The following is a 54,437-nucleotide window of genomic DNA, read 5'->3' on the forward strand; positions in this document are numbered from 1 at the left end:
ATGACTCCTTCGTGTTGTGGTGGATTACAGACCGGCGAACGGCAGCATCTGTGCCATGTGACCCATGTTGGTCTCATGCACAGCGGTCGTTCCACGCAGGTGGCGCTTGGTCTTGGTGGACTTCTTGGTCAGGATGTGACGCTTGAAGGCGTGACCGCGCTTGACGGTGCCACCGGGACGGACGCGAAAACGCTTCTTCGCGCCACTCTTGGTCTTCATCTTGGGCATGACTGCTCCTTGGGGTTGTTCCTGCGAGGCGGCATGAAACGACTCATGCGCTTTGGGGCCTGCGGGCACTGAGGGGCGCAGCGACCAGACCGCACCCACTCAAATTGCTTGCTGCCGATCGCTCGGCTTACTTCTTGCGCTTCGGGGCCAGCACCATGATCATCTGGCGGCCTTCGAGCTTGGGCATGTGCTCGACCACCGACACGTCCGTCAGCTCGTCGCGCACCCGCTCCAGCAGGCGCATGCCGATGTCCTGGTGCGTGATCTCGCGACCACGGAACCGCAGCGTGACCTTGCCCTTGTCGCCGTCTTCGAGGAAGCGGCGCAGGTTGCGCATCTTGATGTTGTAGTCGCCTTCGTCCGTGCCGGGACGGAACTTGACTTCCTTGACATCGATGACGTGCTGCTTGGCCTTGGCCTCGGCCGCGCGCTTCTGTTCCTGGTACTTGAACTTGCCGTAGTCCATCAGGCGGCACACCGGCGGCTGGGCCGTGGGCGAGATTTCCACCAGATCGACATCACCATCGGCCGCCAGCCGCAGGGCTTCCTGGATGTTGACGATGCCCAGCGGCTCGTTCTCGGGTCCGTTCAGGCGGACCTCCAGGGCAGTGATCTCGCGGTTCAGGCGGTGCTTGCGCTCGGCGTTCGGCGTACGGCGGTCAAGAAAGGTAGCGATGGTGAGATTCCTTCAGGGGCACACAGCCCGATAACCCAAGATTCGCGCCCCGGCAAGGGAGAAGAAAACCGACAGCGCGAATCCCGTCACCGGAGGGTGGAGAGGTCTGCTGCGACTTTCTGGGAGAAGGCTTCCAGAGCCATCACCCCGAGGTCTTGATTGCCCCGGGCGCGCACTGCGACGGTTCCTGAAGCCCTCTCCTTGTCACCGACAACGAGCAGGTACGGAACCTTCTGCAAAGAATGCTCGCGGATTTTATACGTGATTTTTTCGTTGCGCAAATCAAGCGAGACCCTAAGTCCTTGTTTTTGCAGCGTTTTGGCCACGTCGCGGGCGTAATCGGCCTGCGCGTCGGTGATGTTGAGCACCGAGACCTGCACGGGGGCGAGCCAGGTCGGCAAGGCACCTGCATGCTGCTCGATCAGGATGCCGATGAAACGCTCCAGGCTGCCGACGATGGCGCGGTGCAGCATGACCGGGTGGTGGCGCACGCCGTCCTCGCCGACGAACTCGGCGTCCAGCCGCTCGGGCAGGTTCGGATCGACCTGGATCGTGCCGCACTGCCAGGGTCGGCCCAGCGCGTCCTTGAGGGTGTACTCGATCTTCGGCCCGTAGAAAGCGCCCTCGCCCGGCAGGTACTCGAAGTCGCAGCCCGACGCCCGCAGCCCTTCCGCCAGCGCGTGTTCGGCGCGGTCCCAGCTTTCTTCGGTGCCGATGCGCTTGTCCGGCCGCGTCGAGAGCTTGTAGAGGATGTCCGTGAAGCCGAAGTCCTTGTAGACCTTCTGCAGCAGCGTCGTGAAGGCGATCACCTCGGCCTGGATCTGGTCCTCGGTGCAGAAGATGTGGCCATCGTCCTGCGTGAAGGCCCGCACGCGCATGATGCCGTGTAGCCCGCCGGTCGGCTCGTTGCGGTGGCACTGGCCGAACTCGCCGAAGCGCAGCGGCAGGTCGCGGTAGCTCTTGATGCCCTGCTTGTAGATGAGGATGTGGCCGGGGCAGTTCATCGGCTTGAGCGCGTAGTCGCGCTTCTCCGACTCGGTCACGAACATGTTCTCGCGGTACTTGTCCCAGTGGCCGGTCTTCTCCCACAGGCCCTGGTCGAGGATCTGCGGGCCCTTGACCTCCAGGTAGCCGTTGTCGCGGTAGACGCGGCGCATGTACTGCTCGACCTCCTGCCACAGCGTCCAGCCCTTGGGGTGCCAGAAGACGGTGCCGGGCGAGTGTTCGTCGATGTGGAACAGGTCGAGTTCGCGGCCGAGCTTGCGGTGGTCGCGCTTCTCGGCCTCTTCGAGCATGACGAGGTACTTCTGCAGGTCGTCCTTGGTCGCCCACGCCGTGCCGTAGACGCGCTGCAGCATCTCGTTGCGGTGGTCGCCGCGCCAGTAGGCCCCAGCCACCTTCATCAGCTTGAAGAACTTCAGCTTGCCCGTCGAGGGGACGTGCGGGCCGCGGCACAGGTCGGTGAACGCGCCTTCGGCGTAGAGCGACACGTCCTCGCCCGCCGGGATGCTGGCGATGATCTCGGCCTTGTAGTGCTCGCCGAGCGACTTGAAATAGGCGACGGCCTCGTCACGCGGCAGCACGCGGCGCACCACCGGCTCGTCCTTGTTGGCCAGCTCGGTCATCTTCTTCTCGATGGCCACCAGATCGTCGGGCGTGAAGGGGCGCTTGTACGAGAAGTCGTAATAGAAGCCGTGTTCGATCACCGGGCCGATCGTCACCTGCGCCTCGGGGAACAGCGACTTGACGGCGTAGGCCAGCAGGTGGGCGGACGAGTGGCGGATGACCTCCAGGCCGGCGGTGTCCTTGGCGGTGATGATGGCCAGGGACTCGTCGGACTCGATGCGGTGGCTGGTATCGACCACGCGGGCAGCGTCGCCAGTGCCGACACGGCCGGCGAGCGCCGCCTTGGCCAGACCGGCGCCGATCGAGGCGGCCACTTCGGCCACCGTCACGGGGCCAGGGAATTCACGTCGGGAGCCGTCGGGAAGCTGGATGGAAATCATCGCTGGAAACCTTGGAAAACAAAAAAGCGCGGGGACGCCGCGCTTTCCTGGGGGACTCGGTGGAAGAGCCGCGGCTGGCTGGTCAGACCTCGGAGGTCGAGGCGGTGGTAGTTCGCGGTGTCATAACCGAGGTGCCTTTCCCGTGTCTTGTGCAGATGATGAGCGCACCAGTTTACCCGAGCCCGAAAAAAAGCCCCAGGGCTTGCGCGCTGGGGCTTGTTGGTCCGCGCGAAATCAGTGGAACTGCTCTTCTTCGGTCGAGCCGGTCAGCGCCTTGACCGAGCTGGAGCCGCCCTGGATCACGGTGGTCACGTCGTCGAAGTAGCCGGCGCCGACTTCCTGCTGGTGCGACACGAAGGTGTAGCCTTGTTCGCGGGCCTGGAATTCCGGCTCCTGCACCATGTTGACGTAGTGCTTCATGCCTTCGCCCTGGGCATAGGCGTTGGCGAACTGGAACGTGTTGTACCAATTGATGTGGATGCCGGCCAGCGTGATGAACTGGTACTTGTAGCCCAGCGCCGACAGCTCTTCCTGGAAGGTGGCGATCTGCGCATCGTTGAGGTTCTTGCGCCAGTTGAACGACGGCGAGCAGTTGTACGACAGCAGCTTGCCCGGGCAGGCGCCGTGGACGGCTTGCGCGAATTCACGGGCGAAGCCGATGTCCGGCACGCCGGTCTCGCACCACACCAGGTCGGCGTAGGGGGCGTAGGCGATGCCGCGGCTGATGGCCTGCTCCAGGCCGTTCTTGACGCGGTAGAAGCCTTCCTGCGTGCGCTCGCCGGTGACGAACCGGCGGTCGTTGTCGTCGCAGTCGCTGGTCAGCAGGTTGGCGGCTTCAGCGTCCGTGCGGGCCAGCACGATCGTCGGCACGCCCATCACGTCGGCGGCGAAACGCGCGGCGATCAGCTTTTCAACGGCTTCACGGGTAGGGACCAGCACCTTGCCGCCCATGTGGCCGCACTTCTTGACCGCGGCGAGCTGGTCTTCGAAGTGAACGCCAGCGGCGCCCGACGCGATCATGTTCTTCATCAGCTCGAAGGCGTTCAGCACGCCGCCGAAGCCGGCTTCCGCGTCGGCAACGATCGGCAGGAAGTAATCGACGAAGCCCTTGTCGCCCGGATTGATGCCACGGCCCCACTGGATTTCGTCGGCACGCTTGAACGTGTTGTTGATGCGGCGAACCATCGTCGGCACCGAGTCGTAGGCGTACAGCGACTGGTCGGGGTACATGGTTTCCGACGTATTGCCGTCGGCGGCGACTTGCCAGCCCGACAGGTACACGGCTTCCAGACCGGCCTTGGCTTGCTGCATGGCTTGACCAGCAGTGATCGCGCCGAACGCGTTCACGTAGCCCTTCTTGGCGCCGCCGTTGACCTTGTCCCACAGCTTCTCGGCGCCGTTCTTGGCCAGCGTGTACTCGGGCTGCATGGAGCCGCGCAGACGCACCACGTCGGCGGCGCTGTAGCCGCGCTTGACCAGCTTCCAGCGGGGGTTTTCAGCCCAGTCTTTTTCGAGGGCGGCGATCTGTTGTTCGCGGGTCAGGTTCGTCATGAGGCGCTCCAGAGGGCAAGGGGTTGCGGTGAATCGGATGGCCCAAGCTTAGCGGCAGTCCGTGAAAACGAGAAGACTTATGTCTTATATAAGACATAGCTTTGTTCTCAATGAAATCAATGACTTGCAGAACATCAACCACCATGCGGAATTTGTTTTCTCACAATGGAAAAAATTGATGCGCTGCACCATGCATTTTTCCCACATTGTGAAATCATCTTCAGTGTCATGAAAACGCAAGTTTCGGGCGGCGCATCCCGGTGCATCCGGCACACTGGCGGGCTACCCACCGCCACCGTGCCCACCGCCCGCCATGACCGACTTCGCCTTTCTCAGCGCCCACAGCTTCCTCAAGGTGCCGATGGGGCCGCGGGCGCCGTCCGAGCGGCCATTCGGACTGGCCGGCATCGCCTGGGACGGCGCCGTCACGAACCGCCCGGGTGCGCGCATGGCCCCGCGGGCGATCCGCCAAGCCAGCCACATGCTGTGCGACGGCACGCACCCGCTGTTCGAGGTGTCGCCGGCCGACGTGCTGTGCGACCTGGGCGACCTGCCGCTGCCGAACACCAGCCTGGAGCGGATGCGCGAGGCGATGGCGCCGCAGGTCGCCGCGCTGCTCGCGCAGCAGCGGCACATGGTCTGGCTCGGCGGTGACCACTCGGTGACGCTGCCGCTGCTGCGTGCCTACCGGCAGCATTTCGGGCAACCGCTGGGCGTGCTGCACTTCGATGCGCACTGCGACACCTGGGAAGACCACTTCGGCGAGCCAAGCGGACATGGCACCTGGGTGTACGAGGCCATCCAGGAAGGGCTGGTGATGCCGCAGGCGTTCGCGCAGATCGGCATCCGCAGCGCCGGCCTGCGCGAAGCCCGCGACTACGTGCGCGACCAGGGCGGGCTGATCTGGACAGCGCGTGACCTGCGCGGGCGGGAAAGCGCGGCGCAACTGGACGACGTGGTCCAGACGCTGCGGCGGCGCTGGGCGTCGTGCGGGAACCCTCCCCTGTACCTGAGCTTCGACATCGACGCGCTCGACCCCGCCTTCGCCCCCGGCACCGGCACGCCCGAACCCGGTGGCCTGACCACGAACCAGGCGCTGACGCTGATCGAGGAACTGGCCGGCGAACGCTGGGTCGGCATGGACTGCGTCGAGGTGGCGCCGCCGTATGACCACGCCGAGCTGTCGAGCAACGTCGCGGCGAACCTCGTCTGGACCTACCTCTGCGGGCAGGTGGCGCATCAGCGCCAGCGTCGGCAAGGTCAGGCGGTGCCCGCGTGATGCCCGAAGCACACTGGCTGCTGCTCGTCGCGGCGGCGTTCGGCGCCGGGGCACTCAACGCCATCGCGGGCGGGGGCAGCTTCCTCACCTTCCCGGCGCTCGTCTTCACCGGCCTGCCCCCGATCACCGCCAACGCGACCAGCGCGGTGGCGGTCAGTCCGGGCTACCTGGGCAGCACGCTGGGGTTCCGGCAGGAGCTGGCCGCATTGCCTCGGGCGCGGCGACTGCGCGAGGGCTTGATCTGCGCAGCGGGCGGGGTCGGGGGCGCGCTGCTGCTGCTGCTGACGCCGGCCAAGGTGTTCTCGGCGGCGGTGCCGTGGCTGCTGCTGTTCGCCACCGGGCTGTTCGCGGTCGGGCCGAGGCTGGTGGCGGCGCGTCAGCGGCGCGGGGCGGGCGAGTTTCATCCGCTGGCGCAGTCGCTGGGGCTGCTGGCGGTCGCTGTTTATGGCGGGTATTTCAACGGCGGCCTCGGCATCCTGCTGATGGCGCTGTACACGCTGACCGGCGAGCGCCACGTCCACACCGCCAATGCGCTGAAGAACCTGAACTCGCTGCTGCTGTCGCTGCTGTCGGTGGCGGCGTTCGCCTGGGCGGGGGCGATCGCGTGGCCGCAGGCGGGGGTGATGATGGTGGCGGCGACGCTGGGCGGTTTCATCGGTGCGCGGCTGGCGCGGCGGCTGCCGGCAGCGGGCGTGCGGGCGGTGGTGGTGGTCACCGGGGTGGTGATGGCGGTGGCGTTTTTCGCTCGCGGCTAGACCCTTCGGGCGCGGCGAGCGTGGCGGGCAGGAACGCCGGGTCGGTCAGCGTCTTCAGGAAGGCCACCAGCGCAGCCTTGTCCTCCCGCGACAGCTTCAAGCCTTCCGGTGGATGCTTGGCGAGGTTGGGGTCCAGGTTCGGATGCCGCACCACGCCGTGGTCGTAGTGCTCGATCACCTCCTCCAGCGTCTTGAAGCGTCCGTCGTGCATGTACGGCGCGGTGACGGCCACGTTGCGCAGGCTGGGCGTGCGGAACTTGCCGCGATCGGCGGGCTGACCGGTCACCTGCTCGCGCCCGGTGTCTCCGCCCGGCCCCAGGCGCAGGCTCAGGCCGTTGTTCATGAACTGCTGGTTGGTGAACAGCGCCCCGCCGTGGCAGTGAAAACAGTCGGCACCGCGCAGGCCGAGCCGGGGGTCGCGCTCGGTCAGGAACAGCTCGAAGCCGCGCTTTTCTGCCGGCGTCAACGGCTCGCCGCCCTGCATGGCGCGGTCGAATTTCGAGTCCTGTGACACCCGCGTGAGCATGAACTGCTCCAGCGCCAGCCCGATGCGCCCGGCCGTGACCGGGCCGCCCAGCGCGGTCTTGAAGTGCGTGACCATGTCGGGGTCGGCGCCAAGCTTGGCGACGACGTGCGGCAGGGTGTCCGCCATTTCGTGCGGGTGTTCGATCGGGCCGACCACCTGCTGGCGCAGCGTGGGTGCCCGCCCGTCCCAGAACAGCGCGGGCGCCCACGCCAGGTTGAACAGCGGCATGGCGTTGCGCGTGCCCAGCCGCCCGCCCACGCCGGCACTCACCGCCTTGCCCGGGTCGGCAAAGGCATGCGCCGGGTCGTGGCAGGACGCGCAGCGCACGGTGCCATCCCGCGACAGGCGCGGGTCGTGGAACAGCCGCTCGCCGAGCGCCACGCCCTGCGCTGTCGGCACGTTGTCGGCGGGCAGCGCGACCGAGGGCATGTGCGTGCCGACGGACCAGGCGTAGGGCATGGCCGCCTGGCTCGGCGCGTTGGGCATCCCGGAGATCGCGGGCAGTGCCTGGAGCGTGAACGCCCGTTGCAAGGCCGCCTTGATCGCACGGACAGGCACGTCCTGCTGCCGGGAATGCGTGGACTCGCCATCGCGAACGATGTCCACCCCGGCGAGCAAGCGCGTGGCGTCGAGTTGCAGCCGCAGCATCGTGCCCGCCTGCACGCGCAGCTTGGCCGGCAGCGTCACGGTGACCCGGTTCTCGTCGCCGGCCAGGTGGTACGAATACCCGCCCGTGCGGCCCGCGGCGGCGTGGTCGTACTGCCAGTGGCCTTCGAGCGCCAGGAAGATGTAGCCGCCGGTCCAGCCCCAGTGCAGACCGTTGACCACGGGATTCAGCGGGTGCTCCGGCCCGAAGCGGTTCGGGTCGGCGTGGTTCTGCGTGGGCGACACCCCCACCGCAAACCGCACCGCCCCATACGACCCCGGCGCCACCGCCGGCACCGCTTGTCGCCGCAGCGGCTGCTCGGCGCGGAAGTAGCCGTTCCAACCCGCCGGGTCGGTCCAGGTGCCATCCAACCGCTGCAGGCTGAAGTCCGACAGCAGCAGGTCCAGCCGGGTCACCGCCAGCGCACGGTGGCGGCGGTCGGCGAGCTGGCCCGGCCGGTTCATCACCAGCGGCGTTCCGGCGGCCGTGACCTGCACCTGGACCTGCACCGGCCCCTCAGGAGCCGACGCCCGGCTCCCCCCGGACAAGCTCAGCAGCACACACGCCACGGCTGCACATCGGCTCGCATCAATTTGAATCATTTGATTACATTATTAACAACAAGTAACATTTGAGCATCGATTACAAATTTGTGAGGATTCATGAACCACCTGATGACCACCTGGACCAGGGTGACCCGCCTGCTGCTGGCCACCGCCGCCGCCAGCACGCTGCTGCTGCACGCCCCCACGTCGGCCCAGACCGCCGCCTCGCCCCAGGTGCTGAGCAGCGGCGTCAGCGTCGGGCCGATCACCGACGCCCTCCAGAGCACGCGCTACTACGCCCTCACGGTGCCGGCCGGCGCCACCGCCGCCAGCTTCGCCATCACGGGCTTATCGGGCGATTGCGACCTGTACGTGAAGCAAGGTGCGCTGCCCACCACCACCGCGTGGGACTACCGGCCGTACCTGTCCAGCTCGAACGAGTCGGTGTCGGTGACCAACCCCGCCGCCGGCACCTGGTACGTGATGCTGCGCGGCTACCAGGCGTACAGCGGCGTCACCCTCAAGGCCACCTACACCGGCGGCAGCGGCGCGGTCACTGCAGCAGCCACGCCGGTGTTCAGCCCGGCCCCGGGCAGCTATTCGGGCCAGACCAGCGTGAGCCTGTCGTCGGCCACCGCCAACGCCGTCATCCGCTACACCCTCAACGGCACGGCCCCCACCACTGGCTCGGAGGTGTACGTCGCCCCGATCCTCGTGACCGCGACCACGCAGATCAACGCCGCCGCCTTCGCCACGGGACTCGCCACCAGCCCCGTCACCGCCGGCACCTACACCATCAACAACCCGCTGCAGGCGCTGGTCAACAACACCCCGGTGGGCAACCTGGCCGGCGCCCAGGGCAGCACGGCCAACTTCAAGTTCGCCGTGCCCAGCGGTGTCAGCAGCGTCACCATCGCCCTGTCCGGCGGCACGGGCGACGCCGACCTGTACGTCAAGTACGGCCAACTGGCGACCACCAGCGTCTATGACCAGCGCCCCTACCTGAACGGCAACAACGAAACCGTCACGGTCACTACGCCCCGGGCCGGCGACTACTTCGTGATGCTGCACGGCTACGCGGCCTACTCGGGCGCCACGCTCAAGGCCAGCTACGCCGGCACGGCCACCGCGGGCAAGCCGGACATCGTGGTGGACATGAGCGCCGCCAACCCCCGCATCACCACCGAGACCTTCGCCGCCAACGCCTGCGAGATCCAGGAAGGCACCATCACCGCCGGCACGCACAAGCTGCTGCGCTTCACCACCCAGACCCGCAACATCGGCACCGCCGACCTGGTGCTCGGCAACCCGGCCACCAGCGGCATGTTCGAATACGGCAGTTGCCACGGCCACTACCACTTCCGCAGCTTTGCCCAGTACCGCTTGCTCGACAGCACCGGCGCGGTGGTGCGCAACGGCAAGAAAGTGGGCTTCTGCCTGATGGACATCACCCGGATCAACACGGCGGCCAATCCGTCGGCACGCTACACCTGCAGCAACCAGGGCATCCAGGTGGGCTGGGCCGACGTGTACAGCTCCAACCTGTCGGGGCAGTGGATCGACATCACCGACGTGCCGGCCGGTGCCTACGTGCTGGAGGTCACCATGGACCCGATGAACGTGATCGACGAGCTGGACGAAACCAACAACACGGGGCGCCTCAATGTCACCATCCCCTGAACGCACTGAACACCCTGGACATCCTGATCCTGGTGCGCGGCCCCTGGGCTGGCTGTTGCCGCTGGCGGGCGTGGTGGCCATCGCGGCTGGCGTCTGGTGCTACCAGAACCCGGAGGCCGTGCCCGCCGTGGTCCGCGACGCGGCGACGGTCTCCGGCACCGCCGCGGCCCTGCCAGGGGCGTCCGCAGCGGTGGCCGTGGCGAACAGCGGACACCTCGACGTGCCCGCAGGCGCCACGCCGCTCCCCCGCGCCACCAAGGCCCCGCGACCACTCTCGGCCGCCGCACAGGGCATGGCCCGGCAGATCGACCAGCTCGCCAGCCTGCCCCCCGGTGATGACGCCATCGCGCAGGGTCGCCAACTGGCCGCTGCCGCCACACCCGCCACCGCGCCGGCGTTCCGGGAAGCTTTGCTCAGCACGACCAACCCGGCCGTGGAGCGGATCGCCATCGCGGCCCTCGCCCGCACGGCCGACAGCGCGCTCGTGCAGGCCCTGGCGAACGACTATGGCGAGCTGCCTGCCGAACAGCGCGGCCGGGTGCTGCAGGTGCTGGAAGGGGCGGCCAACCCGGCGGCACTGGAGGGCCTGTCGCAGATCGTGGCGGCCGACACCAGCGAGAAACGCTCGCCCTTGGTCATGTCGGCGCTGTACGGCATCGCCAGCCTGGGCACGATGGAGAGCGTCGATTACCTGCTGCGGCAGTCCGCCACCGACGCGGGCGACTATGCACTGATGGCCATGGAGCGGGTGCATACCCGGCAAGGCGTGGAGCTGATCCGGGCCGCCGCCGCGGGCAGCAAGGGCCACGAGCAGCTCACCCCGAGCCTGCGCAGCAACCTGAACCGCATCGCCAGCGCAGCCGAGGCGAAAATCACGCCATGACAATGCCCATGCCCATGCCCATGAATTTCTCCGACACCCTCAAGACCCTCCCCGGCATCGGGCATCTGGCCGGACTCGATCTGCTGGATGCGGCTGGCCGAACCATCGCCACGGTCAGCAACCGCCCCGGCCAGGCCGGCTCGGTCTGCGTCTACCACGCCCTGGCACAGCGCCATGGCCAGATCGACGCCGACGCGGCCCGCACAGGGCTGGCCCTCTACGCCGAGCACACGGCCGACGCCCGCGCCTTCCCCGGCAAGCACCCGAACATCGACCGGCTCCTGGCCATCACGGCTGGCACGCTCGGGCCGCTGCAGGTGTGCCCCATTCCTGTGGAGGGTCCAGGCACCTGACACCGGGATGGGCGCCGACGCTGTTGCGCTGGCTGACAAAGGACACGAAGGTATCGAAGGTCAGCGGCCGGCCATAGCCAAAGCCCTGCACCACGTCGCAGTGCATCCCGCGCAGCATCGCCATTTCCTCCTCCGTCTCGGCGCCCTCGGCCACGACATCCATGCACAGCGCGTGCGCCAGACCCACCAGGCTGCGCACGATGGTCTCGACACACAAGGTCCGACTCGCTTGCATCAATTCCCGCTCCTGGACACGGCCGACGGCAGATCGGCGAATGGTGGTATATCGACGCGCGGAGCCGGTCGTCGTAGCACCCCGGAACGGCAAACTGGCCCCGGTTTCGGCCGCACTCCCGCCGACCAGCAGACCGAGGAAGCCGCTCAGCCCGGACCCGGCAGATCGACCAGCGCCGCCAGCGGCACCCCGTCCAGCGCGGTGTGGTGGGCGACCAGGAGGGCGCGCCCGGTGGACGCGGCGCACTCGGCGCACTCGGCCAGCCGATCGAGCACATGATCGACCGAGCGCAGGTCCAGCGCCGCGAACGGGTCGTCGAACAGCGTCAGCGGCGCCCCGCTCGCCAGCCCGGCCGCCAGCCGCAGCTTGCGGCGGGTGCCGGTGGACAGCGCGTGGAGGGGCTTGTCGAGGTGGTCGCGCAGGCCCAGCGCCGCCAGATCGTCCTCCAGCACCGCGTCGTCCCAGGCCGGGTGCTGGCCGCGGCGCAGCGCGAGGTAGTCGCGGGCGCCCAGGTGGTCCAGCGCCGCATCCGCCGGATCGCACCAGAACACCTGCGCCCGGTAGGCCAGCGGCTGCTCGGCCAGCGCCGCGCCGTGGAGCGTCAGCCGCCCGGCCTGCGGCGCCAAGACCCCCGCCAGCAGCCGCAGCAGGGTCGATTTCCCACCCCCGTCACCGGCCCGCACCAGACTGACACCGGGGCCGAACCGTGCCGACCAGTCCTGGAACAGCGCCGGCTGCAGGTGTCCTGGCGGCAGGGGGAAACGAAAGGTCAGGCGCTCGATCTGCAGCGCCACGGGCGACGCCGTGCCCGGCTCCATTGGCTGTGCCATGGTCACACCTCCAGCGCGGTGGTCTTCTTCACCGTGCGCAACACCAGCATCGAGTTCAGCCGCATCACCCCCGGCAGCCGCGTGAGCACCTCGGTGTGGAACCGCTCCAGGTCGTCGGCGTCGCGGTAGGCAAAGCGAATCAGGTAGTCATTGCCGCCGGCGACGTAGAAACAATCGAGGATCGCCGGCTCCAGCCGCACCGCCTCCTCGAAGCGGCGCAGGGTCTCGGTGGTCGTGCGCTCGATGTTGACCACGGTGTACGAGGTGCCGCTCTGGCCGACCGTGCGCGGCTCCAGCAAGGCCACATAACGCGCCACGACCCCCGCCTCTTCCAGCCGCCGCACCCGCCGCAGGCAGGCCGATGGCGAGAGATGGACCTGCTCGGCAAGCTCGACATTGGACTGCCGCGCATCCGCCTGCAACTGGCGCAGGAGGGCGCGGTCGGTGGCATCGAGTTGCACGGGTTGAACCGCAGCGACCATGTTGTTGCGTCTCCAGTGGATTTTGCACAATTCTAGGGCGCAGAGACCTGGGCGCCACCCCCAATTGGCAACCCTGTTGCGTGCGGGTCTGCCTAGACTTCAGGCTGTCACCACACCACCAACACACCAGTCACGACGCCATGACCACCGCGCACCACGACCCCCGCCTCGACGCCTACTGGATGCCCTTCACCGCCAACCGGCAGTTCAAGCAGGCCCCGCGCATGATGACCCGCGCCGAGGGGATGCACTACTGGACCGACGACGGCCGCCAGATCCTCGACGGCGTGGCGGGCCTGTGGTGCGTCAACGCCGGCCATGGACGGCCGAAGATCGTGCAGGCCATCCAGCAGCAGGCCGCCGAGATGGACTTCGCGCCGCCCTTCCAGATGGGCCACCCCAAAGCCTTCGCCCTGGCGGACGCGCTCACCCGGCTGACCCCGCCCGGCCTGAACCGCGTGTTCTTCACCAACTCCGGCTCCGAGGCCGTGGAGACCGCGCTCAAGATGGCGCTGGCCTACCACCGCGCCCGCGGCGAGGGCACCCGCACCCGGCTCATCGGCCGCGAGCGCGGCTACCACGGTGTCAACTTCGGCGGCATCTCGGTGGGCGGCATCGTCACCAACCGCAAGCAGTTCGGCGCCATGGTCTCGGGCGTCGATCACCTGCGCCACACCCACGACCCGGCCCGCAACGCCTTCAGCATCGGCCAGCCGGAACACGGCGCCGAGCTGGCCGATGACCTGGAGCGGCTGGTGGCGCTGCACGACGCCTCGACCATCGCCGCCGTCATCGTCGAGCCGATCGCCGGTTCGACCGGCGTGCTCGTGCCGCCCAAGGGCTATCTGCAGCGCCTGCGCGAGATCTGCGACAAGCACGGCATCCTGCTGATCTTCGACGAGGTCATCACCGGTTTCGGCCGCACCGGCCAGCCCTTCGCCGCGCAGACCTTCGGGGTCACGCCGGACATGATCACCGCCGCCAAGGGCATCACCAACGGTTGCGTGCCGATGGGCGCCGTGTTCGTGCAGCAGGCGATCCACGACACCTTCATGCAGGGTCCGGAACACGCCATCGAGTTCTTCCACGGCTACACCTACTCGGGCCACCCGCTGGCCTGTGCCGCCGGACTGGCCACGCTGGAGACCTATGCCGACGGCGGTCTGCTCACCCGCGCCAGCGCGCTGCACGACACGCTCGGTCAGGCGCTGCACGGCCTGCGCGAACTGCCGCACGTGGTGGACATCCGCCACTTCGGGCTGGTCGGCGGCATCGAGCTGGCGTCGCGGCCGGGCGCCGTGGGACAGCGGGCGTTCGACGTGTTCCTGGACTGCTTCGCGCAGGGCGTGATGGTCCGCACCACCGGCGACACGGTCGCGCTGTCGCCCCCGCTGATCATCTCGGCCGACCAGATCGGGCAGATCGTCGAAACCGTGGCGACGGCCATCCGGCGCGTGGCCTGAGGGGGAACCCGAGGTCCGGCCACGCGGCGGTGCTGGCACACTCCATGCAATGGTTTTCGCGCCCATGACCATCCAAGACCCCCCTCCCCGGCGCCGTCCCACCGTGCTGGTGCCCGCCTGCCAGCGCACGCTTGGGCAACACCCCTTCCTGATCGCTGGCAAGAAGTACCTCGACGCCGTGCGGCTGGCCGGCGCGCTGCCGCTGGTCGTGCCGTGGGCGACACCGGACGAACTTGAGGGCCTGCTCGATCTGGCCGATGGCGTGCTGCTGACCGGCTCGCCGTCGAACGTGCATCCGAGTCATTTCGGTGAAGCGGTCCACGACACGACGCTGCCGCTCGATCCGGTGCGCGATGCGTGGACGCTGCCGCTGATCCCGAAGGTGATCGCGCGCGGCATCCCGCTGCTGGCGATCTGCCGCGGCTTTCAGGAAACCAATGTCGCCCTCGGCGGCTCGCTGCACCAGGCAGTGCAGGAAGTGCCGGGGCTGCGCGACCACCGCGACCGCGACGAAGACCCGGTCGAGGTGCAATACGGTCGGGCGCACCCGGTGCAGGTACAGCCCGGCGGCCTGCTCGCCCGGCTGCTCGGCGCGGGCATGGGCGAGGTCCAGGTCAACAGCCTCCACGGCCAGGGCATCCACCGCCTCGCCGACGCAATACGGTCGGGCGCACCCGGTGCAGGTACAGCCCGGCGGCCTGCTCGCCCGGCTGCTCGGCGCGGGCATGGGCGAGGTCCAGGTCAACAGCCTCCACGGCCAGGGCATCCACCGCCTCGCCGACGGGCTGCGGGTCGAGGCGCTGGCGCCGGACGGGCTGGTCGAGGCGTTTTCCGTGGCGGACCCGCGTGGCACCAGTGCCAGCACCGGCCACGGCTTCGTGCTCGGCGTGCAGTGGCACCCGGAGTGGCAGGCGGCCGACAACCCGGTCTCCCTGGCGATGCTGCGGGCCTTCGGCGCCGCCTGCCAGGACTACCGCGACCTGCACCGGCCACCGAGCCGCTGATCCACCCCTCTCGGGCGGGCCGCAGGGCACGGTGACCGACACCGATCGGATCGCCACACCCCTGCTGGTCCGCACCCCGCGACGAACCACGGATCTGCCCATGAACACCCGCAAGCACTTCACCTTCAGCGACCTCGAACACTGGCTCAACGAGCGCCGCGTCACCGAGATCGAATGCCTCGTGCCCGACCTGACCGGCGTGGCCCGCGGCAAGATCCTGCCGCGCCAGAAATTCACCGAAGACCGCGGCATGCGGCTGCCCGAGGCGGTGGTCGCCATGGGCGTGACGGGTGAATTCCCCGAAGAAGGCCCGTACTACGACGTGATCAACCCCACCGACCGCGACATGCACCTGCGCCCCGACCCGGCGACGGTGCGCATCGTGCCGTGGGCGACCGACCCGACCGCGCAGGTCATCCACGACTGCTACGACAAGGACGGCAAGATGGTGCCGTTCGCGCCGCGTTCGGTGCTGCGCCGGGTGTGTGACCTGTTCGATGCCGAGGGCTGGAACCCGGTCGTGGCGCCCGAGCTGGAGTTCTACCTCGTCGCCCGCAACACCGACCCGGACATGCCGCTGAAGCCGCCCATCGGCCGCAGCGGTCGGGCGGAGACCTCGCGCCAGGCGTATTCGATCGACGCCGTGAACGAGTTCGACCCGCTGTTCGAGGATGTCTATTCGTACTGCGAGCAGATGGAGCTGAACGTGGACACGCTGATCCACGAGATCGGCGCCGGGCAGATGGAGATCAACTTCTTCCACGACCACCCGCTGCAGCTCGCCGACGAGGTGTTCTTCTTCAAGCGCACGCTCAGGGAAGCGGCGATGCGCCACAACATGTTCGCCACCTTCATGGCCAAGCCGATCGCGGGCGAGCCGGGCAGCGCGATGCACATCCACCAGAGCATCGTCAACAAGGACGGCCAGAACATCTTCAGCAACCCGGATGGCACGGCGAGCAAGGAGTTCTATTGGTACATCGGCGGGCTGCAGAAATACATCCCCGCCGCGATGGCGCTGTTCGCCCCGTATGTCAACAGCTACCGGCGGCTCTCGCGCTTCACGGCCGCCCCGATCAACATCCAGTGGGGCACCGACAACCGCACCGTCGGCATCCGCTCGCCCGTGGCGTCTCCGGCGGCGCGGCGGATCGAGAACCGCGTGATCGGCGCCGATGCGAACCCGTATGTGGCGCTGGCGGCGACGCTGGCCTGTGGCTACCTGGGCATGAAAAACCAGATCGAACCGACGCCCGAATGCAAGGGCGATGCCTACCTGGGGGATTACCAGTTGCCGCGCAGCCTGGGCGAGGCGCTGGAGAAACTGCGCAGCGAGAAGGCGCTGGCGGAGGTGCTCGGCGAGTCCTTCATCACCGTCTACACCGAGATCAAGGAGATCGAATACGCCGAGTTCATGAAGGTGATCTCGCCGTGGGAGCGCGAGCACCTGCTGCTGCACGTCTGAATCCGCTCGACGACCGACTCCAGACACCAGAAAGACCTGACCATGACCCCCCGCACCACCGCCGACTGGCAAGCCGCCGACGCCGCCCACTTCCTGCACCCCTTCACCGACTTCCAGCAGCTCGCCAAGAAGGGTTCGCGCATCATCACGAAGGCCGACAACCTCTACCTCACCGACAGCGACGGCCACCGGCTGTTCGACGCGATGAGCGGGCTGTGGTGCGTCAACGTGGGTTATGGGCAGCAGGCGCTGATCGACGCCGCCGCGCACCAGATGGGTGAACTGCCCTTCTACAACAGCTTCTTCCAGACGACGACGCCACCCGCCATCGAACTCGCCGAGCTGCTGGCCGAGGTGATGCCGCCGCGGTTCAAGCACGTCTTCTACGCCGGCTCCGGCAGCGAGGGCAACGACACCGTGGTGCGCATGGTGCGGCGTTACTGGGATCTGCAAGGCCAGCCCGAGCGCCAGGTCATCATCAGCCGCTGGAACGGCTACCACGGCTCGACGATGGCCGGCGCCTCGCTCAGCGGCATGAAGTACATGCACGCCCAAGGCGGCCTGCCCATCCCCGGCATCACCCACATCGACCAGCCGCACTGGCTCGAACACGGCGCCGACATGACCCGCGACGCGTTCGGCGTGGTGGCAGCCGGCTGGCTGGAGAAGAAGATCCTCGAAGTCGGCCCGGACAAGGTGGCCGCCTTCATCGGCGAGCCGGTGCAGGGCGCGGGCGGCGTGATCGTGCCGCCCGCGACCTACTGGCCCGAGATCCAGCGCATCTGCGACCAGTACGGCATCCTGCTGGTCAGCGACGAGGTGATCTGCGGCTTCGGGCGCACGGGGAACTGGTTCGGCTGCGAGACGATGGGGACGCGGCCGGACCTGATCACCTTCGCCAAGGGCGTGACCTCGGGCTACATCCCGCTGGGTGGCGTGATGGTCGGCGAGCGTGTCGCCAAGGCGCTGATCGAGCAAGGCGGCGAGTTCGAGCACGGCTACACCTACAGCGGCCACCCGGTCGCCTGCGCCGTGGCGATCGCCAACATCAAGCTGATTCAGGAGCTGAAGCTGGTCGAGCGGGTGCGCGACGAGACGGGGCCGTATCTGGCGGCGCAGTTCGCCAAGCTGAACGACCACCCGCTGATCGGCGAGACGCAGACCTGCGGGCTGATGGCGTCGATGCAGCTCGTGAAGGGCAAGGACCGGGGCGACGGGCATCCGGTGCTGTTCGATTCGGCGCTGGGCGTCGGGATGCTCTGCCGCGGGCACTGCTTCGGCAATGGGCTGGTGATGCGTGCAGTGGGGGATCGGATGATCATTGCGCCGCCGCTGGTGATGACGGTGGCGCAGGTGGATGAGTTGATGGGGTTGATCTGGCGGTGTCTGGATTTGACGCTGGGGGATGTGCGGGCGCGGGGGTGGCATGCGTGACGATGCCGTTCACCTTCGTGGGAGGCTGGTTGATCGCTACATGCAGGCGCTGGCAGATCATCTGACGCCCGAACTCCGACAAGACACAACCCTTTCCGGCATCTTCCTGCCCGATGTGTTCGACGAGTACCTGAACGCACCACTGGGTCTGCGGGTAATGCTGGTCGGCAAGGAGACCAAAGGGTGGTTCAAAGGGATGGCACACCTGCGGACTTTCCCTCGCCTGGATGGGTATGTTCAAGCGGCCATGACCAACTGGCGGGACATTGACAGAGTCCCACCCGGCCGCTCGAAGTTCGGTCAATTCCGCCGCAAGCTGGATGCACAACTGAGTGCCCAGGCGGGCCCCCCCGTGCGGCATCACTGGAGCAACCTGTTCTGCCTTGACCACAAAGACCACGCTCCTGCACACCACCCACACGTTGATGCCATCGTGGCGCTCTCCAAGGCGCTGTTCAAGGCACAGCTTGATGTGCTGAAGCCAGACGTTCTGCTGTTCACCACGGGTGTCGGATCGACAAGTTACGACAGCCACATCAAGCACATGCTCAACGTCACCCACAGCAGCGTCGGCACAGACCGCCACATGCCCAAACAGCTCTGGAGCTTCCAAGCCGACGGAATCAGGGCATTGCGCACCGCTCACCCACGCTACGCCCCCGGCGAGGCGGGGCGTCAACAGGCCCTGAAACAGCTATGAACACCGAACGCTTCCACCAACGCGCCCACGACCTGCGCCGCGCCGTGGCCCGGCTGGTCGAGGCGTGCGAACAACCTTTCAACACGTTTGTGCGCGACTCGGCCATCCAGCGTTTCGAGTTCTGCTGGGAGCTGGCGTGGAAAACGCTCAAGTTGCGGCTGGAGGTGGTGGGCATCGACGCGCTGACGCCCCGCGATGTCTTTCAGGCGTCCCTCCAGAACGGCCTGATCCACGACGGCAACCTCTGGAGCGACGCGCAGAAGATGCGCAACCTGACCAGCCACACCTACGACGAATTGCTGGCCCAGAAGGTCTACGAATTCCTGCTCGAATCCGGACAAGGCATCTTCAAGCAACTGGCTGTGGACGTGGCGCAATGGCAGACCGAGACCCCTTGACCTTCGGCATCGCGCAGCGGCACCTCGACGCACTGCGTCAGGTGTTCGCCCGGCACGCCACGGTCGATCAGGTGCTGGTCTTCGGTTCGCGTGCGCGAGACACCGCCAGACCAGGGTCCGACATCGATCTGGCGGTCATCGCACCCCGCATGGACGACGCTGAATTCACGACGCTCTGGAACGAGATCGATGCACTGCCGATTCTGTTCAAGATCGACCTGCTGCACTGGGACCGGATCACCAACCCGGCGCTGAAAGAGAACGCGATCCGTGAGGGTGTACCTCTGGGTTGCCATGTCGGCTGACCTCGAAAGCCCCCCTCCCAACCTCCCCCCGCTGGGGGGAGGAGTTCAGGCACGGCTCCGTCCTGTTGCTCGCTCGCTGGCCGACAGTAGCCACCTGTCCGGCTCCCTTCCCCCAGCGGGGGGAGGGCTGGGGAGGGGGGCTGGGGTCGCGCCAACCGTCCATCAACGCTTGACGCAACACCAGATCCCCTGGGCGCCCTCGTCAAACACACCACGACCACGAGCCTGACATGAGCCATTCGCAGCAGTCCTGGCACACCCGCGCCGCCACCTTGGCCATCGACGGCCGCGCCCTCATCAACGGCCAGCGCGTCCCCAGCGCCAGCGGCGAGACCTTCGACAAGCACTCCCCCATCGACAGCCGCCACCTCGGCGCCATCTGTCGCGGTCAGACGGCCGACATCGACGCCGCCGTCGCCTCGGCCCGCGCCGCCTTCGACGACGGCCGCTGGGCGCACCAGCCGCCGGCCGCCCGCAAGAAGACGCTGCAACGCTTCGCCGACGCGATCCTCGCCCACCGCGACGAACTCGCCCTGCTCGAAACACTCGACATGGGCAAGCCGATCCAGTATTCGCGCAGCGTCGATGTGCCGGCCGCCGCCCGCACCATCGCGTGGTACGCCGAGGCGATCGACAAGGTGTACGACGAGATCGCACCGACCGGCCGCAACGCGCTGGCGCTCATCACCCGCGAGCCGATGGGCGTGGTCGGCGTGATCGTGCCGTGGAACTACCCGATGATCATGGCGGCCTGGAAGCTCGGGCCGGCGCTGGCCACGGGCAATTCGGTCGTGATGAAACCCAGCGAGAAGTCGCCGCTGACCGCACTGCGGCTGGCGGAAATCGCGGTCGAGGCCGGTTTGCCGCCGGGCGTTTTCAACGTCGTGCCGGGCTACGGCCACGAAGCCGGCGAAGCCCTCGCGCTGCACATGGACGTGGACGCCATCGGCTTCACCGGCTCGACCCGCACCGGCCGGCGCATGCTCGACTACGCCGGGCGCTCCAACCTCAAGCGCGTCTACAACGAACTCGGCGGCAAGTCGGCCTTCCTCGTCTTCCCCGACCACCGCGACCCGGCTAAAGCGGCCCGCACCGTCGCCGGCAGCCTGTTCTTCAACCAGGGCGAGTCGTGCAACGCGCCGTCGCGGGTGCTGGTCCACGCGTCCATCGCCGACGCGTTCGTGGCGACCGTCACCGCCGAGATGCCGCAGTACCAGCCCGGCGACCCGCTCGACCCGGCCACGGTCATGGGCGCCTTGGTCGATGAAGGCCAGATGCGCAGCGTGCTGGACCACATCGACGCCGGTCGTGCGGAAGGCGCGGTCTGCCACGGCGGCCGGCAGGTGCGCGCCGAGACAGGCGGCTTCTACGTCGAGCCGACCGTGTTCGACCACGCCACCAACGACATGCGCATCGCCCGCGAGGAGATCTTCGGGCCGGTGCTGTCGGTGATCCGCTTCTCGACCGAGGAGGAAGCCGTGCGGCTGGCCAATGATTCGCCCTACGGCCTGCAGGCCAGTGTCTGGAGCCACGACCTCAACCGCGCCCACCGCGTGGCACGCGCCCTGCGCGCCGGCACCGTGCATGTGAACCAGTACGACGAGGACGACATCACCGTGCCCTTCGGCGGCTACAAGCAGAGCGGCAACGGCCGCGACAAGTCGCTGCACGCGCTGGAAAAATACACCGAGCTGAAGACCACCTGGCTCAGGTTGGACGATGCGTGAAGGCGCATCCTCCAGCGTGATGAAATGACGGAAGCTCGGGCCATAATCCCGCCGCACGCAGGGGCATTCCTGCGCCAGCACCAACCGTTACCACTGCCCCCCCCACTTCTGGAGCACTCATGAACCTGTTGTCCTCCCGGCCCGCCAAGGCCCTGAATGTCCTGGTCGCCGCTGTCGCGGTGCTGTGCTCGGCGGGTGCGCGCGCCGAGGAAGAAAAGGTCCTGAACATCTACAACTGGTCGGACTACATCGCCGAAGACACGGTCAAGAACTTCGAGAAGGAAACGGGCATCAAGGTCCGCTACGACAACTTCGATTCCAACGAAGCCCTGCACGCCAAGCTGATCGCCGGCAAGACGGGCTATGACATCGTGGTGCCCGGCTCGAACTGGGCCAAGTCGCAGATCGAGGCCGGCCTGCTGATGAAGCTCGACAAGAGCAAGCTGACCAACCTCGCCAACCTCGACCCCGCCATCCAGGCCCAGCTCGCCAAGATGGACCCGGGCAACGAGTACCTCGTGGACTGGCTGTGGGGCTACACCACGGTGGGCATCAACGTGGACAAGGTCAAGGCGGCGCTCGGCAGCCAGCCCTTGCCCGACAACGCCTGGGATCTCATCTTCAACCCGGCCTATGTCGGCAAGCTCAAGGGCTGCGGTGTGGCGGTGCTGGACACGCCGTCGGAAATCCTGCCGCTGGCGCTGAACTACCTTGGCAAGGATCCGCACAGCAAGAACGCCGACGACTACAAGGCCGCGGCCGAGATGCTCAAGAAGATCCGCCCGTCGGTGACGCGTTTCGTCGGCTCGGGTTCGGACTACATCGAGCAGATGGCCAAGGGGCAGATCTGCGCGGTGGTGGGCTGGTCGGGCGACATCATGATCGCCAAGGACAAGTCCACCGCGGCCAAGAAGCCGCAGAACCTGCAGGTGATGCCGCCCAAGAACGGCGGCCTGCTGTTCTTCGACACGATGGCCATCCCGAAGGACGCCAAGCACCCCGAGAACGCGCTCAAGTGGATGAACTACATCCTGAAGCCCGAGGTCCACGCATCGCTGACCAACAAGGTCTTCTACGCCAACCCGAACAAGGCGTCGCTGAAGTTCGTCAAGCAGGAACTCGCCAAGGACACGACCGTGTTCCCGGATGAAGCCACGCTGGCCAAGATGATCCCGCCCGGCACGCCCGACCAGGCCACCCGCAAGCTGATCACCCGCACCTTCACCAACTTCAAGTCCGGGCGCTGACACCATGACGACGGCCAAGGAGGACAGCGCCTTCCTGCGGATCGACGCCGTGGTGAAGGAGTTCGGGGATTTCCGGGCGGTGGACCAGGTGAGCCTGGACATCGCCAAGGGGGAAATCTTCGCGCTGCTCGGCTCGTCGGGCTGCGGCAAGAGCACCTTGCTGCGCATGCTCGCCGGCTTCGAGTCGCCGACCTCCGGGCGCATCGTGCTCAACGGCCAGGATCTCGCGGGCAAGCCGCCCTACGAGCGCCCGGTGAACATGATGTTCCAGTCGTATGCGCTGTTTCCCCACATGACGGTGTGGGACAACATCGCCTTCGGGCTGCGCCGCGACGGCCTGCCCTCGGGCGAGATCACGGCGCGGGTCGAGGAGATGCTGCGCCTGACCCAGCTCGCCAAACTCGCCAAGCGCAAGCCGCACCAGCTCTCCGGCGGCCAGCAGCAGCGGGTCGCCCTGGCGCGTTCGCTCGCCAAGCGGCCGCAGTTGCTGCTGCTCGACGAGCCGCTGGGCGCGCTCGACAAGAAGCTGCGCGAGGCGACGCAGATCGAGCTGGTCAACATCATCGAGACGGTCGGCGTGACGTGCGTGATGGTGACGCACGACCAGGAGGAGGCGATGACGATGGCCTCGCGCATCGCAGTGATGAGCGAAGGCCGCTTCTTGCAAGTGGGCAGCCCGGCCGACATCTACGAGACGCCGACCACCCGCTTCGTCGCGGATTTCATCGGCAACGTCAACCTCACCGACGGCACCATCACCGTGGACGAGGCCGACCACGCGCATGTGCAGTGCCCGGATTTCACGCACTACATCGGCCACGGCATCACCGGCTACCTCGGCCAGCCGGTGACGGTGGCCGTGCGGCCCGAGAAGGTCTCGGTCAGCAAGGACAAGCCCGAGGGCGCAATGAACCAGGTGCGCGGCGTCGTCAAGGAGATGTCCTACTTCGGCGACAGCACGCTCTACCACCTGGAACTCGCCAGCGGCGCGCGCTTCAAGGTCACGGTCGAGAACGACAGCCGCGACCGCTCCGGTGCGCCGACCTGGGGGGATGCCGTCTGGGCGCACTGGCAGCCGTCCGCCCAGGTCGTGCTGACGCAATGACAGGCCGGCAAGCATGACCCCGGTCACCCTGCTCCAGCGCCTGCGCACCGTCTTCAGCGGTCGCAGCCTCGTCATCGGCATGCCCTTTGTCTGGCTGCTGGTGTTCTTCCTGCTGCCGTTCCTGATCGTGCTGAACATCAGCTTCGGGGAGATGGACGGCGCACGGGTCACCGACCTGTTCACGTTCGCGGACAACGAGCTGTTCATGAAGCTCAAGCTCCAGAACTACCTCACCATCTTCCAGGACGACCTCTACCTCACGACCTACGCCCAGTCGCTGCTGTACGCGGCCATCACCACGCTGGCGTGCCTGGTCATCGGCTACCCCTTCGCCTATTTCATGGCCCGCTCGCCGGCCAGCGTGCAGCCGCTGCTGCTGATGGGCGTGATGCTGCCGTTCTGGACGAGCTTCCTGCTGCGCGTGTATGCCTGGAAAGGGCTGCTCGACGCCGACACCGGCTGGGTCGGCACCTTCCTGAAGGCCATTCACGCCGACCAGGTGCTGCTGCCGCTGGGCCTCATCACGGCCGAGGGGCAGTTCATGTACACGCCGTTCTCGCTGCTGCTGGGCATGGTCTACACCTACCTGCCCTTCATGGTGCTGCCGCTGTACGGCACGCTGTCCAAGCTGGACCTGCGCCTGCTGGAAGCCGCGCAGGATCTGGGGGCGACGCCGTGGCAGGCGTTCTGGCGCATCACGGTGCCGCTGTCCAAGGGCGGCATCGTCGCGGGGGCCATGCTGGTGTTCATCCCGTGTGTCGGTGAATACGTCATCCCCGAACTGCTCGGCGGCCCGGAGACGCTGATGATCGGCCGCGTGCTGTGGGACGAGTTCTTCAGCAACAACGACTGGCCGATGGCGTCGAGCGTGGCGGTGACGATGGTGCTGCTGATCCTCGTGCCGCTGGCGATCTTCAACCGCAACCAGTCGCAGGGAGCCACGAAGTGATCGTCACCCCCGCCGGACGCTGGACGAGCCGGATCTGGCTGACCGCCGGCTTCGTCTTCCTCTACCTGCCGATCATCGCGCTGGTGGTCTACAGCTTCACCGACTCGCCGGTGCCCAACGTCTGGGCCGGCTTCTCGCTGCGCTGGTACGAAAAACTGGTCGGCGACGAGGCGATCCGCAACGGCCTGTTCCTGTCGCTGCAGATCGCCACCGCCACCGCCACCGGCTCGGTGATCCTCGGGACACTGGCCGCCTTCACGCTGGAGCGTTACCCGCGGTTCAAGGGCCGCACGCTGTTCTCCGGCATGGTGAACGCGCCGCTGGTGATGCCGGAGGTGATCGTCGGGCTGTCGCTGATGCTGATGCTGGTGTCGATGCAGCGGCTGCTTGGCGTGCCGGAGAAAGGCGTGGTGACGATATGGCTCGGCCACATGCTGGTGGGCATGGCCTATGCCACCGTCGTGATCGCCGCCCGGCTGCGCGACCTGAACCCGCAGTTCGAGGAAGCCGCGCAGGACCTGGGCGCCCGGCCGCTGCAGGTGTTTTTCCTGGTCACGCTGCCGATGGTCGCGCAGTCGATGCTGGCGGCCTGGCTGCTCACCTTCACGCTGTCGCTGGACGACGTGGTGATGTCGGCTTTCCTGTCCGGCCCTGGCTCGACGACGCTGCCGCTGGTGATCTTCTCGAAAGCACGGCTGGGGCTGGACCCGGCGGTGAACGCGCTGGCGACCGTCGTGATCGTGGTGGTGGCGGTGTTCGTGGTGGTGTCGAGCTACATGATCGCGCTGCGCGAGCGGCGCCTGCAGCAAGAGCAGCAGGCCGCGCTGAAAGGCCACTGAGTGCGGTGCTCAGCTCGGTGCAGGGTTTCATGGTCTATTCAGGGGGAAGTTATGCGTCACGCTGCAGAGAAAAACCAATCCCGACAACGACTTACGAGCGGCCTTCGCTCTGAGTTAGGCGTCAAGAGCCAAGTTAGACAGCAGGGCCGTGAGGTCTAAATTACGTTAGGCGTCATTCAGTTTCACCAGCTTTGCCTTCCTGACGGAACTTAAGATCTCGTTCATTCCTCTTCTTACGCACACTCCGAAAGTTTTCGTGCCAATCATCCTATATTCACTCTTAGGCCCTCCGATCGGTGCACTCGTCTTCTGGTCCATCACGCTTCTTCCCGTAGCCATCTTTGCGATGTTTCGAGATGCGAGTTGGCACGCGGACTCGTGGTCTAGCATAATAAAGCTACTTGTTGGCTGGTACCTTCCATACAGTTATCTTATTGGCGTCTTGCCAGCGGCCGGCGCCGGAGTCAGCCATGTTGTTTGCCTGCGCAAACAAAGTACTACCAGAGCGAGAATCGCCCTCGTCGTCGCTACAGGCGCGGTATTGCAGTTTGTCTTGCTCTTGTTCTCAGGCGCTCTCGGCGATGTCGCCATGGCGCTTGGTCTTGTCGCAGCAGCAACTGCGGCAAGCGGACTCATCGCAATGGCGGTCGAGACAATGCAGTCAAAAGTTGTGCGAAACAAGTCTACGATACGCAATGACGCCTAACCATTCGTTCAACCGGACAAATGCCGGCAGGCTTCGCCTACCGGCATTTGCCGGTTAACTCAAACGTTAGGCTTCCAAATTCCCATTTTGTGCCATGGTCACCATTGAACAGCCCCGCAAAACTACATCGCACGGTCGCATAGGTGAGGCAGCAGTCACTGCAAAGTGCTGGATGAATGGCGTACCCGCGCATAACACAAATGGACTTCGCGCAAACTTTGCGGGTAGCGACATCATCATCGATACCTCTGATCCGAGCAAGAAATTGCTTGTGCAAGTAAAAACGGGCTATTCGCCTGCAAAGAAGCAGGTTTACCTTACTCAGGCGACGGGTGAGCAAGATCTAGAAAACCCGAAGTTTAAGGCTGATTTCGTAGTCTTCGTAAATATCGACAAAAAGGCAGGTGAATCTCATCAGCACCGAGGTACGCTAGGGTTTGAGCACTTCACCTACTTCATAGTCCCTGTCGTCGACGCAAACAAAATGTTCCGCGACGCGGTTCGTCGAGAATATGATAGACCTCTTATCAAGACTGGCGAACGCCGCAAGTTGACTAATCTTGCAGTATATGTTGAACCTGAGCTTATTAGTAAGTACCAGAACGCTTGGCATCTTTTGCGTGGCGAGCCGCTTTGAAGCCTAACTCAAACGTTAGGCATCTCAACCATGGCGCAACCACTTGCTCAGGCACTTAAGAGCTTTACTTCGCCGCACGATGAAGCGCAGCTACGGCAGCTCGACGAGACAGTAAGCTCCCTTCGGCGAGAGAACTGCGGTCCGGATGAGTTCCGAGAACTACTCGGTGTCTTCGAGCGATTCCCAGAAGACGATGGGTATGGAATCTTCTGGTCGATCGTTCACTTCCTCGAAACCTGTTCAGGCTACGAACCGTTGCTAATCGAGTCCGTAAGTCGTGTCCCCACCGAATTCAATGTCCTCATGGTCAATCGTCTGATCAATGGAAATGTTCTCGAAGTTGACGGTCAATCGCTGCTGTCAGTGCTAGCCTCCTTGGCTTCGAATCCAGCAGCATCAAGCAGTGCCCGTAGGTCCGCCCAGGGCTTTCTCGAATACCAGGCCAAGCATGGACGCACAGATGCCTAACCCTTCCTTCAAGCGGACCCGCCACGGCAAGCCGCGCGTGGCCTTCATTTCATTCTCGGCCAAGCGCGCCTCGCCGCGGCGGTCCGCTTAAGTCAAACGTTAGGCCTCACCAAAACCACCCACACCACCGTTGTATGCCAATATTCATCAGCTATTCGCACAAAGACAAAGACTTTGTAGATCGCCTAGCGATGCAACTCGTCCGCAGCAATGTCCACGTTTGGCTTGACCGATGGGAATTGTCAGTCGGTGACTCGATTGTGGATAAGGTCCAGGAAGCCGTAGACGGCGCAAGTGCTCTACTTGTCATCTTGTCGAAAGCATCTGTCGAGTCTGAGTGGTGCAAGAAAGAACTCTCGGCTGGGTTGCTTCGAGAGCTAGAAGAGAAACGGGTTGTAGTCATGCCCGTCATGCTCGAAGAGTGCACAGTACCGGTCTTCGCGCGCGGGAAGATGTTTGCTGACTTTCGCACCGACTTTGATGCCGGATTCAGATTGATTACAGAGGGTATCGCAAAGGTAACTAGTGCATCGCTTGGCCGAATCAAGGAGGCGACATATCACACCGACTGGTCAATAGACTGGGGCGATGTGAACGGCCGATTCGCGATCATCCTGAACTACGTGCAAGTCCCAAACAAGGAACCGCACACCTGCCTTACGAATATCGAGATTCTCGCAACACCTGCCGCTACGCGCGCATTCGAGAGGACCAAGGAAGCCGAAGGCGTTGAGGCGGCCAAGCTACACGTCGTTAAGCTCCTACTCGACAAAGTCAATGAGGCAGGCGGCTTGCAGCCGCGCCTAGCTGATGAACGAGAGAAGATCTATAAGTTCGCGATGAAGGGGACGGGAAGGGGTGAGGCCTATGAAGTCCGGATTGGCGTGCGCCGAATAGGTGAGGACAGCGGTCGGGACATCCTCGTGAACACGGGAAACGTCATCGCTGGGACATATCAACACATGACTGAGGTGCTCGGGAAGCCGAAGAACCAACGCCCGTGAGGTGATGCCTAACTCAAACGTTATGCATCAGAGGGTGCGTTATTTCTGCGAGCAAAACGATGAGCAATAAAGGAAGTGAGTTTCCCCCGGAGGTGTTAGAGCACATCGGCCAAGCTCGTGCCGCCCGGAGCGCAGTACAGTCAAGAAATCCGAGACTTTTCGCGGCAGTGGCCAAGGCAATGTTTGAACGTAACCCCATCGGCATCAACTTCACGGACAACACTGATGAATACGACGCGGAGGCTGGCACCGTTATTCCAAGACTAGCGGCATGCAGGTCCGCCGAAGACGTTGCTCAGATTCTTCACGAAGAGTTCCGGACATGGTTTGGAGAAGAAACAGCCGGCGAGGTATCAGCGTATCGTTCTCTCGGCGAAGATATCTGGCTTCTAAAGGATCAAGAACTTCGATAGATCCGCTTTTTCTCGCGAAGAAAAAGGCAATCAGGTGGGTGCGGCAACTCAGTTCCGCCATCTAAAGCGACTCCCATAGGTGCCCACGAAATCCATTAACACGCCATGTTGAACTGAACCCAATGGAACGCACCTGCCACAGCATCAGCCTCGTCATCCCCTGCTACAACGAGGCGAGCAACCTGGACGCCCTGCTCACACGCTGCATCGCCAGCCTGGACGCGCTCGGCCTGCGCTGGGAAATCCTGCTGGTCGATGACGGCAGCCGGGACAACACCGCCGTGCAGCTCGCGCACTGGGCCGCCCGTGAACCTCGGGTGCGCGCCCTGCTGCTGTCGCGCAACTTCGGCAAGGAGGCCGCTCTCAGCGCCGGCCTGGACGCCGCCCGCGGCGAAACCGTGGTGCTGATGGACGCGGACCTGCAGCACGAGCCGGAGCTGATTCCCACCATGCTGGCGCGTTGGCAAGCCGGCATCGATGTGGTCTACGCCCGGCGCAAGGACCGCCGCGACGAGCCATGGTTCAAGCGCGTGTTCACGCACCTGTTCTACCGCATGCTCAACGCCACGCACCCGCGGGTGAAGATTCCGGCGGATGCGGGGGATTTCCGGCTGCTCGACCGGAGCGTGGTCGATGCGCTCAAGTCGCTGCCGGAGCACAACCGCTTCATGAAGGGCATGTACGCCTGGGTCGGATTCCGCTCGGAAGAGCTGCCCTACACGCCGCAGGCCCGCGCCAGTGGCCGCAGCCACTACAACCTGCACAGCCTCGTCAGCCTGTCACTGAGCGGCATGACGGCTTTCACCACCTGGCCGCTGCGCGCGTCGAGCGTGATCGGGGTGAATCTCGCGCTGCTGGCGTTCTGCTACGGCGGCTACCTGGTGATGGACTACTGGCTGTTCGGCGCCGAGGTCTCGGGCTGGACCACCATCGTGGTGAGCACCATGCTGTTCTCGGGCGTGCAACTGCTCAGCCTGGGCGTGCTGGGCGAGTACATCGCCCGCATCTACGACGAGGTCAAGGGCCGTCCGCTCTACATCGTGCAGCGGCAACTGGGTGCGGGTCTGCCGGCCGAAACGCCCACCAGCGACTGACCACGAACGTCACCCCCGCCAGCCCGACCAGCACCAGCCCCAGGGCCACGTCATAGCGCACGCCGCCCAGGTGCAGCACGGCGGCATAGCTCAATTCGTTGAGCACGAAGCCCCCGAGTGACACCAGCCCGAAGCGCCACAGGCTCTGGCCGGTGCCCAGGCCGGAGGTGGCGGCGAAGGTCCAGTGGCGGTGGCCGCTGAAGGACACGACAAATGCGATCATCCAGCCCAGCACATTGGCGCCCAGTGGCTGCAGCCCCAGGCGCTCCACGGCCAGCCAGACGACGCTCCAATGCACTGCCGCCGCGGTGGTTCCCACGGCGATGAAGCGCAAACCCTGCACACGATCATTGTTCGACATGCCCGACATCCTAGCCCCTGCCCACCCGCTTCGACGCCTGGCGGTCTGCATCGACGACTACGGCCTGCACGCCGGCATCGACGAGGCGAGCGTGCGGCTGGCCCGCGCTGGCCGCATCAGCGCGGTCAGCGTGATGAGCGAAGGCCCGACATGGCCGGACAGCGCCGCGGCGCTGCGCCAGGCCGTGCAGACGCACCCGGTCGATGTCGGCCTGCACCTGAACCTCACCGAGCCACTGCCCGGCGTGGCGGGCGAGCCGCTGCAGCGTGTGGTCCTGCGCGCCGGGCTGCGCGGGTTCAACGCGCGGGCCTTGCGCCAGCGCATCGACGGGCAGTTGGACCGGTTCGAAGCGGGCTGGGGCGCCGGACCCGACCATGTGGACGGGCACCAGCATGTCCACCAGTTGCCGCAGGTGCGCGCCGTGCTGCTCGGTGCGCTGGAGGCCCGCTATCCCGACGCCAGCCGACGCCCTTGGCTGCGGGCGAGCCGGGCGCCGCTCGGGGCGGGGCTGCCGCTGCGGCGCAAGGCCGACGTGATCTCGTGGCTGGGTGCGGCCGAGCTGCAGCGTGCGGCGCAACAGCGCGGCTGGTCCTCGAACGGCTACCTGCTCGGCGTCTACGGTTTCGACACCGACGCGCCGGGCTACCGGGCGCTGCTGCAACGCTGGTTCGCGCTGGCGCAGGACGGCGACCTGCTCATGTGCCACCCCGCCTGCCATGCCCCTGCCGACGACGTGATCGGTGCAGCACGGCAGGTGGAGTGGGCCGTGTGGCAGTCCGACACCCTGCCCGGCGATCTGGCGCGGGCCGGCGTGGAGGTCACGGCGCTGCGCAGTGTGCTGGCAGGACGATCATCCAGTGCAGCGTCTGGTGGGGCGCATTCTGTTGCGCCGGCACGTCAAAGCTGAACTCCCCCCGCAGCACCTCGCCGGACACCCACTCGTCCAGCGGCGGCGCAGAACCCAGCCGCACCGCCACATGCCCCGCCTCGGCGAACACCGACGGCCGCAGCCAGGGGGTGTGCAGCACGGTGTCATCGACCACGGCCGGGTGCGCCGCCGCATAGACGCCGACGATGCCTGCCTCGAAGCCCGGACCCCGCACGAAGCGCAGCGGGCAACCCGCCGGCACCGCCTGTGCCCAGCGTTCCTCCACCACGTCGGCCATGGCCTGGGCGGGGTAGAACTGGTCCAGCCGTGGCCGGGTCGAGCGCATCCGGTCGGTCCAGCGCGGTGCCACATACGACAGCGCAAAGACCGTGTGCAGCACCAGCGCCAGCGCCACCCAGCGCCGCCAGTCCGGCCGCACCGACCGCGGCCACAGCGCCGCCACCGCGATGCCGAGGAACTGGAAGGTCTGGATGCCCCAGTGGTCCTGCAACCGCAACCCGCCCAGCAGCGCCGCGATCAGCACCCCCGCCACCGGAACGCCCAGCAGCCCGATCAGCCAGTCCCGCTGCAGCGTGGACTGTGGCCCGCGCGCCAGCACCGGCCGCCCCCGCGACCACCACGCCATCCCGCCCACCAGCAGCAAGGCCGGCGCCAGCACCCGCACCTGGATCACCAGGAACTTGACGATGCTGCCCAGCCGCTCGGGGAAGGTCTGCGAGACACCGGCCTGCGTGGCATAGGCGATCGTGCTCCAGCCATGCGTGACCACCCAGGCCATGTGCGGCGCCAACAGCAGCAGCGCCAGCGCCGTCGCCAGCAGGAGTCCGCGGCGGTGGGCCGGCTGCGCCAGGACACCACTGCGCCACATCGCCACCATCAGGCCCAGCAGCGGCAGCGCCGCCTGGTACTTCGACAGCAGCGCCAGCCCGGCTGCCACGCCCAGCGCCACCCAGCGGCCCGTCTGCACGGCGGTGGGTGCCAAGGTGGCTTGCCGGGTGGCGCGCAGCGCGAGTAGCGTTGCCGCCGACACGCACACCACCATCACCGAGTTGTGGTTGAACAACTGCGCCTTGAACATGAAGCCCTGCTGCAGACCGGCGAACAGCACGGCCAGCCCCGCCCGGTCCTCGCCCAGCAGCCAGCACGCGATGCGCCAGGTGAGCACCAGATTCAGCGCGATGCAGCCCCCCGCCAGCACGGAAGGCCACCACGCATGCAGCCCCCCCAACTGGATCGCCACGGCCAGCAGCCAGCTCGGCAGCGGCGGGTGCTTGTGGTAGCCCCACTCCAGGGACTGTGCCCACGAGAACTGCTCGAAGTGGTCACCGTACTGCGCCGTGTTGGTCAGCAGGGCCAGCACCACCCAGGCCAGCACCAGCCCCGCGGCCAGCAGCGGTGGATGGGCCAGCCACGCATTCAAGCCCGCGGTGGCATCCACGCGCGCGGGCATCCAGGCGATGCGCGCAGCGGGCAGCACCTGCACCACGCCGTTACCATTCAGAGCACTGTTCTTCATTCGGTGAACTGCTTTACAAAACGAAATCAAAACGAAATTTTTTACAACGCAGCATTTTCAAGCATCTGCATGACACACGCCACCGCAATCACCCCGATGACCAGCCTGCGCTGGGCCTACCTCTGTCTGGCCGGCAGCATGGCCCTGGTGGGCAGCTATGTGGGGTTGTCGAAGCTGCTGGTGGCGGTCTTTCCGGTGTTCCTGCTGGCTTGGCTGCGTTTTGGCATCGCGGCGGTGGCGATGGCGGGGTGGCTGCGGCGACCGCAGGACGAGGCGCCGATGGTGGCGCAAGACCGGGTGCTGTTGTTTCTGGAAAGCTTTCTGGGCAATTTCCTGTTCTCGGTCTTCATGCTGTACGGCATTTCGCTGAGCACGGCGCTGGCGGCGGGCGTGGTGATGGCCGCGTTGCCTGGCGTGGTGGCGCTGATGTCGCGGATCTTTCTGGGCGAGCGGCTCACCGGGCGCGTGCTGGCGGGGATCGGCTGTGCGGTGGCAGGCATCGCGCTGGTCTCCTGGAGCAAGCGGCATGGCGCCGCCACCCCGTCCGCCGACCCGTGGCTCGGCACGGCGCTGCTCATCGGCGCCGTGTGCTGCGAAGCCAGCTATGTCGTGATCGGCAAGAAGCTCTCCGGCACCCTCGGCCCGCGCCGCATCAGCGCGCTGGTCAATCTCTGGGGGCTGGCACTGGTCACGCCGCTGGGGCTGTGGCAGGCGCTGTCGTTCGATTTCAGCCGTGTGACGCTCCCCACCTGGACCTTGCTGCTGTTTTACGCCATCGCGGCGAGCATGGTCACGGTCTGGCTCTGGATGACCGGGCTGCGCCAAGTGCCAGCCGCGCGCGCCGGGGTGTTCACGGTGATGCTGCCGGTGTCGGCGACGGCGGTGGGGGTGCTGCTGCTGGGCGAATCGTTCAGCGCGGCACAGGCCGGCGCGTTCGCACTGGCGATGCTGGGGGTGCTGCTGGCCACCTGGCCGGAGCGCCAGTCCGCCTGACGGTCCAGCCTCGCCCCCTGCCGACAGCGGCACCTCATGCGGCAACACAATCCCATATTTCCAACAATTGTATTGCACACAATTAAACTGCACCCACCATGAACGACGCACCCCACAGCCACCCCGACGGTGACGACCGCAGTGCCCCCGGCTGGCTGGCCCTCGACCGCCAACTGTGCTTCGCGCTGTACTCGGCCTCGCTGGCGATGACCAAACGCTACCGGCCGCTGCTGGAGCCGCTTGGGCTGACCTATCCACAGTACCTGGTGATGCTGGCTCTCTGGCAGCAGGACGGCCGCAGCGTCGGTGCGCTGGGCGAGGCACTGTCACTCGACTCCGGCACGCTGACGCCACTGCTCAAGCGCCTCGAAGCCGCCCGACTGATCCGCCGCCAGCGCAACCACGAAGACGAGCGACGCGTCGATGTGTACCTCACCCCCGCCGGCGCCACCCTGCGCCAGCAGGCCGAGGCCATCCCGCCGCAACTGGCGTCATCCGTCGGCTGCTCGCTCGACGAGATCGGCGCCCTCACCGGCGAGTTGCACCGGTTGCGCCAGGCACTCGCCCAATTCCGTTCCCCCACCCCGACCTGAAAGGTTGCACCATGTCCCTCGACAAAGTCCTCTACACCGCCCGCGCCACCGCCACCGGAGGCCGCGACGGCGGCGCCGCCAGCGACGACAGCCGCCTGAGCGTCAAGCTCTCCGTGCCCAAGGGCCTTGGCGGCGACGACGGCGCCGGCACCAACCCCGAACAGCTCTTCGCCGCCGGCTACGCCGCCTGCTTCCTGGGCGCGATGAAGTTCGTCGCCGGACAGAAAAAGGTCGCCCTGCCTGCCGCCACCTCGATCGCCTCGGAAGTCGGCATCGGCCCGATCCCGACCGGTTTCGGCATCCAGGTGACGCTGAATGTCAGCATTCCGGGCATGGACCGCGACAGCGCCGAGGGCCTCGTGCAGGCCGCGCACACCGTGTGCCCCTACTCGAACGCCACCCGCGGCAACATCGACGTCACCTTGAACGTGGTCTGACGCCTGGCCCCTCAGGCCCGCCGCGAGAGCAGCCGCAGCAGCACCTCGACGCGGGCCTGTGCCGCCGTGAGCGCGCCAGCGTCGGGCACCAGGTCATGACCGGTCGGGACAATGCACCCCGCCCCGCCCCGCAAGGCCCGCACCACCGCCACACCCGCCGACTGCGCCCGCAGGAGCGCGGCCTGCAGGTCGTGGTGGACCGTGCCATTGCCGGTGGCCGCGACCACCACCCCTTGCACGCCCGCCTCCATCAGCAGGTCCACCACCCGGCCATCCGCGCCGGCGTGGCTCACCACGATCTGCACCTCGGGCCAGATGTCGGCGGCCAGCACCTGCAGCCCGAGCGGCGTACCCGTCGGCCAGTCGCGCAGCAACCGCAGCCGACCCTCCTCGACATGCGCCAGCGGTCCCGCGTCACCCGCATCGAAGGCATCCGGTCGGTAGGGATGGACCTTGCGCACCTCGGAACCCAGCCAGACCTTGCCCGCCAGCACGGCCACCACGCCACGGGCACCCACCTGCCCGGCCACCGTGACAGCGTCCGCGAGGTTCTGCGGGCCATCGGGCTGGGCGGCGCTGGCCGGACGCATCGCGGCGGTCAGCACCACCGGCTTGGTCGGCGCGAGCACGCGCTGCAGCAGGTAGCCGGTCTCCTCCAGCGTGTCGGTGCCGTGGGTGACGACGATGCCATCGACCTCGGGGCGGTCCAGGTGCCACTGCACGCGCTCGGCCAGCCGGCGCCAGACGGCGTGGCTCATGTCCTTGCTGTCGAGCTGGGCCACCTGCTCCGACTCGATCGACCAGCCCTCGGCACAGCGCCGCTGCAGCGCCGGCACGGCCGCGAGCAGTTGCGACACCGCCACCTGGCCGGCCGTGTAGCCGACGTTGTCCTCGGCGCTGGTGGCCATGCCGGCCAGCGTGCCGCCGGTTCCCAGCACGACGATGTGCCGCGGGGCGCTGGTCGGGTTCGAATCAATGCTTGTCATTTGCGTTGGGCTGGATAAAAATACAGGTACTGGATGTTTTCTCAGCCGACAAGCGGCCGACACGGACATCCAGGCAACGTCACCGCATAGCGAGGAACCCGTGGACGACAGCCCCAAGCTCACCAACCGACAGCAACAGATTCTGGAGCTGATCCAGCGCGCCATCGAGCGCACCGGCGCGCCGCCCACCCGCGCCGAGATCGCCTCCGAGCTGGGCTACCGCTCGCCCAACGCCGCCGAGGAACACCTCAAGGCGCTGGCCCGCAAGGGCGTGATCGATCTGGTGAGCGGTACCTCGCGGGGCATCCGGGTCAAGTCTGACACATTGCGCCGGCTCAACGCCGCACGCTTGCGGGCCAGTGACGAGCTGGTGTTCGAGGCGGTGCCGGCGGCGCTGCTGTCGCTGAACCTGCCGCTGGTGGGCCGGGTGGCGGCAGGCAGCCCGATCCTGGCGCAGGAGCACATCGAGCGCACCTTCTCCGTCGAGTCCTACCTGTTCACCAGCAAGCCCGACTACCTGCTCAAGGTGCGCGGCATGAGCATGCGCGACGCCGGCATCCTCGACGGCGATCTGCTGGCCGTCCAGAAGGCCAGCGACGCCAAGAACGGCCAGATCGTCGTGGCCCGGCTGGGCGACGAGGTCACGGTCAAGCGGTTCCGCCGCACTGCGGCTGGCATCGAGCTGCTGCCCGAGAACCCCGATTTCCAGACCATCCAGGTGCCCGCGGGCAGCACCGACTTCAGCCTGGAAGGGCTGGCCGTCGGGTTGATCCGCAACACGCTGCCGGGCTAGCCCGCCCGGGCCCATCACCTGCGCAGGCGATTGCGCGGTCAAGTCATCCCAACGCCGGTCGATAGCTCTGGTCATGCGCCAGCTCCATCGACCTCCAGGAGGTCATCCATGCACCCACGGTTCATTCCGCTGCGTCCGCGACGTGCTGCGTGGCACGCGGTCCCGCACGCGCTGCGCAGGATGGCGCTGCCCATGATGCGCCAGCGGCCGTCGATCGACACCGTGCTGGCCGATCTGCAGGCCATCGCTCCGACACCCGAGCCGGACAACGCACCGCGCACGACCAACCCAGTCGAGTGCGAGAGGGTCCACCTCCACATCGATCCGCACGACCACCAGCGCGTGCGGATCAGCGGCAGCATGCGCGAGGTCTGCGCGGCACTGGACGCGCTGATCGCCGTCCAGTGAGGCAGAACACGCGCAGCCCGCTCAGCCCATGTGCAGGCCGCCGTTGCAACTGAAGTCCGCACCCGTGGTGAAGCCCGAATCGTCACCCGCCAGCCACGCCACGATCGCGCCGATTTCTCCCGGCGTGCCCAGGCGCTTCACGGGAATGGTGGCAACGATCTTCTCCAGCACTTCCGGCTTGATGGCGCGGACCATGTCGGTGCCGATGTAGCCGGGGCTGACGGTGTTGACCGTGACACCCTTGCTGGCCATTTCCTGCGCCAGGGCCATCGTGAAGCCGTGCATGCCGGCCTTGGCCGCCGAGTAGTTGGTCTGGCCCGACTGGCCCTTCTCGCCGTTGACCGAGCTGATCTGGATGATCCGGCCCCAGCCCTTGGCCACCATGTCCGCGACCACCTGCTTGGTGACGTTGAACATGCTGTTCAGGTTGGTGTCGATGACCATGTCCCAGTCGTCACGGGTCATCTTCAGGAACATGCGGTCCTTGGTGATGCCGGCGTTGTTGACCAGCACGTCGATGATGCCGTGCTCGGCCTTGGCGCGCTCGAAGGCTTCGACGGTCGAGTCCCAGCTCGCCACGTTGCCCACGGAGGCGTGGAAGGTGTAGCCGGCCGCGGCCTGCTCATCGAGCCACTTCTGCGCATCGCGCGTCGGGCCGCAACCAGCGATGACCTTGAGGCCGTCCTTGTGCAGGCGGCGGCAGATCGCGGTTCCGATGCCACCCATGCCACCGGTGACGTATGCAACTTTTTGACTCATGTGAATCTCCTCGTGGTGTGAACCGTGTTGTGAAAACTGGTGTGCCGCGCGTGCTGTCCAGCCGCGCTCAACGCTCGACCGTCAGCGCCACACCCATGCCGCCGCCGATGCACAGCGAGGCGATGCCCTTCTTCGCGTCGCGGCGCTGCATCTCGTGCAGCAGCGTGACCAGAATGCGGCAGCCAGACGCGCCGATCGGGTGGCCGATGGCGATGGCGCCGCCGTTGACGTTGACCTTGCTGGTGTCCCAGCCCATTTCCTGGTGGACGGCGCAGGCTTGCGCAGCGAAGGCTTCGTTGATTTCGAGCAGGTCCAGATCGGCCGGCGACCAGCCCGCGCGCTGCAGCGCCTTGCGTGCGGCCGGCACCGGGCCCATGCCCATGTAAGCGGGATCCAGACCGGCACTGGCGTAGCTGGCGATGCGGGCCAGCGGGGTCAGCCCGAGAGCGGCAGCCTTGGCCGCCGACATCAGCACGACACCCGCAGCGCCGTCGTTCAGGCCGGACGCATTGCCGGCCGTGACGCTGCCCGACTTGTCGAAGGCGGGGCGCAGACCGGCCAGCGCGTCGGCGGTGGACCGGCGGTTGATGAACTCGTCACTGTCGAAGACGACCGGGTCGCCCTTGCGCTGCGGAATCGACACGGCGGCGATTTCGTCCTTGAACTTGCCGGCTTCCTGGGCAGCGGCGGCCTTCTGCTGCGAGGCCAGCGCCAGCGCATCCTGCATCTCGCGGGTGATGCCGTACTTCTTGGCGATGTTCTCGGCGGTGGTGCCCATGTGGTACTGGTTGTACACATCCCACAAGCCATCGACGATCATCGAATCGACCATCTTCCAGTCGCCCATGCGCTGGCCGTCGCGCGAACCCGCCAGCACGTGCGGGCTCATGCTCATGTTTTCCTGGCCGCCGGCGATCACGATCTCGCTGTCACCGTCGCGGATGGCCTGGGCGCCCAGCATCACCGCCTTCAGGCCAGAGCCGCAGACCTTGTTGATGGTCATGGCCGGCACGCCCTGGGGCAGGCCGGACTTGATGACGGTCTGGCGGGCGGGATTCTGACCGGAGCCGGCGGTCAGCACCTGACCGAAGATCAGCTCGCCGATCTGCTCGCCCGAGAGGCCCGAACGCTGCAGCAGCGCGCGCACCACGGTGGCGCCGAGTTCCGGCGCGGCGGTCTTGGCCAGGCTGCCACCAAATTTGCCCACCGCGGTGCGGGCGGCGGCGACGATCACGATGTCCATCATGCAATGCTCCAAGTGTGAAAATTGAACGGACGAGACTGTATCCCAGTCAGACCTTGGCCTTGACGTAGCGGCCCGGCGCCGGCTCGATCGCCTTGTGCTGGCGGTTGCCGAAGGACTTGGGGGCCGTCTTCTTCTTGCCGGCGTGCGGCACCAGCCAATCCGACCAGTCGGTCCACCAGCTTCCCGGGTGGCTGGTGGCGGCGTCGAACCACCCTTGCGCGGAATCGGCGGCAGCGTCGTTGGTCCAGTAGTTGCGCTTCTTCTTGGCCGGGGGATTGACGACGCCGGCAATGTGGCCAGACGCTCCGAGCACGAAGCGGCGCGCGCCGCTGAACAGCCGCGTGCTCTGGAAGGCCGAATCCCAGGGCACGATGTGGTCTTCGCGCGACGCATACAGGTAGACCGGTGCCTCGATCGCGCCGAGATCGACCTTCTCGCCACACACGGTCAGCGCACCGGGCACCTTCAACTGGTTCTGCAGGTAGGTGTGGCGCAGGTACCAGCAGTACATCGCGCCCGGCAAGTTGGTGCTGTCGGAGTTCCAGTACAGCAGGTCGAACGGCGGCGGCGTCTCCCCCTTGAGGTAGTTGCCCACCACGTAGTTCCAGACCAGATCGTTCGGACGCAGGAAGCTGAAGGTGCTGGCCAGCTCCTTGCCCTTGAGCATGCCGGGGCCTTGGGGCGCCTCCGGGCCGATGGTCATCTCGCGCAGGCGCACCGATGCCTCATCGACAAAGATGTCGAGGATGCCGGTGTTGCTGAAATCGAGCAGCGTGGTCAGCAGGGTCAGGCTCGCCGCCGGCTGCTCGCCCCGCGCCGCCAGCACGGCCAGCGCGGTGGACAGGATCGTGCCGCCGACGCAGAAGCCCAGCATGTCCAGCGTCTTGGCGCCCGTGATCGCCTGCGTGACATGGATCGCCTCGATGGCGGCCTGCTCGATGTAGTCGTCCCATGTCACCGCCGCCATGTCGTCGGTCGGGTTGCGCCAGCTCACGACGAACAGGCGGTGGCCCTGCTCGACGGTGTAGCGGATGAGCGAGTTGTCGGGCTGCAGGTCAAGGATGTAGAACTTGTTGATGCAAGGCGGCACGAACAGCATCGGCTTGTCGAACACCTGCGCGGTCAGCGGCTTGTATTCGATGAGCTGGAACAGGGCGTTCTCGAACACCACCGCACCTTCGGTGGTGGCCACGTTGCGGCCCACCTCGAACAGCGACTCGTCGGTCTGCGACACATGGCCCTGCTTCAGGTCGCCCAGCAGGTGGTGCATGCCTTGTGTCAGGCTCTCGCCCTTGGAGTCCACCGCTTTTTTCAGCGCCTCCGGGTTGAGCGCCAGGTAATTCGACGGCGCCGAGGCATCGACCCACTGCTCGACGGCAAAGCGGATGCGGGCACGGGTCTTGGCATCGCCCTGCACCACGTCGGCCAGCGCCATCAGCGTGCGGGCGTTGAGCAGATACGTCGCCGCCGAGAAGCCGGCCAGCGGGTTGTCGCTCCACTCGGGGGCAGAGAAACGGCGGTCCTTGGGCAGCGCCACCTTGCCGCCACTGCCCAGGCTGGCGTTCCAGAGTTCACCTGCCTCGCGCAGGTACTCGCCCTGGATGCGGGCGAATTCCGTGGGAGGAATCTGCAATTGCGACAGGGTCTTGAACAGACCGGCGACATCCTGCCCCATGTCGGGGGCGTTGAACATGGGCTTGCCAAACGGGTTCATTCATCTGCTCCGGTGCATGAAAACTGCATTCAGAGGCATTATGCATTCCGTACCCATACAAGCACCTTGCTCGCGGCAACGCGTCAGATAGCGGAAAATCCCCATGTACTTGGTCGCAATTGCGTGGCTTTATGTCACGTTGATGATGGCGCTGGCCGAAGCCACCCACCCGAACGGCACCCTGCTCGGCGCCTTCGTGACGCTGCTGCTCTACGGGGTCGGGCCGCTGTCGCTGGTGCTCTATCTGATGGGCACGCCGCTGCGCCGCAAGAAGCGGCTGGCCGAGGAACAGGCGCAGGAGCCGCCGTCGCCCTGATCAACGCAGCCAGACCAGGGCCGCCATGCGTCCCGTGTGACCGGTCTGGCCGGCACGGCTGGCGTGGCGGTAGGAAAAGTAGCGTTCTGGGTGGCCCAAGGTACACCACGCACCCGAGCCGTCGTTGCCCGCCAGCCGCGCCACCCCCGCCTGCGCCAGCCGCTGCCGGGCCAGTCCGGGCAGATCGGCCCACCACTTGCCCGGCACGTCCGGCGCCCGCGGCTGGAACCGTGGCCCCGGCGCGTCGGGCGAGGCCCCGAACGCCTGCAGCACCTCCGCGCCCACCTCGAAGCGCGTCGGCCCGATGCAAGGCCCCAGCCAGCACTCGATGTCCTGCGGCGGTGCCTCGGCCAGGGCACAGATCCGTGCCAGCGTCGCCTCCAGCACCCCACCGGCCAGTCCACGCCAGCCCGCATGCGCCGCCCCCACCGCCCGCCCGCCCACATGGGCGAACAGGACCGGCAGACAGTCCGCCACCTGGATCTCGCACGCCGCCTCGGTCGCATCCGTCACCACCGCATCGGCCACGGGCAACGCATCACCCTCGCCAGTGGCGCCGTGCAGGGTGTGAACCGCTGCGCCGTGGACCTGCGTGAGCAACTGGGTGGGCAGACCGACGGTGGCCTGCAGCCGCGCCCGGTTGGCCTGCACCACCAGCGGATCGTCCCCGAGTCCAGGGCGAAGATTGAAGCTGTCAAACGGCGCCACCCCCACGCCGCCGGAGCGCCCGGTCATCAAGGCGCCCACACGGGGATGCGAGAACGCCGGGCGCCACCAGTTGGCCTGCATGCCAGCCTCCAGCGGCTCAGGCATCGGCATCCGGGCAAGCGGAAGGCTGCGCAGCCTGAAACGCTGGCAGGTCCATGCAAGTCTCGAAGACGCGCATCACGGTCGGCACATGGTCGAGCCGGCAGTCGAACCGCTGCGCGTTGAAGATCTGCGGCACCAGCACGCAGTCGGCCATCGTCGGCGCGTCGCCGTGGCAGAAGGCGCCCGTGGCCGGGTGGTCGCACAACTGGCGCTCCACCACCTCCAGCCCCACCTCGACCCAGTGCCGGTACCAGGCGTTCTTGGCATCTTCGCTGGCCCCGAGTTCCTTGACCAGATAGCGCAGCACGCGCAGGTTGTCGAGCGGGTGGATCTCGCAGGCGATGTCCTGCGACAGCGAGCGCACCCGCGCGCGGCCCAGCGGGTCCGCAGGCATCAGCGGCGGCTCGGGATGCACCTCGTCGAGGTATTCGATGATCGCCATCGATTGCGTCAGCGTGGCCTCGCCATCGCGCAGCAACGGCACCAGACGTTGCGGCGAAACGGCCGCGTACTCCGGGCCGGACTGCTCGTTGCGCACCAGATGCACGGTGCGGTAGTCGTAGGGAAGCGACTTCAGCGCCAGCGCAATGCGCACCCGAAACGAGGCGGACGAACGGAAATAGCTGTAAAGCTCCATGGTGAACGGCTCCTCTTGGCTCAGGCAGTTTGTTTCAGATCATGCCATGCGAAGCAGGCGATACACTGCCCCCATGCCATTGCCGCGACGTATCAAGCACTGCCGGGAGTGCGGGTCCGAGGTCCAGTACCAAGTCCCTGCCGCCGACAACCGGGAGCGAGCCATCTGCACGGCTTGCGCCACGATCCACTACGAAAACCCGCTCAACGTGGTGGGTACAGTGCCCTTCTGGGAGGATCAGGTGCTGCTGTGCCGGCGCAACATCGAGCCGCGCCACGGGTTCTGGACCCTGCCCGCCGGCTTCATGGAACTCGGCGAGACGCTGGCCGAAGGGGCCGCCCGCGAGACCGTCGAGGAGGCGGGTGCGCACATCGAGCTGCTGGACCTCTACACGGTGCTCAACGTCGTCAAGGTCGGGCAAGTGCATCTGTTCTACCGCGCAGCCCTGCTGGATACCGTCTTCGATCCTGGCCCGGAAACCATCGAGGCCCGGCTGTTCCGCCAGCAGGACATCCCCTGGCATGACCTGGCGTTCCGCACCGTGCGGGTGACGCTGGAGCGTTATTTCGAGGACCGCGCCCGCGGTCAATACGGCCTGCACTGTGCCGATATCGGCTGAGCATTTCAGCGTTCACCGCCTCCCACATGAACCCTCCACGTCCTGTCGCAGCGGCCCGCGACGCCGCCACCGAGCGCCTGCGCGAAGACCTGCTCCACCCCGACCCGCTGCTCGACTGCCTGCTCGAAGTCTGTCGGCTGCATGGCGTCAACGCATCGCGTGCGTCACTGTCGGCTGGCCTGCCGCTGGAAGACGGCCGGCTCACCCTCACCCTGGCCGAGCGCGCCGCCCAGCGTGCCGGCATGTTCAGCAAGCTCCAGCGCATCAAGCCGAACAAGATCGACGCCGCCACGCTGCCGGCGGTGCTGATCCTGCGCGGCAACGACGCCTGCGTGCTGCTGGGCTGGACTGCGGAAGGCGACGCCCGCGTCCTCATGCCGGAAACCGGGCAAGGCGCCGTGGTCATGGCGCGCAAGGATCTGGCGCGGCGCTACAGCGGCGTGGTGCTGTACGTGCGTCCGCATTTCCGCTTCGACGAGCGCACACCCGAGGTCCGCGCCACGCAGCAGGGGCACTGGTTCTGGAGCGCCGTGCTCAGCCAGCGGCTGGTCTACCGCGACGTGCTGTGGGCGGCGCTGCTGATCAACGTGTTCGCGCTGGCGTTTCCGATCTTCACGATGAACGTCTACGACCGTGTCGTGCCCAACCATGCCATCGAGACACTGTGGGTGCTGGCGGTCGGGCTGATGCTGGTGCTGCTGGCCGATGTCTACATGCGCAAGCTGCGCAGCCACTTCGTCGATGAGGCGAGCGCACGCATCGATGTGCAGCTCTCCTCGGTGCTGATGGAGCGGGTGCTGGGCATGCGGCTGGAGCACCGGCCGCAGTCGGTCGGCTCGTTCGCCTCGAACCTGCGTGGCTTCGAGTCGGTGCGCGATTTCATTGCGTCGAGCACGGTGACGGCGCTGATCGACCTGCCCTTCGCGCTGATCTTCCTGGGCGTGATGGCGTGGATATCGCCCTGGATGGTGCTGCCGGTGCTGCTGGCGTTCGTGCTGATCCTGGGCCTGGGCTACCTGTTGCAGCACCGCCTGCACGAACTGTCGCAGACCACCTACCAGGCCAGTGCCCAGCGCAACGCCACCCTGGTCGAAGCCCTCACTGGCATCGAGACCATCAAGACGCAGGCCGCCGAGAGCGTCATCCAGTCGCGCTGGGAGCGCGCCAACCAGTTCCTCGCCCAGACCAATGTGCGGATGCGCTCGCTGTCCAGCTCGGCCAGCTACGGCACCAACTGGCTGTCGCAGGTCGTCAACCTCAGCATCGTGCTGATCGGCGTCTACCTGATCTCGCAGCGCGAGCTGACGATGGGCGCGCTGATCGCCTGCACCACGCTCAGCTCGCGCGCACTGGCCCCGGCCGGGCAGATCGTCGGGCTGATGATGCAGTACCAGGGCGCACGCACCGCGCTGGAGTCGCTCAACAAGGTGATGGCCAATCCGGTCGAGCGCGAGGCGGGCCAGCACTTCCTGCACCGGCGCGAGCTGAAGGGCGACATCGAGTTCCGCGACATCAAGTTCGCCTACCCCGGCCGCGACGATCCGGTGCTCGATGGCGTGAGTTTTCGCATCCAGCCGGGCGAGCGCGTGGCGCTGATCGGCCGTGTCGGCTCGGGCAAGACGACGCTGCAGAAGCTGATGCTCGGGCTGTACCAGCCCACGTCGGGGGCCGTGCTGCTCGACGGCATCGACCTGCGCCAGCTCGATCCTGCCGACGTGCGCCGCAACCTGGGCTATGTGTCGCAGGACGTGACGCTGTTCTACGGCTCGCTGCGCGAGAACATCACGCTGGGCCTGCCCTACGCGGACGAGACCGCCGTGCTGGCCGCCGCCGAGACCGCCTGCATGACCGAGTTCGTCAACCGCCACCCGCGCGGCTTCGACATGCCGGTGGGCGAACGCGGCGAGCTGCTCTCGGGCGGCCAGCGCCAGAGCGTGGGCCTGGCGCGTGCGGTGCTGCACAACGCGCCGCTGCTGCTGCTGGACGAGCCGACCAGCGCGATGGACTTCTCCACCGAGGCACAGGTCACCCGCAAGGTCACCGAGTTCGCCCAGGGCAAGACGGTCGTGCTGGTCACGCACCGCACCTCGATGCTGGCCATGGTGGACCGCGTCATCGTGGTGGACCAGGGCAAGGTCGTCGCCGATGGTCCGCGTGACCGCATCCTGGAAGCCCTGCAAGCGGGCCGCATCGCGAGGGCCGCATGAGCGCCAATACCCCCAATACCCCGAACACACCCAACGCACCAGCGGAGACCTCCAACCGCTGGTCCGCCCGCCTCGGTGCCATCACCCGTGCCCTGTTCGGCAAGACCGTCGCCGATGGCGCCGGGCCGCAAGGCTTGCGCGACTTCGAGCACGAGGCCGCCGACATCATGTCGAGCCAGAAGACCGCCCGCGCCCAGCGCATCGTGCGCTCCGCACTGGTCATCGTCGTGCTGCTCATCGTCTGGGCCGGATTCGCCGAGATCGACGAAGTGACCAAGGGCGACGGCCGCGTCATCCCCTCGCGGCAGTTGCAGGTGGTGCAGTCGCTGGATGGCGGTGTGGTCTCCGAAATCCTGGTCAAGGAAGGCCAGGAGGTCGAGGCCGGACAGTTGCTGCTCAAGGTGGACGAAACCCGCGCCACCTCGGGCGTCAACGAAAGTGCGGCCAATGTGTTCGCGCTGAAGGTCAAGGAAGCGCGCCTGAAATCGCTTGCCGAGGGGGGCGCCTTCAAGCCCCCGAAGGGCAATGGCGGCGAGGACGAGGACCGCATCATTGCCGAGGAACGCAACCTCTACCTGTCGCGGATGTCGGAGCTGCAGTCGATGCTGTCCGTGGTGCAGCAACAAGGTGCCCAGCGCCAGCAGGAGGTCTCCGAGGCACAGGCCCGGCGCTCGTCCGCGCAACGCTCGATCGACATTTCCCAGAACGAGCTGCGCCGCACCAAGCCGCTGCTGGCCACCGGCGCGGTGTCGGAGGTCGAGGTGCTGCGGCTGGAGCGCGAAATCAGCCGCTACCGGGGCGAGATGGAGCAGGCCGCCGCCAACATGGCCCGCGCGCAGGCGGCGATCGGCGAATCACGCCGCAAGGCACAGGAGACCGAAATCACCTTCCGCAACGAAGCGCGGCGCGATCTCTCGGATGTCCTGGGCAAGCTCAACGCCATGAACCAGGGGGCTGCGGCGCTGGTGGACAAGGTGGACAAGTCGAGCGTGAAGTCGCCGGTGCGTGGCCGGGTGCAACGCTTGCTGGCGAACACGGTCGGCGGCGTGGTGCAGCCCGGCAAGGACATCGTGGAGATCGTGCCCGTGGACGATGCGCTGGTGCTCGAAGCCAAGGTGCAGCCCAAGGACATCGCCTTCCTGCACCCCAACCAGCTCGCCACCGTCAAGTTCACGGCCTACGATTTCTCGATCTACGGTGGCCTGGAAGCCAAGGTCGAGAACATCAGCCCCGACACCCAGCTCGACGAGAAGGGCAACGCCTTCTACATCGTCAAGGTCCGCACCGCCCAGCCCCGCTTCAGCGAGAGCCAGCCCATCATCCCCGGCATGACGGCCGAGGTGGACATCCTGACGGGCAAGAAGACGGTGCTGTCCTACCTGCTCAAGCCGGTGCTCAAGGCCAAGGCGTATGCGATGCGGGAACGCTGACGCAGCCGGAGACCCTGCGCCCGCCTTGCTTGCCTGTCTGCCTGCCGACCAGCCCCTCATCCGAGGGGCTTTTTCTTGGCCAGGCGCCAGGCGCTCACCACGCGCCTCTATCTTCGTTATCCTGCTCGGACTGCGCACGCCAGTGCATCAAGTCACGGTTTTTGGCGTATTCGGCGCGTTAACGAAACTGCGTTTGGTCTATTCTGACGGGGTTGCCTCGTCGAACTGAAAGATCTCCATGGCCACCATCAAAGCCACTGCCCTGAAATCCGCCGCTCCCACCGGCAAGTCCAGCCTGCTGCAAAGCCTGCAGCGCCTGACGCTGGACCCGAGCTACGTGCCGGCCCGCCTGCCCGAAGGCATGGTGGTGGGCATCTGGGGCGAGGCCGTGGTCCGCACGCCGGACGGTGCGGTGCGCGCGCTGCAGGTCGGCGAGATGGTCCGCAAGGGCTACGTGATCCTGACCTCGCAGAACGGCATCGTGCAACTGGAGGTCGATGGCGACCGGCTGGCACGGGTGCCAGCACAGGTGGACCGCGATGGGCTGGAGCCAACCGGCACCGGCATGACCGGCGGCGAAGATGGCTCGCTCAACAACGCCGAGCGTGTCGGGCGGGTGATCGAGGTGGTCAGCCAGGCGGACTTCAACTTCAGTGCGGCAGCCGCATCGGCCGCCTCGCTGGTGGGCGTCACGGCGGCTGCCCTGGCGGCGGGCAGCGGCTTGCCGGCCGTGTCGGTGAACGACGTGACCGTGGCGGAAAACGCCGGGCATGCCGTGTTCACGGTCACGCTCGCCCGCCCCTCGGGCAGCGCCACCACGCTCGGTCTGGCGCTGTCGGACGGCACGGCGCAAGGCGGCGGCATCGACTACGGCACCTCGGGCACACCGGCCAACCTGGAGGTCTCGCTCGACAACGGCGTGACCTGGGCACCGGCGAACAGCGTGACGATCCCGGCCGGCAGCCTGAGCGCGCTGGTCCGCACACCGATCGCGAATGACCTCCTGCACGAGCCGAACGAGACGTTCACGCTCACCACCACGCTGCTGGCCGGCGATGTCAACGTCACCCGGCCGGTCGGCACCGCCACCATCCTGGACGATCCCACCGACACGCTGCCCTTCTTCCAGAAGGTGGCCCCTGTCACCGTCAACGAAAACGCCGGGCAAGCGGTGTTCACGGTGACGCTGTCCGAGCCGTCGAAGGACACGGTCACGGTGCGCTACACCACGTCGGACGGCACGGCCACCGCAGGCAGCGACTACACCCCCACCACGGGCGTGCTCACCTTCGCGCCCGGCGAGACCTCCAAGACCATCTCGGTGCCGATCCTTCCCGACACCGTCTACGAAGGCCCCGAAACGTTCAAGCTGACCCTGAGCGAGCCGGTCAACGCGGGCCTGCCCAACCCGGACGTGCTCGGCACCATCCGGGACGACGGCCAGGGCACCGGCGGCACCGACGACGACCGGCCGCGGGTCGGCACCGTCTCCAGCCCGACCACGCAGGAAGGCCAGCCGCTCGACTTCGCCATCACGCTGACCCACCCCTCGACCACGCCGACCGTGCTCGACGTGGTGCCGCGCTCGGGCACCGGCACCGTGGGCACGGACACCGGGCCGCTGGAAGTCTCCTTCGACGGCGGCAAGACCTTCACGCCCATCACCGGCACGACCGTCACCGTCCCGCCGGGCACGGACACGCTCATCGTGCGGGTGCCGACCGTGCCGGACCAGAACCCGGAGACCAGCGAAACCATCTTCCTCGATGTCAAGGCGCCGGCCGATCCTGGACCCATCTACGGCACCGGCACCATCGAGGACGCCCCGATTGCGTCGATCTCTGGTCCGGCGATCGTCGATGAGGCCATCGGCAACGCCGCCTACACCGTCAGCCTGACCCACGCATCGACCGTGCCCGTGAAGGTCACGGTGAAAACCGCCGATGGCGTGGCCCTGGCCGGCAGTGACTACACCGCCGTGGACCTGGTGCTGACCTTTGCACCGGGAGAGATCAGCAAGACCGTCCTGGTGCCAATCCTCAACGACAACCTGCTGGAGGGCAAGGAAGCCTTCACCGTCAAGATCGAAACGCCGTCTGGTGCGGTGATCGACACGGCGCGGGCCAGTGTGGTCACGGACATCGCCGATGACGGCCTGCTCGACAACGGTGTCAACAAAGATGCCCCGAAGCTGGCCGTCACCGACGTGAACGTGCCCGAATCGGCCGGTTTTGCCACCTTCAACGTGACGCTGGACAAGGCATCCGGTCTGGCCACCACGGTCACGCTGGCCCTGGCCGACGGCACCGCCAAGGGTGCGGGCATCGATTACGGCAGCACCGGCACCAGCAACCTGCAGGTCTCCACGGACGGCGGCACCACCTGGACCAACGCCACCAGCGCCACGTTCGCCGCGGGCAAAACCAGCGTGCTGGTGCGGACTCCGGTGATCGCCGACACCATCGACGACTCGGGCGAAACCTTCTCCCTGACCGCCACCACCACCGCCCCGGCCGGCGGCACCTCCAACGCCAAGGCCACCGGCACCGCCACCGTCTTCGATCTGCCCGGACTCACCATCGACGACCAGACCGTCAACGAAGGCACCGGCACGGCCACGTTCACTGTCACCCTGTCCGGCCCGTCGTCCACCCCGGTGACGGTCAGCTACGCCACCGCGGACGGCACGGCCACCAACGGCGCCGACTACACCGCCCGATCGGGCACGCTGACCTTCGCGCCGGGGGAAGTGACCAAGACCATCACGGTGCCGATCGCCGAGGACCGGGTCTACGAAGGCCCGGAAACCTTCACGGTCAACCTCAGTGGCGCCAGCGCCAACGCGTTGATTGTCGATCCGCAGGGCCTGGGCACCATCATGGACGATGGCACCGGCACCGTCCCGCCCGACAAGACACCGACCGACGACCGCCCGCACGCCACGATCGACGATGTGGTGGTCAACGAGGCAGCGGGCACGGCCACCTTCACCGTCACGCTGACTGGCACGGCCACGATGCCACTGACGCTGAACTTCGACACCACGGACGGCACAGCCAAGGCCGGATTCGATTTCACCGCTGTCGCTGGCTCGCTGACCTTTGCGCCGGGCGAGAAGACCAAGACCATCACGGTCCCGATCCTCAACGAAGCAGACCCGGCAAAGCCCATCTACGAAGGCCCGGAAACCTTCACCGTCAACCTGCGCAGCCCGAGCGGCACCATCGTGCTCGACGATCCGACCGGTCTGGGCACGATCAACGACGACGGCACCGGCACGGTGCCGCCTGGCACGCCGCCCGACAACGAAAAGCCGCTCGTCACGATCAACGATGTGCTGGTCAACGAAGCGTCGAGTTCTGCGATCTTCACGGTGAAGCTGTCGAACGCTTCGGACTTGCCGGTCACGGTCAAGTACACCAGCATCAACGGCACGGCTGAAATCGGACTCGACTACGACGTTGTGCCGGGCACGCTCACCTTCGCGCCGGGCGAGACGACCAAGACCATCGCGGTCACGATCCACAACGATACCCAGTACGAAGGCGCCGAGACCTTCCAGATCATCCTGACCGACCCGACCAACGCCACGGTCAACACCGCCGGCGCTGGCGTGGATGCCGAGAAGGACGGCACCGGCATCGGCACCATCGTGGATGACGGCACGGGCACCGTCCCGCCGGGCGTGACCCCGGACAACGACAAGCCGTCGTTCTCGATCGGCGACGTGACCGTCAACGAGGCGTCGAAGTCGGCGGTCTTCACGGTGACGCTGAGCAACACAGCCAAGATGCCGGTGACTGTCACCTACAACACGGCCGATGGCACCGCGGTCCAGCCGGGCGACTACACCGCGCAGACCGGCACGCTGACCTTCGCTCCCGGCGAGACCAGCAAGACCATTTCCATCCCGATCCGCAATGACTTGCCGGCCGTCTTCGAGGGGGACGAGACCTTCACGGTCAACCTGACCTCGCCGACGAACGCCACCATCGCCGACGGTGTTGGCATCGGCACCATCAAGGACGACGGCACGGGCGGCCCCCTGTCGCCGGACACGCCCACCGGCACGCCGATGGACGACGACCGCCCGCTGGTGGCGATCAACAGCCTGCCTGTGGTGGAAAACGACGCGGGCCGCCATGCCGTGTTCACGCTGACGCTGAGCAATCCTTCGGCGACGGCCACCACGGTCGGTCTGGCGCTCTCGGATGGGACCGCACTGGGGCTGGGCGCCGACTACGGCAGCACCGGCAGCAACAACCTGCAGGTCTCGACGGACCGCGGCACCACCTGGGTGGATGCGACCACGGCCACCTTTGCGCCCGGCAGCCTGTCGTTGCTGGTGCGCACGCCGCTGAACAACGACAAGGTGATCGAGCCCTCGGAAGCCTTCACGCTGACGGCCACGACCACGGCCGGCACCACGCGCACGCCGACCGCCACCGGCACGGGTGACATCCGCGACGATGACGTGGCCCCGGTCGCGCTGCCCGACACCGGCCGCGCCGACGAGGACACGCCGATCACCGGCACCGTGCTGACCAACGACAGCGACGCCAACGGCGACCCGCTCACCGTCACCGGCTTCAGCATCGGCGGCACGCCCTACACGCCGGGCACCACCGCGACGATTCCCGGCGTCGGCACGATCACCATCGCCCCGACCGGCGTCTACACCTTCACCCCGCTGCCCAACTACGACGGCGCGGTGCCGGTCATCACCTACACCGTGAGCGACGGCGTCAACTCGGTGACGAGCACGCTGACGCTGACGATCACGCCAGTTAATGATGCGCCGACGATCGCAAATGCAGCGGGCAATGTCTCGGAAGAGGGTTTGACTGGAGGAATTCCAGACACGGCAGGGGCGATTGACACAACCAATTCGGAAGTTTTAAGAGGCACCATAGCGGTGTCTGACGTAGAAGGAAGTTCGACTACAGTTAATTGGGGTTTGGCGCCGACGGGCTCATATACATCAGACGGCAAAAAAATCGTCTGGTCAGGAATGGGAACCCAGACCTTGGAGGGGAAACTGGCAGAAGGCACAACCATTCTGACAGCCGTAATTGATAATTCAGGCAAATACACAGTCACCCTGAAGGGGCCATTCGATCACCCCGCCCGAGGAGAGGATGCGCTCAGCGTCGCACTTAACGTGACCGCCAACGACGGACAACTCAGCACCACGGGAACGCTGTCCCTCACCATAGAAGATGATGCACCCTCTTTGATTTCGACTCAGACCAGTGGTGTCCGGATACAGGATACCAATATATTGATCATGCTTGATCTTTCTGGATCAATGAACACTTACGTCGCCGACACAGGAAGTGTCACACGTTTGGATAAGGCCCGTGAAGCTCTGATCAATATCATTGATGCCTACAAAGAATTTGGAGACATAGCGATTCGTTTGGTGACGTTCGCCGGTACCGGCACAGCGACCTCTATTGGATCTACGTGGCTGACAGCAGCCAACGCCAAGCAAGAGCTGAACAACCTTACCCAAGGTGACGGAGACACAGACTATGACGACGCCCTAGCAGTCGCGAGGGCGGCTTTCGCGACCTCGGGAAAAATTGCAACGGGACAAAACGTAGCTTATTTCTTGTCGGATGGCAATCCAAATCAATCAAGCGGAACCATAGGCATCGACAGCGCCGATGAGCAAGCATGGGTAAATTTTGCATCAGCGAACCAGATGAATGCGTTTGCTGTCGGCATGACAACAGATGCAACCTTGTCGGAGCTGAATCCAATCGCCTGGAATGGACGAGACGGCGTCAACACCAATGCAAAAGTAGTGACTGACCTATCACAACTTAACTCCGTCATGCAAGGCACGGTGCCGATCCCTAGTGGAGAGTTAGTGACTGGCGGAAAAATTGGGAAGGGTGGACAAATTGGTGCAGACGGCGGTTACATCAAGACAGTCACCGTTGATGGGATCACCTATTCATGGAAAAATCTATCCAACACGATAACCACCAGCGGCGGCACGGGCGATTACAAATTTGACACGTCGATGATAAGCCAGACAGAGAAAGCCTATGTACTAACTGTCAACACGGCTCATCATGGTCGATTCATCATTGACATGAACGACGGCACATATGAATATCGAATCCCTACATCACTCGCGACAGACACAGTAGAAACGATGAGCTACACTCTTTCCGACAAAGATGGTGATACCCAAACAGCTCAAATCATCGTTCATGTCGGTACCCCAGCATCGCTAGGAAACAACGTTCTCACTGGGGGAGGCGGTCAAGACGAAATCTATGGTGGTGATGGCAACGACCTGCTCAGCGGCTTGGCTGGCAATGACAGCCTCGACGGAGGCACGGGCTCGGACACTCTTGATGGCGGCATTGACAACGACTGGGTTCTTGGAGGTGTGGCAAATGACACTCTGACTGGGGGCCTAGGTTCGGATGTGTTTGCATGGAATCTCAACGACGGCGGCGCCCGCGGCACCCCCGCCATCGACACCATCACCGACTTCAACCCCAGCCTCCCCTCCGCCGGCGGCGACATCATCGACCTGCGCGACCTGCTCTCCGGCGAGCGGACCACCACGCTGGAAAACTACCTGGAGTTCACCTTCGCCGGCAGCGGCGGCGCGGCCACGACCACCATCCACGTCAGCTCCACCGGCGCCTTCGCCGGCGGCAACTACAGCGCCGCAGCCGAAGACCAGACCATCGTGCTGTCGGGCGTCGATCTGCGTGCCTCGCTGGGCCTGGCCAACACCGCCACAGACACCCAGATCATCTCCACCCTGCTGACCCAGGGCAAACTGATCGTGGACAACTGAGCGTCCCGCACACCCCGCAAGGGGTGTCACCCAGACGCACAAAAACCGCCTTGGCATTCCACCAAGACGGTTTTTTCATGTCCCGAGCATCCCGCTCACTTCACGGCCGGCCCCGTCACCCCATCCACCCCGCAGGCCCACAGCTCCGGCAGATCCTCGGCATCCTGCACCCCCTCCACGAACACCTTCAACCCGACGCCGTGCAGCATCGCCACCGAGCTGCGCAGCCACGCGCGCCGTGCTGCGTCATGCCGCACACCGCTCGCCCAGCTGGACGCGATCTTCACGTAGTCCAGCCCCGGCTCCAGCAACAGCCCGATCGACGACAGGCGATCACCCGCGTGCTCCAGCCCCAGATGGACACCGTGCGGGCGCAACTGGCGACACAGCTCGATCAGCGCATCCGGATGCCGCTCCAGCGCCGACTCGTCCACCTCGACCCACAACTGCCGCGCCGATGCCCCCGCCGCCACGATCCGCTCGCGCAGACGCGGCAAGAACTGCGGATGCGCCAGTGACTGCGGCGACAGGTTCACGCCCCGCGGCCGACCGTCCGACGCAATCGCCGTGACCGCCAGCGCCACCGCCGCCATGTCCACATCACAGCTCATGCCCGTGCGCAGCGCAAACGGCAGCCAGCGCGCCGCCGGCTCGAACGGCCCGTTCGCTTCGAGCTGCAGCCGCATCGGGCATTCCATGTGGATCACCGCCCCCGTGCGGTCGCTGACCGGGAACTGCATCAACTGCACCCGCGCGGCCAGCAACGTCGCCTGCAACGCCTTGCGCCAGGTGTCCTCACCGCCCTGGATCGGGGCAGGCTCCAGCCCGTTGGCGACATACGCGAAATCGCCTTTCGCCTCGGCGTCCGCCAACCCCATGTCGGCCTTGGTCAGCAGCTCCGGCACCGTGGTCCCGATGCGGCACCCCACCGAAGACACGACCACCGCCACGCCCGGCGTGTCCGCCAGACAACGGCGCAGGCGCTCCAGCATTTCCACCGCCGGATCGTCCCGCTCATTGGCATGGGGATAGATCACCGCGAAATCCGAGCCGTTCAAGCGCCCGTGGCACGACACCGCCACGCCGTTCGCGTTCGGCTCCCCGAGGGCATGGGCCATGGCACGCAGCAGTTGGTCCGTGCGCTGGTGGCCAAGCGCCCGGTTCACGTCGGCCAGCCGCCGCACCCGCACCAGCACCAGTTGTGCTGACGCGGACGATTCCTCGCGGCCCAGGTGCGATTCGAAGCTCGCCAGGAAATGCCGCC

Annotated in this window: 47 protein-coding genes and 2 pseudogenes; 32 read left to right on the forward strand and 17 right to left on the reverse strand. The window is 66.3% G+C overall.

From position 1 onward, the window contains the following. Positions 1-24 precede the first annotated feature (24 nt). The 4 genes from rpmI to aceA form a co-directional block, all read right to left on the reverse strand. Complete coding sequence (rpmI, locus tag QZW52_RS03655) at positions 25-228, reverse strand: 50S ribosomal protein L35 (protein WP_293995415.1); 204 nt, start codon at positions 226-228, stop codon at positions 25-27. A gap of 127 nt (positions 229-355) precedes the next feature. Further along, positions 356-904 carry a translation initiation factor IF-3 gene (gene infC, locus QZW52_RS03660; RefSeq protein ID WP_293995532.1) on the reverse strand — a complete coding sequence of 183 codons (549 nt, stop codon included), beginning with the start codon at positions 902-904 and terminating at the stop codon, positions 356-358. Between the two features lie 86 nt (positions 905-990). Beyond that, positions 991-2,910, reverse strand: a complete 1,920-nt coding sequence (gene thrS / locus QZW52_RS03665; protein WP_293995417.1) for a threonine--tRNA ligase — start codon at positions 2,908-2,910, stop codon at positions 991-993. A 234-nt stretch (positions 2,911-3,144) separates the two neighbouring features. Continuing rightward, positions 3,145-4,461: an isocitrate lyase gene (gene aceA, locus QZW52_RS03670; protein ID WP_293995419.1), complete on the reverse strand. Its 1,317-nt coding sequence runs from the start codon at positions 4,459-4,461 to the stop codon at positions 3,145-3,147. Positions 4,462-4,774: 313 nt separating this feature from the next. Here aceA and speB point away from each other — a divergent pair, with 313 nt between their 5' ends. Together speB and QZW52_RS03680 are read left to right on the forward strand one after the other, a co-directional pair. Next, positions 4,775-5,740 (forward strand): agmatinase, encoded by a 966-nt coding sequence (gene speB / locus QZW52_RS03675; RefSeq protein WP_293995422.1) that lies wholly within the window; start codon positions 4,775-4,777, stop codon positions 5,738-5,740. Beyond that, positions 5,740-6,495, forward strand: coding sequence for a sulfite exporter TauE/SafE family protein (locus QZW52_RS03680; protein WP_293995425.1), 756 nt, complete (start codon positions 5,740-5,742; stop codon positions 6,493-6,495). Before speB ends, QZW52_RS03680 begins: the two co-directional genes overlap by 1 nt. On the opposite strand, the gene QZW52_RS03685 is transcribed toward QZW52_RS03680, so the two are convergent. Then, the gene (locus QZW52_RS03685; RefSeq protein ID WP_293995428.1) at positions 6,452-8,269 is read right to left on the reverse strand and encodes an MbnP family protein; all 1,818 of its coding nucleotides are present in this window, start codon (positions 8,267-8,269) and stop codon (positions 6,452-6,454) included. The genes QZW52_RS03680 and QZW52_RS03685 overlap by 44 nt on opposite strands. 60 nt (positions 8,270-8,329) lie before the next feature. On the opposite strand from QZW52_RS03685, the gene QZW52_RS03690 reads away from it, so the two are divergent. From QZW52_RS03690 to QZW52_RS03700, 3 genes are read left to right on the forward strand one after another with little or no spacing between them, the layout of a single operon-like run. Beyond that, complete coding sequence (locus tag QZW52_RS03690) at positions 8,330-9,892, forward strand: lysyl oxidase family protein (RefSeq protein WP_293995431.1); 1,563 nt, start codon at positions 8,330-8,332, stop codon at positions 9,890-9,892. Beyond that, positions 9,876-10,775 carry a hypothetical protein gene (locus QZW52_RS03695; protein ID WP_293995434.1) on the forward strand — a complete coding sequence of 300 codons (900 nt, stop codon included), beginning with the start codon at positions 9,876-9,878 and terminating at the stop codon, positions 10,773-10,775. Before QZW52_RS03690 ends, QZW52_RS03695 begins: the two co-directional genes overlap by 17 nt. A 20-nt stretch (positions 10,776-10,795) precedes the next feature. Further along, complete coding sequence (locus QZW52_RS03700; protein WP_293995535.1) at positions 10,796-11,128, forward strand: DUF2322 family protein; 333 nt, start codon at positions 10,796-10,798, stop codon at positions 11,126-11,128. Here the strand turns inward: QZW52_RS03700 and QZW52_RS03705 are convergent. The 3 genes from QZW52_RS03705 to QZW52_RS03715 all read right to left on the reverse strand — a co-directional run bounded on the left by QZW52_RS03705 (position 11,064) and on the right by QZW52_RS03715 (position 12,675). Continuing rightward, positions 11,064-11,363: an EAL domain-containing protein gene (locus tag QZW52_RS03705; protein ID WP_293995437.1), complete on the reverse strand. Its 300-nt coding sequence runs from the start codon at positions 11,361-11,363 to the stop codon at positions 11,064-11,066. The genes QZW52_RS03700 and QZW52_RS03705 overlap by 65 nt on opposite strands. Positions 11,364-11,509: 146 nt before the next feature. Continuing rightward, positions 11,510-12,193, reverse strand: coding sequence for an ABC transporter ATP-binding protein (locus tag QZW52_RS03710; protein WP_293995440.1), 684 nt, complete (start codon positions 12,191-12,193; stop codon positions 11,510-11,512). Positions 12,194-12,195: 2 nt separating this feature from the next. Continuing rightward, the gene (locus QZW52_RS03715) at positions 12,196-12,675 is read right to left on the reverse strand and encodes an Lrp/AsnC family transcriptional regulator (RefSeq protein WP_293995442.1); all 480 of its coding nucleotides are present in this window, start codon (positions 12,673-12,675) and stop codon (positions 12,196-12,198) included. 140 nt (positions 12,676-12,815) lie between these two features. Between QZW52_RS03715 and aptA the strand changes: the two genes are divergently transcribed. From aptA to QZW52_RS03795, 16 genes and pseudogenes are all read left to right on the forward strand, one after another. Further along, a complete protein-coding gene (aptA, locus tag QZW52_RS03720; RefSeq protein WP_293995445.1) occupies positions 12,816-14,138 on the forward strand; it encodes an omega-aminotransferase AptA in 1,323 nt (440 codons plus the stop codon). A gap of 64 nt (positions 14,139-14,202) precedes the next feature. Continuing rightward, positions 14,203-14,598 (forward strand): annotated as a pseudogene (locus tag QZW52_RS03725) (gamma-glutamyl-gamma-aminobutyrate hydrolase family protein); the annotation flags it as partial. A 217-nt stretch (positions 14,599-14,815) separates the two neighbouring features. After that, positions 14,816-15,142, forward strand: a complete 327-nt coding sequence (locus QZW52_RS03730) for a gamma-glutamyl-gamma-aminobutyrate hydrolase family protein (protein WP_293995448.1) — start codon at positions 14,816-14,818, stop codon at positions 15,140-15,142. 100 nt (positions 15,143-15,242) lie between these two features. Further along, positions 15,243-16,607, forward strand: coding sequence for a glutamine synthetase family protein (locus QZW52_RS03735; RefSeq protein WP_293995451.1), 1,365 nt, complete (start codon positions 15,243-15,245; stop codon positions 16,605-16,607). 42 nt (positions 16,608-16,649) lie between these two features. Next, on the forward strand, positions 16,650-18,041 hold the full coding sequence (locus tag QZW52_RS03740) for an aspartate aminotransferase family protein (protein ID WP_293995454.1): 1,392 nt from the start codon (positions 16,650-16,652) through the stop codon (positions 18,039-18,041). Then, positions 18,034-18,741, forward strand: a complete 708-nt coding sequence (locus QZW52_RS03745) for a hypothetical protein (protein ID WP_293995457.1) — start codon at positions 18,034-18,036, stop codon at positions 18,739-18,741. Before QZW52_RS03740 ends, QZW52_RS03745 begins: the two co-directional genes overlap by 8 nt. Beyond that, a complete protein-coding gene (locus QZW52_RS03750) occupies positions 18,738-19,139 on the forward strand; it encodes an HI0074 family nucleotidyltransferase substrate-binding subunit (protein ID WP_293995460.1) in 402 nt (133 codons plus the stop codon). The genes QZW52_RS03745 and QZW52_RS03750 overlap by 4 nt, the downstream gene beginning before the upstream one ends. Further along, complete coding sequence (locus tag QZW52_RS03755; protein WP_293995463.1) at positions 19,136-19,444, forward strand: nucleotidyltransferase family protein; 309 nt, start codon at positions 19,136-19,138, stop codon at positions 19,442-19,444. The genes QZW52_RS03750 and QZW52_RS03755 overlap by 4 nt, the downstream gene beginning before the upstream one ends. Positions 19,445-19,674: 230 nt before the next feature. After that, positions 19,675-21,171, forward strand: a complete 1,497-nt coding sequence (locus tag QZW52_RS03760) for an aldehyde dehydrogenase (protein ID WP_293995466.1) — start codon at positions 19,675-19,677, stop codon at positions 21,169-21,171. Positions 21,172-21,290: 119 nt separating this feature from the next. Continuing rightward, on the forward strand, positions 21,291-22,418 hold the full coding sequence (locus QZW52_RS03765) for a polyamine ABC transporter substrate-binding protein (protein ID WP_293995468.1): 1,128 nt from the start codon (positions 21,291-21,293) through the stop codon (positions 22,416-22,418). Positions 22,419-22,422: 4 nt separating this feature from the next. Continuing rightward, positions 22,423-23,523 (forward strand): ABC transporter ATP-binding protein, encoded by a 1,101-nt coding sequence (locus QZW52_RS03770; protein ID WP_293995471.1) that lies wholly within the window; start codon positions 22,423-22,425, stop codon positions 23,521-23,523. A 13-nt stretch (positions 23,524-23,536) separates the two neighbouring features. Then, complete coding sequence (locus QZW52_RS03775) at positions 23,537-24,472, forward strand: ABC transporter permease subunit (protein WP_293995474.1); 936 nt, start codon at positions 23,537-23,539, stop codon at positions 24,470-24,472. Continuing rightward, positions 24,469-25,311: an ABC transporter permease subunit gene (locus QZW52_RS03780; protein ID WP_293995476.1), complete on the forward strand. Its 843-nt coding sequence runs from the start codon at positions 24,469-24,471 to the stop codon at positions 25,309-25,311. Before QZW52_RS03775 ends, QZW52_RS03780 begins: the two co-directional genes overlap by 4 nt. Before the next feature lie 800 nt (positions 25,312-26,111). Then, entirely contained in the window at positions 26,112-26,654 is a 543-nt protein-coding gene (locus QZW52_RS03785) for a hypothetical protein (RefSeq protein WP_293995479.1), read from the forward strand. 602 nt (positions 26,655-27,256) lie between these two features. Beyond that, positions 27,257-28,126: a toll/interleukin-1 receptor domain-containing protein gene (locus QZW52_RS03790; RefSeq protein WP_293995482.1), complete on the forward strand. Its 870-nt coding sequence runs from the start codon at positions 27,257-27,259 to the stop codon at positions 28,124-28,126. A 535-nt stretch (positions 28,127-28,661) separates the two neighbouring features. Then, a complete protein-coding gene (locus tag QZW52_RS03795; protein ID WP_293995485.1) occupies positions 28,662-29,633 on the forward strand; it encodes a glycosyltransferase family 2 protein in 972 nt (323 codons plus the stop codon). On the opposite strand, the gene QZW52_RS03800 is transcribed toward QZW52_RS03795, so the two are convergent. After that, positions 29,557-29,994: a GtrA family protein gene (locus QZW52_RS03800; protein ID WP_293995488.1), complete on the reverse strand. Its 438-nt coding sequence runs from the start codon at positions 29,992-29,994 to the stop codon at positions 29,557-29,559. The two genes, QZW52_RS03795 and QZW52_RS03800, sit on opposite strands and share 77 nt — an antisense overlap. Here QZW52_RS03800 and QZW52_RS03805 point away from each other — a divergent pair. Next, positions 29,993-30,901, forward strand: a complete 909-nt coding sequence (locus tag QZW52_RS03805) for a ChbG/HpnK family deacetylase (protein WP_293995491.1) — start codon at positions 29,993-29,995, stop codon at positions 30,899-30,901. The genes QZW52_RS03800 and QZW52_RS03805 overlap by 2 nt on opposite strands. Here the strand turns inward: QZW52_RS03805 and QZW52_RS03810 are convergent. Next, positions 30,813-32,399, reverse strand: a complete 1,587-nt coding sequence (locus QZW52_RS03810) for an ArnT family glycosyltransferase (RefSeq protein ID WP_293995494.1) — start codon at positions 32,397-32,399, stop codon at positions 30,813-30,815. The genes QZW52_RS03805 and QZW52_RS03810 overlap by 89 nt on opposite strands. A gap of 69 nt (positions 32,400-32,468) precedes the next feature. Between QZW52_RS03810 and QZW52_RS03815 the strand changes: the two genes are divergently transcribed. The 3 genes from QZW52_RS03815 to QZW52_RS03825 all read left to right on the forward strand — a co-directional run bounded on the left by QZW52_RS03815 (position 32,469) and on the right by QZW52_RS03825 (position 34,422). Beyond that, positions 32,469-33,392: a DMT family transporter gene (locus tag QZW52_RS03815; RefSeq protein ID WP_293995497.1), complete on the forward strand. Its 924-nt coding sequence runs from the start codon at positions 32,469-32,471 to the stop codon at positions 33,390-33,392. A gap of 98 nt (positions 33,393-33,490) precedes the next feature. Next, positions 33,491-33,985, forward strand: coding sequence for a MarR family winged helix-turn-helix transcriptional regulator (locus QZW52_RS03820; RefSeq protein WP_293995499.1), 495 nt, complete (start codon positions 33,491-33,493; stop codon positions 33,983-33,985). 11 nt (positions 33,986-33,996) lie between these two features. After that, on the forward strand, positions 33,997-34,422 hold the full coding sequence (locus QZW52_RS03825; protein WP_293995502.1) for an organic hydroperoxide resistance protein: 426 nt from the start codon (positions 33,997-33,999) through the stop codon (positions 34,420-34,422). 11 nt (positions 34,423-34,433) lie between these two features. Here QZW52_RS03825 and QZW52_RS03830 read toward each other — a convergent pair whose 3' ends face one another. Further along, positions 34,434-35,408: an asparaginase gene (locus tag QZW52_RS03830; protein ID WP_293995505.1), complete on the reverse strand. Its 975-nt coding sequence runs from the start codon at positions 35,406-35,408 to the stop codon at positions 34,434-34,436. 100 nt (positions 35,409-35,508) lie between these two features. Between QZW52_RS03830 and lexA the strand changes: the two genes are divergently transcribed. Together lexA and QZW52_RS03840 are read left to right on the forward strand one after the other, a co-directional pair. Beyond that, the gene (gene lexA / locus QZW52_RS03835) at positions 35,509-36,201 is read left to right on the forward strand and encodes a transcriptional repressor LexA (protein WP_293995507.1); all 693 of its coding nucleotides are present in this window, start codon (positions 35,509-35,511) and stop codon (positions 36,199-36,201) included. A 108-nt stretch (positions 36,202-36,309) separates the two neighbouring features. Next, on the forward strand, positions 36,310-36,609 hold the full coding sequence (locus QZW52_RS03840) for a hypothetical protein (RefSeq protein WP_293995509.1): 300 nt from the start codon (positions 36,310-36,312) through the stop codon (positions 36,607-36,609). Between the two features lie 21 nt (positions 36,610-36,630). On the opposite strand, the gene phbB is transcribed toward QZW52_RS03840, so the two are convergent. The 3 genes from phbB to phaC all read right to left on the reverse strand — a co-directional run bounded on the left by phbB (position 36,631) and on the right by phaC (position 40,328). Continuing rightward, positions 36,631-37,368 (reverse strand): acetoacetyl-CoA reductase, encoded by a 738-nt coding sequence (phbB, locus tag QZW52_RS03845; protein WP_293995512.1) that lies wholly within the window; start codon positions 37,366-37,368, stop codon positions 36,631-36,633. A gap of 67 nt (positions 37,369-37,435) precedes the next feature. Continuing rightward, the gene (locus QZW52_RS03850) at positions 37,436-38,614 is read right to left on the reverse strand and encodes an acetyl-CoA C-acetyltransferase (protein ID WP_293995515.1); all 1,179 of its coding nucleotides are present in this window, start codon (positions 38,612-38,614) and stop codon (positions 37,436-37,438) included. A gap of 46 nt (positions 38,615-38,660) precedes the next feature. Further along, positions 38,661-40,328, reverse strand: coding sequence for a class I poly(R)-hydroxyalkanoic acid synthase (phaC, locus tag QZW52_RS03855; RefSeq protein ID WP_293995517.1), 1,668 nt, complete (start codon positions 40,326-40,328; stop codon positions 38,661-38,663). 103 nt (positions 40,329-40,431) lie between these two features. On the opposite strand from phaC, the pseudogene QZW52_RS03860 reads away from it, so the two are divergent. Continuing rightward, positions 40,432-40,626: pseudogene (locus tag QZW52_RS03860) on the forward strand (hypothetical protein); the annotation flags it as partial. A gap of 18 nt (positions 40,627-40,644) precedes the next feature. Here QZW52_RS03860 and pgeF read toward each other — a convergent pair. Together pgeF and maiA are read right to left on the reverse strand one after the other, a co-directional pair. Further along, positions 40,645-41,463, reverse strand: a complete 819-nt coding sequence (gene pgeF, locus QZW52_RS03865) for a peptidoglycan editing factor PgeF (protein WP_363226082.1) — start codon at positions 41,461-41,463, stop codon at positions 40,645-40,647. Then, positions 41,450-42,091 carry a maleylacetoacetate isomerase gene (gene maiA, locus QZW52_RS03870; protein ID WP_293995521.1) on the reverse strand — a complete coding sequence of 214 codons (642 nt, stop codon included), beginning with the start codon at positions 42,089-42,091 and terminating at the stop codon, positions 41,450-41,452. The genes pgeF and maiA overlap by 14 nt, the downstream gene beginning before the upstream one ends. Before the next feature lie 73 nt (positions 42,092-42,164). Between maiA and QZW52_RS03875 the strand changes: the two genes are divergently transcribed. The 4 genes from QZW52_RS03875 to QZW52_RS03890 all read left to right on the forward strand — a co-directional run bounded on the left by QZW52_RS03875 (position 42,165) and on the right by QZW52_RS03890 (position 53,173). Continuing rightward, positions 42,165-42,710, forward strand: coding sequence for an NUDIX hydrolase (locus QZW52_RS03875; RefSeq protein WP_293995523.1), 546 nt, complete (start codon positions 42,165-42,167; stop codon positions 42,708-42,710). Between the two features lie 26 nt (positions 42,711-42,736). Next, positions 42,737-44,917, forward strand: coding sequence for a type I secretion system permease/ATPase (locus QZW52_RS03880; RefSeq protein ID WP_293995525.1), 2,181 nt, complete (start codon positions 42,737-42,739; stop codon positions 44,915-44,917). Further along, on the forward strand, positions 44,914-46,347 hold the full coding sequence (locus tag QZW52_RS03885) for an HlyD family type I secretion periplasmic adaptor subunit (RefSeq protein ID WP_293995526.1): 1,434 nt from the start codon (positions 44,914-44,916) through the stop codon (positions 46,345-46,347). Before QZW52_RS03880 ends, QZW52_RS03885 begins: the two co-directional genes overlap by 4 nt. A gap of 238 nt (positions 46,348-46,585) precedes the next feature. After that, on the forward strand, positions 46,586-53,173 hold the full coding sequence (locus QZW52_RS03890; protein WP_293995527.1) for a Calx-beta domain-containing protein: 6,588 nt from the start codon (positions 46,586-46,588) through the stop codon (positions 53,171-53,173). Between the two features lie 95 nt (positions 53,174-53,268). Here the strand turns inward: QZW52_RS03890 and QZW52_RS03895 are convergent. Beyond that, a partial coding sequence (locus QZW52_RS03895; RefSeq protein WP_293995530.1) for a bifunctional diguanylate cyclase/phosphodiesterase occupies positions 53,269-54,437 on the reverse strand: 1,169 nt, incomplete at its 5' end.

Source organism: Sphaerotilus sp., assembly GCF_013299175.1.
Taxonomy (GTDB): Bacteria; Pseudomonadota; Gammaproteobacteria; order Burkholderiales; family Burkholderiaceae_C; genus Sphaerotilus.

Excerpts from the sequence above, each read along its gene's own strand:
- rpmI (WP_293995415.1), bottom strand. The coding sequence starts at position 228 with ATGCCCAAGATGAAGACCAAGAGTGGCGCGAAGAAGCGTTTTCGCGTC.
- thrS (WP_293995417.1), bottom strand. The coding sequence starts at position 2,910 with ATGATTTCCATCCAGCTTCCCGACGGCTCCCGACGTGAATTCCCTGGC.
- aceA (WP_293995419.1), bottom strand. The coding sequence starts at position 4,461 with ATGACGAACCTGACCCGCGAACAACAGATCGCCGCCCTCGAAAAAGAC.
- speB (WP_293995422.1), top strand. The coding sequence starts at position 4,775 with ATGACCGACTTCGCCTTTCTCAGCGCCCACAGCTTCCTCAAGGTGCCG.
- QZW52_RS03680 (WP_293995425.1), top strand. The coding sequence starts at position 5,740 with ATGCCCGAAGCACACTGGCTGCTGCTCGTCGCGGCGGCGTTCGGCGCC.
- QZW52_RS03685 (WP_293995428.1), bottom strand. The coding sequence starts at position 8,269 with ATGATTCAAATTGATGCGAGCCGATGTGCAGCCGTGGCGTGTGTGCTG.
- QZW52_RS03690 (WP_293995431.1), top strand. The coding sequence starts at position 8,330 with ATGAACCACCTGATGACCACCTGGACCAGGGTGACCCGCCTGCTGCTG.
- QZW52_RS03695 (WP_293995434.1), top strand. The coding sequence starts at position 9,876 with ATGTCACCATCCCCTGAACGCACTGAACACCCTGGACATCCTGATCCT.
- QZW52_RS03700 (WP_293995535.1), top strand. The coding sequence starts at position 10,796 with ATGAATTTCTCCGACACCCTCAAGACCCTCCCCGGCATCGGGCATCTG.
- QZW52_RS03705 (WP_293995437.1), bottom strand. The coding sequence starts at position 11,363 with ATGCAAGCGAGTCGGACCTTGTGTGTCGAGACCATCGTGCGCAGCCTG.
- QZW52_RS03710 (WP_293995440.1), bottom strand. The coding sequence starts at position 12,193 with ATGGCACAGCCAATGGAGCCGGGCACGGCGTCGCCCGTGGCGCTGCAG.
- QZW52_RS03715 (WP_293995442.1), bottom strand. The coding sequence starts at position 12,675 with ATGGTCGCTGCGGTTCAACCCGTGCAACTCGATGCCACCGACCGCGCC.
- aptA (WP_293995445.1), top strand. The coding sequence starts at position 12,816 with ATGACCACCGCGCACCACGACCCCCGCCTCGACGCCTACTGGATGCCC.
- QZW52_RS03735 (WP_293995451.1), top strand. The coding sequence starts at position 15,243 with ATGAACACCCGCAAGCACTTCACCTTCAGCGACCTCGAACACTGGCTC.
- QZW52_RS03740 (WP_293995454.1), top strand. The coding sequence starts at position 16,650 with ATGACCCCCCGCACCACCGCCGACTGGCAAGCCGCCGACGCCGCCCAC.
- QZW52_RS03745 (WP_293995457.1), top strand. The coding sequence starts at position 18,034 with ATGCGTGACGATGCCGTTCACCTTCGTGGGAGGCTGGTTGATCGCTAC.
- QZW52_RS03750 (WP_293995460.1), top strand. The coding sequence starts at position 18,738 with ATGAACACCGAACGCTTCCACCAACGCGCCCACGACCTGCGCCGCGCC.
- QZW52_RS03760 (WP_293995466.1), top strand. The coding sequence starts at position 19,675 with ATGAGCCATTCGCAGCAGTCCTGGCACACCCGCGCCGCCACCTTGGCC.
- QZW52_RS03765 (WP_293995468.1), top strand. The coding sequence starts at position 21,291 with ATGAACCTGTTGTCCTCCCGGCCCGCCAAGGCCCTGAATGTCCTGGTC.
- QZW52_RS03770 (WP_293995471.1), top strand. The coding sequence starts at position 22,423 with ATGACGACGGCCAAGGAGGACAGCGCCTTCCTGCGGATCGACGCCGTG.
- QZW52_RS03775 (WP_293995474.1), top strand. The coding sequence starts at position 23,537 with ATGACCCCGGTCACCCTGCTCCAGCGCCTGCGCACCGTCTTCAGCGGT.
- QZW52_RS03785 (WP_293995479.1), top strand. The coding sequence starts at position 26,112 with ATGGTCACCATTGAACAGCCCCGCAAAACTACATCGCACGGTCGCATA.
- QZW52_RS03790 (WP_293995482.1), top strand. The coding sequence starts at position 27,257 with ATGCCAATATTCATCAGCTATTCGCACAAAGACAAAGACTTTGTAGAT.
- QZW52_RS03795 (WP_293995485.1), top strand. The coding sequence starts at position 28,662 with ATGGAACGCACCTGCCACAGCATCAGCCTCGTCATCCCCTGCTACAAC.
- QZW52_RS03805 (WP_293995491.1), top strand. The coding sequence starts at position 29,993 with ATGCCCGACATCCTAGCCCCTGCCCACCCGCTTCGACGCCTGGCGGTC.
- QZW52_RS03800 (WP_293995488.1), bottom strand. The coding sequence starts at position 29,994 with ATGTCGAACAATGATCGTGTGCAGGGTTTGCGCTTCATCGCCGTGGGA.
- QZW52_RS03810 (WP_293995494.1), bottom strand. The coding sequence starts at position 32,399 with ATGAAGAACAGTGCTCTGAATGGTAACGGCGTGGTGCAGGTGCTGCCC.
- QZW52_RS03815 (WP_293995497.1), top strand. The coding sequence starts at position 32,469 with ATGACACACGCCACCGCAATCACCCCGATGACCAGCCTGCGCTGGGCC.
- QZW52_RS03820 (WP_293995499.1), top strand. The coding sequence starts at position 33,491 with ATGAACGACGCACCCCACAGCCACCCCGACGGTGACGACCGCAGTGCC.
- QZW52_RS03825 (WP_293995502.1), top strand. The coding sequence starts at position 33,997 with ATGTCCCTCGACAAAGTCCTCTACACCGCCCGCGCCACCGCCACCGGA.
- QZW52_RS03830 (WP_293995505.1), bottom strand. The coding sequence starts at position 35,408 with ATGACAAGCATTGATTCGAACCCGACCAGCGCCCCGCGGCACATCGTC.
- QZW52_RS03840 (WP_293995509.1), top strand. The coding sequence starts at position 36,310 with ATGCACCCACGGTTCATTCCGCTGCGTCCGCGACGTGCTGCGTGGCAC.
- phbB (WP_293995512.1), bottom strand. The coding sequence starts at position 37,368 with ATGAGTCAAAAAGTTGCATACGTCACCGGTGGCATGGGTGGCATCGGA.
- QZW52_RS03850 (WP_293995515.1), bottom strand. The coding sequence starts at position 38,614 with ATGATGGACATCGTGATCGTCGCCGCCGCCCGCACCGCGGTGGGCAAA.
- phaC (WP_293995517.1), bottom strand. The coding sequence starts at position 40,328 with ATGAACCCGTTTGGCAAGCCCATGTTCAACGCCCCCGACATGGGGCAG.
- pgeF (WP_363226082.1), bottom strand. The coding sequence starts at position 41,463 with ATGCCGATGCCTGAGCCGCTGGAGGCTGGCATGCAGGCCAACTGGTGG.
- maiA (WP_293995521.1), bottom strand. The coding sequence starts at position 42,091 with ATGGAGCTTTACAGCTATTTCCGTTCGTCCGCCTCGTTTCGGGTGCGC.
- QZW52_RS03875 (WP_293995523.1), top strand. The coding sequence starts at position 42,165 with ATGCCATTGCCGCGACGTATCAAGCACTGCCGGGAGTGCGGGTCCGAG.
- QZW52_RS03880 (WP_293995525.1), top strand. The coding sequence starts at position 42,737 with ATGAACCCTCCACGTCCTGTCGCAGCGGCCCGCGACGCCGCCACCGAG.
- QZW52_RS03885 (WP_293995526.1), top strand. The coding sequence starts at position 44,914 with ATGAGCGCCAATACCCCCAATACCCCGAACACACCCAACGCACCAGCG.
- QZW52_RS03890 (WP_293995527.1), top strand. The coding sequence starts at position 46,586 with ATGGCCACCATCAAAGCCACTGCCCTGAAATCCGCCGCTCCCACCGGC.